Source organism: Pseudomonas sp. P4_D7 (assembly GCF_056401755.1).
The window spans coordinates 1-56293 of record NZ_JBFUIR010000038.1 but is presented as its reverse complement, the minus strand read 5'-3'; the positions used below and the strand labels follow the sequence as shown (position 1 = coordinate 56293).

Below are 56293 nucleotides of genomic sequence, written 5' to 3'. Positions count from 1 at the left end.
GTGGTGCGCGAGGCGATTTCCCGTTTGCAGGCGGCCGGTCAAGTTGAGACCCGCCACGGCATCGGCACGTTTGTGCTCGACACGCCAAGCCCGAGTGGTTTCCGCATCGACCCGGCCACTGTCGTCACCCTGCGTGATGTTCTGGCGATTCTCGAATTGCGCATCAGCCTCGAAGTCGAATCTGCCGGCCTTGCCGCGCAACGTCGCAGCGCCGAGCAACTGGCGACCATGCGCGCCGCCCTTGATGCGCTCAACGAAAGCGCTGCCCATGCCAGTGATGCTGTTGCTTCGGACTTTGCCTTCCATCTGGAAATCGCGCTGTCCACCGGCAACCGTTACTTCACCGACATCATGACCCACCTGGGCACCAGCATCATTCCGCGTACGCGGCTGAATTCGGCACGCCTGGCCCATGATGATCAGCAGCACTACATGAGCCGCCTGAGCCGTGAGCACGAAGAAATCTACGACGCGATTGCCCGTCAGGATTCCGATGCAGCGCGTGCGGCGATGCGTCTGCACCTGACCAACAGCCGTGAAAGACTGCGCCAGGCTCATGAAGAGGCGCAGGCGCAGCGGGGCTGAGGGTTAAGGCTCCAGTTTGAATTTGGCTTGAGAAGAGATCACTTCAATACCAGACGGTTTGGTGATTTTGTACGTTAAGGTGGCTTGTTCACCCGCTACCGCACCTACTGCAAACGCACTCTTCGGGATCGCAAACGCAATGGGCTTCCCGACATGTTGATGAGTAATAGCGATTGCTCCGCTAGTCCAGGAAGTCCCTTGAGTTCTCTTGAGGAACAACTCGATTTGGTCTCCTGCCAACGCGCCATGGCCGTTAGGTACTTCGGCATCTGTCGGGTCGGAAAGTTGGCTAATGCGGACTGTGCCGTTTTCGGCTTGCTTGAGAGTCGGGGCTGGCAAGGTTTGAGTTTGTGCGTTCATGGTCAAGATCCGTCTATTGAGCTTTAGGTTATCGAAGGCGCCGGCGCATTGATGTCACCCGCGCGCTTCTATTTAAGAAGCGCGAAGCCCTCTTACACACCTGTAAGAAATACCAGTTCCGACGAACGGTAACCGCTCCCGCACGACAAGGTTCAGCCCTCAATCCGCAACCTCAACACCTCCGAAAACGGCTCCATACTCGACTCATCGCAAAACTTGTAGCGCAGTTCAATCTCCCTGTTCAGGTACGGACGGAGCACTTCTTTAGGCAACTGCAACTCGATCCCCGTCAGTTTTTCCATCTCGTCTTCAGCATCGTCCCAAGTGCCGGTGTTCACTTCTTCGCCTGCCCATTCCGGCTCTTGCGGGTCGTCGCCGAGAATCGGGTAAACGCTCCAGTTCGCCGGGAAGTCGCTGGAATCCGGGACGAGTGCGGTCAACACATCGGGCAGTGTCGATAGCTGAAGCGTGAGGATGTCGGAGGACGATGCGGCGATTTGCGAAAGGGTCGGGGCAGCGTAATTCGTGGACATTTCGGTTTCCTTCGGTGGTCCGCCACGATCCTTCGTGGCAGTCGTCGCACCTTACCCGGCGTGGTAGCTGCGCTCAGTAAACGAATCTTGACCAGACATTTCTGCAATGTAGCCCAGTAAAAACAGGCCTTTACGCTGATTCGCCATTTGGCTTAAACACTTTTGTCCGACAAAAAACCACCCACAACGATGAAATGCAGTTGACGGTTATCTTTTAAGTTGTACGATGACCTACAACTTCAGCGAAGGCTGAACGGACCAATCACAAAAAACGTTGCTACCAGGGTGTTCGAATAATGAATCCACAAGAACTGAAGTCCATCCTCTCTGCCGGCCTGCTGTCCTTCCCGGTGACCGATTTCAACGCGCAGGGCGATTTCAACCGCGCGGGCTACATCAAACGCCTGGAATGGCTGGCTCCGTATGGCGCTTCAGCCTTGTTCGCCGCCGGCGGCACCGGTGAGTTCTTCTCCCTGGCCGCCAGCGAATACTCGGAAATCATCAAGACTGCCGTCGACACTTGCGAAACCAGCGTGCCGATCCTCGCCGGTGTCGGTGGTTCGACCCGTCAGGCCATCGAATACGCTCAGGAAGCCGAGCGTCTGGGCGCCAAAGGCCTGTTGCTGCTGCCGCACTACCTGACCGAAGCCAGCCAGGACGGTGTTGCTGCTCACGTTGAAGCCGTGTGTAAATCGGTCAACATCGGCGTGGTCGTCTACAACCGCAACGTTTGCCGCCTCAACGCGCCGCTGCTGGAACGTCTGGCCGAGCGCTGCCCGAACCTGATCGGCTACAAGGACGGCCTGGGTGATATCGAGTTGATGGTGTCGATCCGTCGCCGCCTCGGTGATCGCTTCAGCTACCTGGGTGGTCTGCCGACCGCCGAAGTCTACGCCGCTGCCTACAAGGCGCTGGGCGTGCCGGTTTACTCCTCGGCGGTGTTCAACTTCATCCCGAAAACCGCGATGGACTTCTACCACGCGATCGCCCGTGAAGATCACGCCACTGTCGGTAAGATCATCGACGACTTCTTCCTGCCTTACCTCGACATCCGCAACCGCAAGGCCGGTTACGCCGTGAGCATCGTCAAGGCAGGCGCGAAAATCGCCGGCTATGACGCAGGCCCGGTGCGGGCGCCGCTGACCGATCTGACTGGCGAAGAGTACGAAATGCTCGCCGCGCTGATCGACAAGCAAGGTGCGCAGTAACACCCGATAAAAGCGAGGCCGCTGAGCAATCAGCGGCTTTTTGCGTGAAGGCTTTGAGATGTGAGGGCTGCCCCTGTGACAACTGCAAAACGCTACGACAACTACATCAACGGTGAATGGATTGCCGGTGCCGACTACTCGGCCAACATCAACCCTTCGGAACTGAGTGACACCATCGGCGACTACGCCAAGGCTGATCTGACTCAGGTTCACGCCGCCATCGACGCCGCCCGCGCCGCGTTCCCGGCGTACTCGACTTCGGGCATTCAGGCCCGCCACGATTCGCTGGATAAAGTCGGCAGCGAAATTCTCGCCCGTCGCGAAGAGCTCGGCACCCTGCTGGCCCGGGAAGAGGGCAAGACCCTGCCTGAAGCCATCGGTGAAGTGACCCGCGCCGGCAACATCTTCAAATTCTTCGCCGGTGAATGCCTGCGCTTGTCCGGCGACTACGTGCCGTCGGTGCGCCCGGGCGTCAACGTTGAAGTGACTCGCGAAGCGCTGGGCGTGGTCGGTCTGATCACCCCGTGGAACTTCCCGATCGCGATTCCTGCGTGGAAAATCGCCCCGGCCCTGGCCTACGGCAACTGCGTGGTGTTGAAGCCGGCCGATCTGGTACCGGGTTGTGCCTGGGCATTGGCGGAAATCATCTCCCGCGCCGGCTTCCCGGCTGGCGTGTTCAACCTAGTGATGGGCAGCGGTCGCGTGGTTGGCGATGCGTTGGTGCAGAGCCCGAAAGTCGACGGCATCAGCTTCACCGGTTCTGTCGGCGTGGGTCGTCAGATCGCCGTTAACTGCGTGTCGCGTCAGGCGAAAGTGCAGCTGGAAATGGGCGGCAAGAACCCGCAGATCATTCTCGACGACGCCGACCTCAAACAAGCGGTCGAGCTGTCGGTGCAGAGCGCGTTCTACTCCACCGGTCAGCGTTGCACGGCTTCCAGCCGCTTGATCGTCACTGCCGGGATTCACGACAAGTTCGTTGAAGCCATGGCCGAGCGCATGAAGTCGATCAAGGTCGGCCACGCGCTGAAATCCGGTACCGATATTGGTCCAGTGGTTTCGCAAGCGCAGCTGGAACAGGACATGAAGTACATCGACATCGGCCAGTCCGAAGGTGCGCGTCTGGTCAGCGGCGGCGGTCTGGTGACCTGCGACACCGAAGGCTACTTCCTCGCGCCAACGCTGTTTGCCGACAGTGAAGCGTCGATGCGCATCAGCCGCGAAGAAATCTTTGGCCCGGTGGCCAACATCGTTCGCGTGGCTGATTACGACGCGGCGCTGGCGATGGCCAACGACACCGAGTTCGGTCTGTCGGCGGGTATTGCGACCACCTCGCTGAAGTACGCCAACCACTTCAAGCGTCACTCGCAGGCCGGGATGGTGATGGTCAATTTGCCGACCGCTGGCGTCGATTACCACGTTCCGTTCGGTGGCCGTAAAGGTTCATCCTATGGCTCACGTGAGCAAGGCCGTTATGCGCAAGAGTTCTACACGGTCGTGAAGACCAGTTACATCGGTTCCTGATAAGGCAATACCCCTGTAGGAGCAGCCTTCGGCAGCTCCTACAGGGAAGACCAAAGAAGATTCACCCGCGCATAAAAATAATCAGTGGGAGTACATCTACATGCAATCGTCCAAGCCGACTCACGTCCGCTATTTGATCCTGCTCATGCTGTTTCTGGTGACCACGATCAACTACGCCGACCGCGCCACGATCGCCATCGCCGGCTCCAGCCTGCAAAAAGATCTGGGCATTGACGCGGTTACCCTCGGCTATATCTTCTCCGCATTCGGTTGGGCCTACGTGGCCGGGCAAATCCCCGGTGGCTGGCTGCTCGATCGCTTCGGCTCGAAAAAAGTCTATGCCCTGAGCATTTTCACCTGGTCGCTGTTCACCGTGCTGCAAGGCTTTGTCGGTGAGTTCGGCATGTCCACGGCGATCGTTGCGCTGTTCATGCTGCGCTTTCTGGTCGGTCTGGCTGAAGCGCCGTCGTTCCCCGGTAATGCGCGCATCGTGGCGGCATGGTTCCCGACCGCCGAGCGCGGTACGGCTTCGGCGATCTTCAACTCGGCGCAATACTTTGCCACCGTGTTGTTCGCTCCGCTCATGGGCTGGATCGTTTACTCCTTCGGCTGGGAACACGTGTTTATCGTCATGGGCGTGTTCGGCATCGTCTTCTCTGGCATCTGGCTGAAGGTTATCCACAGCCCGCGTCAACACCCGCTGGCCAACGAAGCGGAAGTGCAGTTCATTGCCGACAACGGCGGCATGGTCGACATGGACGTCAAGCAAGGCAAAAAAGCCGATGGTCCGAAATGGGATTACATCCGTCAGTTGCTGACCAACCGCATGATGCTCGGTGTGTATCTGGGTCAATACTGCATCAACGGCATCACCTATTTCTTTCTGACCTGGTTTCCGGTGTACCTGGTGCAAGAGCGTGGCATGACCATTCTCAAGGCCGGTTTCATCGCCTCGTTGCCGGCCATCTGCGGCTTTATCGGCGGCGTGCTCGGCGGGGTAATTTCCGATTACCTGCTGCGCAAAGGCCACTCGCTGACCTTCGCCCGCAAGGCACCGATCATCGCTGGCCTGCTGGTTTCCAGCAGTATCGTCGCCTGCAACTATGTTGATGTGGAATGGATGGTGGTTGGCTTCATGGCTCTGGCCTTCTTCGGCAAAGGCGTTGGCGCACTCGGTTGGGCAGTGGTCTCCGACACTTCGCCAAAACAGATCGCCGGCCTGAGCGGTGGCCTGTTCAACACTTTCGGCAACATCGCTTCGATTACCACGCCGATCGTGATTGGCTACATCATCAGCTCCACTGGCTCGTTCAAATGGGCGCTGGTGTTTGTCGGTGCCAACGCACTGGTGGCGGTGTTCAGCTACCTGGTCATCGTTGGCCCGATCAAACGCGTGGTCCTCAAAGAGCCGCCAACCAATGGCGGTACTGAAGCCACCGGTAAATTGTCTCAAGCGCATTCCTGAGGAGCGGCGTCATGCAGTTGATTGAACATTCCGACTCGCCGCGCCACATCCGCCTGCACGAGCGGGACAATGTGGTGGTTGTGGTCAACGACCAGGGCGCACCGGCCGGCACTGAGTTTGCCGATGGCCTGGTGACGCTGGAATTTGTGCCGCAGAGCCACAAGGTCACCCTCGAAGATATTCCCGAGGGCGGCCAGGTGATTCGCTACGGTCAGGTGATTGGCTACGCGTTGCAGCCGATTCGCCGTGGCAGTTGGGTCAAGGAAGATCAACTGCGCATGCCGACCGCGCCGCCGCTGGACAGCCTGCCGCTGTCCACCGAGGTGCCGGACGCGCAGGCACCGCTGGAAGGCTTCACGTTCGAGGGTTATCGCAACGCTGACGGTACCGTCGGCACGCGCAATATTCTCGGCATTACCACCACGGTGCAGTGCGTCACCGGCGTGCTCGATCACGCGGTGAAACGCATCAAGGAAGAACTGCTGCCGAAGTACCCGCATGTCGATGACGTGGTGGCGCTGACTCACAGTTATGGCTGCGGCGTGGCGATCACTGCCACTGACGCCTACATCCCGATTCGTACCGTGCGCAACCTGGCGCGCAACCCGAACCTCGGTGGTGAAGCGCTGGTGATCAGTCTGGGCTGCGAGAAGTTGCAGGCCGGGCAGGTCATGCACGAGGACGATGCTTCGGTGGATCTCAGCGATCCATGGCTGTATCGCTTGCAGGATTCCAGTCACGGTTTCACCGAGATGATCGAGCAGATCATGGCGCTGGCCGAAGTCCGTTTGAAGAAGCTCGACCAGCGCCGCCGCGAAACCGTGCCGGCCTCCGAGTTGATCCTGGGTATGCAGTGCGGCGGCAGCGATGCGTTTTCCGGAATCACCGCCAACCCGGCGCTGGGCTACGCCTCGGATTTGCTGTTGCGGGCAGGGGCGACGGTGATGTTTTCCGAAGTCACCGAAGTGCGCGATGCGATTTACCTGCTGACATCGCGCGCCGAAAGCAAAACCGTCGCCGAGGAACTGGTGCGCGAGATGGACTGGTACGACCGATACCTGGCCAAGGGTGAAGCGGATCGTAGCGCCAATACCACGCCCGGCAACAAGAAGGGCGGGCTGTCGAACATTGTCGAGAAGTCGCTGGGGTCGATCGTCAAGTCCGGTAGCAGTGCGATTAATGGCGTACTCGGCCCGGGCGAGCGGTTCAAGCAGAAGGGGCTGATTTTCTGCGCGACGCCGGCCAGTGATTTTGTTTGTGGGACGTTGCAGTTGGCGGCGGGGATGAACCTGCATGTGTTCACCACCGGGCGGGGTACGCCGTATGGGTTGGCGATGGCGCCAGTGGTGAAGGTCTCTACGCGTACGGAGCTGGCGCAGCGTTGGCCTGATTTGATCGATATCGACGCCGGGCGAATTGCTACCGGGCGGGCGACCATCGAGGAGTTGGGTTGGGAGTTGTTTCACTATTACCTGGATGTGGCGAGCGGCAAGCAGCAGACGTGGGCGGAGAAGCACAAGCTGCATAACGACATTACGTTGTTCAATCCGGCGCCGATTACTTGATGGTTTGGGGGGAGGGCAAAGCTACCCTCACCCCAGCCCTCTCCCGGAGGGAGAGGGGGCCGATCCGGGAATATTTAAGAAGTACATCTACCTGAAAGTGCTTTGCCGAATCCATAATCGACTCGGTCTTGCAGGTCGATGTATGACACAAGACACCTCGGTCAGTCCCCTCTCCCTCGGGGAGAGGGTTAGGGTGAGGGGCTTTTCAAGCTTTTGGCTTATCATTAGCCCCCTAACGACGCTCACCCAAGGCTCCCCGGCATGCTGGCAATCTTCCTCGAAACCCTGAACATCACCGCGCCGGTGTTTGCCATGCTGTTTCTCGGTGTGCTGCTCAAGCGCATCGACTGGATCAACGACAACTTCATCCACACGGCCTCGTCGCTGGTGTTCAACGTCACCATGCCGGCGCTGCTGTTCCTCGGCATTCTGCATGCCGACCTGCACGCCGCGTTGCAACCGTCCCTGCTGATCTACTTTTCTCTCGCCACGCTGGTGAGTTTTGCCCTGGCCTGGGGCTGGGCGATTTTCAAATGCCCGCGTGAAGATCGCGGTATCTACACCCAAGGCGCGTTTCGCGGCAATAACGGTGTGATCGGTCTGGCACTGGCGGCGAGCATGTACGGCGATTACGGGATTTCCCTCGGGGCGATTCTCGCGGCGCTGGTGATCCTTTTCTACAACACCCTGTCGACCATTGTCCTGGCGGTATACAGCCCGGTGATCAAGTCCGATCCGTGGAGCATCTGCAAAAGCGTGTTCAGCAATCCGCTGATCATCAGCGTGATTGCCGCCGCGCCTTTTGCCTATTTCAAGATCGGTTTGCCGGGCTGGCTGGAGACCTCAGGTCAGTATCTGGCGCAGACCACCTTGCCATTGGCGCTGATCTGCATTGGCGGCACGTTGTCGCTGGCGGCATTGCGCAAGAGCGGTAGCATGGCGCTCAGTTCCAGCCTGGTGAAGATGATCGGTCTACCGGTGCTGGCGACGCTGGGGGCGTGGTTGTGGGGCTTTCGCGGGGCGGAGCTGGGGATTCTGTTTCTGTACTTCGGCAGCCCGACGGCGGCGGCGAGTTTTGTCATGGCCCGGGCGGCGCAGGGCAATCATGAGCTGGCGGCGGCGATCATTGTGTTGACCACGTTGATGGCGGCGATTACCACCAATATCGGGATCTTTGTTTTGCAATGGGGTGGGTGGATCTAGCCTGAATCTTGGGTTGCTCTCCCGGGCCTCTTCGCGAGCAAGCTCGCTCCCACATTTGAAATGCATTCCAATGTGGGAGCGAGCTTGCTCGCGAAGGCGTCAGTTCAATCACACAGGCTTCTGGTAGGTATCGATCACTTCCTGAGCTGCACGAAACGCATCGATCGCCGCCGGCACGCCGGCATACACTGCGCAATGCAGCAGCGCCTCACGAATCTCGTCGACCGTGCAGCCATTGTTCAGCGCGCCGCGCACGTGGCCTTTCAACTCTTGCGGGCACTTCAACGCCGTCAACGCCGCGAGTGTGATCAAACTGCGGGTTTTCAGCGGCAGGCCTTCGCGATTCCACACGCCACCCCAGGCATGTTCATTGACGAAATCCTGCAACGGCTGGGTGAACTCGGTGGCGTTGCCCAGCGCGCGATCAACAAACGCATCGCCCATTACCTGGCGGCGGACTTCAACCCCGGACTTCTTCGATTCGGTCATGGCATATCCCTCTTGTGGTGTTGGCGGCGCCAGGCGCGGATCGACGTGAACAGCAGAAACGTCAACAGCGTCGGCAAGACATAAAACAGCATCAGCCGCTCAAGCTTGCCGGCCAGCGGCATGCCGGTGGTGAACGACACCACGTGCAGCCCGTACGCCAGGTACAAACCGAGCAACAGCAAACCTTCGGCGCGCGTCACGCGGTAGCCGGAATAGAACACCGGCAGGCACAGTGCGGCGACGCCGAGCATCACCGGCAGGTCGAAATCCAGCGCGTTCGGGGACACCGACAGCGGCGTCGGTGCGATCAATGCGGTCAGGCCGAGCACCCCGAGCAGGTTGAACAGGTTGGCGCCGATCACGTTGCCGACGGCGATGTCGCGTTGTCCGCGCAAGGCTGCGATCAATGACGTAGCCAGTTCCGGCAGCGACGTGCCGACGGCGACCACAGTCAGGCCAATCACTCGCTCGGAGAATCCCAGGTCGGTGGCCACCACGACAGCGGCGCCCAGCAGCAGATGCCCGGCAAACACCAGCATCGCCAGACCGATAACGATCATCAACAGGCTGCTGAACCACGAGGCATGCGCCGTTTCAGGATGTTCCGAATGCGGTCGCGTCGAATGCCGTGACTGGCGCAGCAGTAAACCGAGATACAGCGCCAAAGCCGCCAACAACAGGATGCCGTCGAAGCGCCCGATCTCTTCATTCCATGCCAGCACGAATACCAGCAGGCTGGCACCGATCATCAGCGGAATATCCAGGCGCACCAGTTGCCGCGAGACGCGCAGAGGAATGATCAGCGCGGAAAGCCCGAGGGTGACAAGGATGTTGAAGATGCTGCTGCCGACCACACTGCCGACGGCGATGTCCGGGTTATGCGCCAGCGCCGCTTGCAGGCTCACGGCCATTTGCGGTGCGCTGCTGCCGAGGGCGACGATGGTCAGGCCGATGATCAGCGGTCGCACATGCAGGCGTGCTGCCAGACGTACCGCTGCGCGCACCATCAGTTCGGCGCCGAAGATCAGCAGGCACAGGCCAGCGAGCAGTTCGATCACGCTGATCAGGGGTAAATCGGCTAATCCGAAAATGGTCAGCGCTCCATCAGTCGTCGAGGGCCTGCACGCGAACCCGCGCGGTGCCGCTGCGCAGCATGCCGAGTTGTTCGGCGGCCTCGCGGGACACATCGATCAGGCGTCCACGGGTATGCGGGCCACGGTCGTTGATGCGGACCACAACGGATTCATCGTTTTTCAGGTTGGTGACCTTCACCCGTGTGCCAAAGGGTAGCTGGCGGTGGGCGGCGGTCAGGGAATTCTGGTTGAACGGCTCGCCACTGGCGGTCCGTTTACCGTGGTGCTTGGCACCGTAATAAGAGGCGACACCGGTCTGGTCGTAACCGTGCGGGTCGATGATATCGGTACTGGCCGATAGCGCAATGTCAGACACCGGAAAAGTGACTGTCAAATCGCTATCGCGAGCAGGCTCACTCCTACAGGGGATGGAGCCAGGCTGTTTGTCTGGCTCCATTTTCATCAGCCTTCGAGCTTGCTTTTCAGCAGTTCGTTCACTTGCTGCGGGTTGGCTTTGCCTTTCGACGCTTTCATCGCCTGACCGACAAAGAAGCCGAACATCTTGCCGCGTTTGGCTTCATCCGCCGCACGATACTGTTCAACCTGCTCGGCGTTGGCCGCGAGCATTTCGTCCAGCACTGCAGAGATCGCGCCGCTGTCGGTAACCTGTTTCAGGCCACGTTTCTCGATGATTTCGTCCGCGCTGCCTTCACCGTTGGCCATCGCTTCGAACACCACTTTGGCGATCTTGCCGGAGATGGTGTTGTCCTTGATGCGCTGCAGCATGCCGCCCAGCAGTTCAGCGGAAACCGGCGACTCGTCGATGTCCACGCCTTGCTTGTTGAGCAGGCTGCCCAACTCGACCATCACCCAGTTCGCCGCCAGTTTCGCGTCGCCGCCGATGGCTGCAACTTTCTCGAAGTAGTCCGCTTGCTCACGGCTGGTGGCCAGCACGTTGGCGTCGTAGGCCGACAGACCGAACTGGCTCTGGAAGCGCTCGCGTTTCTGCGGTGGCAGTTCCGGCAGGGTGGCGCGCACCTCGCCGAGGAACGACTCTTCGATGACTACGGGCAGCAGGTCCGGATCGGGGAAGTAACGGTAGTCGTTGGCTTCCTCTTTCGAACGCATCGGACGGGTCTCGTCCTTGTTTGGATCGTACAGACGGGTCTGCTGGATCACTTTGCCGCCGTCTTCGATCAGCTCGATCTGACGCTGGATCTCGGTGTTGATTGCCTTCTCGATGAAGCGGAACGAGTTGACGTTCTTGATCTCGCAGCGCGTGCCGAACTCAACCTGACCTTTCGGGCGTACCGATACGTTGCAGTCGCAACGCAGCGAACCTTCGGCCATGTTGCCGTCGCAAATACCCAGGTAACGCACCAGTGCGTGGATCGCCTTGACGTAAGCCACGGCTTCCTTGGCGCTGCGCATGTCCGGCTCGGAGACGATTTCCAGCAGCGGTGTGCCGGCACGGTTCAGGTCGATGCCGGTGGCACCGTTGAATTCTTCGTGCAGGCTCTTGCCGGCGTCTTCTTCCAGGTGCGCGCGGGTGATGCCAACACGCTTGACCGTGCCGTCTTCCAGGGCGATGTCCAGGTGGCCCTTGCCGACGATCGGCAATTCCATCTGGCTGATCTGGTAGCCCTTCGGCAGGTCCGGGTAGAAGTAGTTTTTACGGGCGAACACGTTGTGCTGACCGATCTCGGCGTCAATCGCCAGACCGAACATCACCGCCATGCGCACCGCTTCCTGGTTCAGCACCGGCAACACGCCAGGCATGCCCAGATCGATCAGGCTGGCCTGGGTGTTCGGCTCGGAACCGAATGTGGTGGAACTACCGGAAAAGATTTTCGACCGGGTAGTGAGCTGAGTGTGAATCTCCAGCCCGATCACGACTTCCCATTGCATGTGTGTCTCCTCAGAAGCCGGTTGGGGTGCGGGTGTGCCAGTCAGTGTTGAGCTGATACTGGTGGGCAACGTTCAACAGGCGACCTTCCTGGAAATACGGCGCGAGCAACTGCACGCCCACCGGCAGACCGTCGACAAAACCGGCCGGCATCGACAGGCCCGGCAGGCCCGCGAGGTTGGCGGTGATGGTGTAGACGTCTTCCAGATAGGCAGCGACCGGGTCGCTGTTCTTGGCGCCGAGTTTCCAGGCCGGGTTCGGCGTGGTTGGGCCGAGGATGATGTCGACCTCATTAAAGGCAGCCATGAAGTCGTTCTTCACCAGGCGACGGATCTTCTGCGCTTTCAGGTAGTAGGCGTCGTAGTAACCGGCGGACAGCGCGTAGGCACCGACCATGATCCGGCGCTGCACTTCCGCGCCGAAGCCTTCGCCACGGGAACGCTTGTACAGGTCGATCAGGTTTTCCGGGTTCTCGCAGCGATGGCCGAAGCGCACGCCGTCGAAACGCGACAGGTTCGAGGAAGCCTCTGCCGGGGCGATCACGTAGTACGCAGGAATTGCGTGCTGCATGTTCGGCAGGCTGATTTCCTTGATCACCGCACCGAGCTTCTGCAGCTCTTTAATGCTGTTCTGGATCAGCTCGGCGATGCGTGGGTCGAGACCGGCGCTGAAGTATTCCTTCGGCACGCCGATGCGCAGGCCTTGCAGCGAGTCGCCCAGGCTGGCGGAGTAATCCGGAACCGGCTCATCGATGCTGGTGGAGTCGTTCTGATCGAAGCCAGCCATACCTTGCAACAAAATTGCGCAGTCTTCGGCGGTGCGCGCCAACGGCCCGCCCTGATCGAGGCTGGAGGCGTAAGCGATCATGCCCCAGCGCGAAACACGACCGTAGGTCGGTTTCAGGCCGGTGAGGTTGGTGAAGGCTGCCGGCTGACGGATCGAACCGCCAGTGTCGGTGGCCGTGGCCGCAGGCAACAGACGAGCGGCTACTGCCGCCGCCGAACCGCCGGACGAACCGCCCGGCACGTGTTCCAGGTTCCACGGGTTTTTCACCGCGCCGTACCAGCTCGACTCGTTGGCCGAACCCATGGCGAATTCGTCCATGTTGGTCTTGCCCAGGGTCACCGCGCCGGCAGCCGCCAGCTTCGCGACCACGGTGGCGTCGTACGGGGCTTTGAAGTTGTCGAGCATCTTCGAGCCGCAGCTGGTGCGAATGCCCTGGGTGCAGAACAGGTCTTTGTGAGCGATCGGCGCACCGAGCAGGGCGCCGCTCTCACCGTTGGCGCGGCGTGCATCGGCGGCTTTCGCCTGCTCGAGCGCCAGCTCTTCGGTGAGGCTGATGAAACTGTTGAGCTGCGGATCGAGCTGGGTGATGCGCGCCAGCAGGACTTTGGTCAGCTCTTCGGAGGAAAACTTTTTATCGGCGAGACCGCGGGCGATCTCGGCCAGAGTCATTTGATGCATTGCAGGCTCTTTCCCTTTAGTCGATGACTTTCGGAACCAGATACAGGCCGTTTTCGACCGCTGGTGCGATGGACTGGTAGGCCTCGCGGTGATTGGTCTCGGTCACAACGTCGGCGCGCAGGCGCTGACTGGCTTCCAGCGGGTGGGCCAGAGGCTCGATTCCGTCGGTATTAACAGCCTGCATTTCGTCGACCAGACCGAGAATGCTGTTGAGAGCGGAAGTAATGTGTGGAAGATCGGCATCATTGAGGCCAAGGCAGGCCAGATGAGCGATTTTTTCCACGTCGGAGCGTTCTAGCGCCATCGGGATTCTCCTGTGGAAAACAGAACGGACGGCGTCCGTGTGTTAGATTGTCGGAACACTACCGCACTTCTACGGTCATAAGGCCGCGATTGTGGGGCTTGGTGCACAGAAAAGCGGCCAATTTAACATATTGGCGCCTTGCCCAAAATCCCTGTCGTTGTTAGAGTTTGCCGCACTTTTTTACCCACGCGTTGCCTAGGGTCCCTTTCCCATGTTCAAGAAACTGCGTGGCATGTTTTCCAGCGATCTTTCCATTGACCTGGGCACTGCCAACACCCTTATTTACGTGCGCGAGCGCGGTATCGTCCTGAATGAGCCATCGGTTGTGGCCATTCGGACACACGGTAACCAGAAAAGTGTCGTTGCTGTCGGCACCGAGGCCAAGCGCATGCTCGGCCGTACGCCGGGCAACATTGCTGCCATTCGTCCGATGAAAGACGGCGTGATCGCCGACTTCAGCGTCTGCGAAAAGATGCTGCAATACTTTATTAACAAGGTTCACGAAAACAGCTTTCTGCAGCCTAGCCCTCGTGTGCTGATCTGCGTTCCATGCAAATCCACCCAGGTTGAGCGTCGCGCCATCCGTGAATCGGCCCTTGGTGCCGGTGCCCGTGAAGTATTCCTGATCGAAGAGCCAATGGCCGCTGCGATCGGTGCCGGCCTGCCGGTCGAAGAAGCGCGCGGTTCGATGGTCGTGGATATCGGTGGTGGTACCACTGAAATCGCGCTGATCTCCCTGAACGGTGTGGTGTATGCCGAATCCGTCCGCGTTGGCGGCGACCGCTTTGACGAAGCGATCATCACTTACGTGCGTCGTAACTACGGCAGCCTGATCGGTGAATCCACCGCTGAGCGCATCAAACAGGAAATCGGCACGGCCTACCCGGGCGGCGAAGTTCGCGAAGTCGACGTTCGCGGTCGCAACCTGGCCGAAGGCGTTCCACGCGCATTCACCCTGAACTCCAACGAAGTGCTGGAAGCTCTGCAAGAGTCCCTGGCAACCATCGTTCAGGCTGTGAAAAGTGCTCTGGAGCAATCGCCGCCGGAACTGGCTTCCGACATCGCCGAGCGTGGCCTGGTGCTGACCGGTGGTGGCGCGCTGCTGCGTGATCTCGACAAGTTGCTGGCCCAGGAAACCGGTCTGCCAGTGATAGTTGCCGAAGATCCGCTGACCTGTGTGGCTCGCGGCGGTGGCCGTGCATTGGAAATGATGGATAAGCACACCATGGACCTGCTCTCGAGCGAATAAGTCGCCGAGTGCAATACGTGGGTGAGCGCGCAGGCAGCACTTTGCAGTGCTGCCTGTTGGCGTTTATCTTCTGTCAGTCTTCATCCAGGCCGGTTTGATGCCGTATGAATAAACAGAACATTTGCCTGGGAGGAGCGGCTTATTAAACCGCTTTTCGCCAAGGGCCCTTCGTTGGGCGTGCGCCTGTTGGTGCTGGCCGTGCTATCGATCGCGCTGATGGTGGTCGATGCCCGCTTTGACCTGCTCAAGCCTGCGCGCAAGCAAGCGTCGCTGGTGCTGATGGATGCCTACTGGATCACAGACCTGCCGGGTCGCTTGTGGGAAGGTGTCGCCAGCCAGTTCGGCAGCCGCACCGAGCTTGTCGCCGAAAACGAAAAACTCAAGACCGAAAACCTGCTGTTGCAGGGCCGCATGCAAAAGCTTGCCGCCCTTACCGAGCAGAACGTTCGGCTGCGCGAGTTGCTCAATTCTTCTGCACTGGTCAACGAAAAGGTCGAAGTGGCCGAGTTGATCGGTATGGACCCCAACCCGTTCACCCATCGCATCATCATCAATAAAGGTGAGCGCGACGGCGTGGTGCTCGGTCAGCCGGTGCTCGATGCGCGCGGTCTGATGGGCCAGGTGGTCGAGTTGATGCCTTACACCTCGCGTGTCTTGCTGCTCACTGACAGCACACACAGCATTCCGGTACAGGTCAATCGCAACGGGCTGCGGGCCATTGCCAGCGGCACCGGCAACCCTGAACGCCTGGAATTGCGCCACGTCGCCGACACTGCCGATATCAAGGAAGGCGACCTGTTGGTCAGTTCCGGCCTTGGCCAGCGTTTCCCGGCAGGCTATCCGGTCGCGACCGTGAAGGAAGTGATCCACGATTCCGGTCAGCCGTTCGCCATCGTCCGCGCCGTGCCGACCGCCGCGCTGAATCGCAGCCGTTACATGTTGCTGGTGTTCAGCGACAACCGCACCGCCGAAGAACGTGCCAACGATGCGGCGCAAGCGCAGGAAAATCTTGATGCCTTTGGCGGCGGTCCGATTATTCCGGCCACTGTACCGAAAACCGTGACCCCGCCTGCCGCAGCGGCTACGACGCCCGCGACGCCTGCCGCACCGACCGCCGCCGCTAGCGCCACACCGGCCAAACCCGCGGCAAGCAAACCGCCAGCGGCTGCCAAACCACCGGCAGCGACGCCAGCGGCGGCCAAACCTCCAGCTGCCCAGCCGGCTGCGCGACCTGAGGCCAAACCGCCAGTCAACGCACCAGCGACAACCGGGAGACAAGAATAATGGTCGGGGCTACCGCATCGCGTAACGGCTGGATTGTCTGGCTGACGTTTGTTGTCGGCATACTCCTGAGCGTGTCTCCATTGCCGATTTTCATGGAAATCCTGCGCCCGCTATGGCTGGCCTTGCTCCTGACATTCTGGGCTTTGTATATGCCGCACACAGTGGGCATGGTCACGGCGTTTTGCCTGGGCCTGGCCGAAGACGTGCTGCAGGGCGATCTGCTCGGTCAGAACGCGCTGATCCTGACACTGATCACCTTCCTCGTATTGTCATTGCAACAACGCCTGCGGATGTTCCCGATGTGGCAACAATGCCTGGTGATTCTGGTGATCTTCGGCCTCGCGCAACTGGTGCAACTGTGGCTCAGTGCCTTGACCGGTAACCGTCAACCAACCTTGGCGCTGGTACTTCCGGCGCTGGTCAGCGCCTTGCTCTGGCCTTGGGTCAGCTTTGCCCTACGCGGATTGCGCCGACGCTACAAAATCAATTGAACCGGTGAAGTTGGGCACTGAACAGGGAGATGTTTTGATGAAGCCGCTTTACCTCGCCTCCGGATCGCCGCGTCGGCGTGAATTGCTCACGCAGATCGGCGTTCCGTTCTCCGCCATCAGTGCGGATATCGACGAAACCCCATCACCCGAAGAGTCGCCCTCGGCCTATGTCGATCGCTTGGCGCGCGGCAAAGCCGAGGCCGGACGCCGCACGGTCGTGTCCACTCAGCCATTCTGCGTGCTGGGTGCTGACACTGCCGTGGTGCTGGACGGCAAAATTCTGGGCAAACCGGTGGACGAAGCCGATGCATGCGCCATGCTGATGATGTTGTCCGGCAAGGAGCATGAAGTGCTGACCGCCATCGCCGTGCTTGAAGACGAGCGCTGCGAGTCGCGGGTGGTGCGCAGTCTGGTGCGGTTTCGCGCGATCAGCATTGAGGAAGCGGCCGCTTACTGGGCCTGTGGCGAGCCACGGGACAAGGCCGGTGGTTATGGCATTCAGGGGCTCGGCGCGGTGTTTGTCGCGGGCCTTAATGGCAGTTACTCGGCGGTGGTCGGGTTGCCGATTTGCGAAACCGCAGAACTGTTAGGCCATTTCGGCATACCCTGTTGGCAAAACCTGAACGCGCAATAAGCGTCGTACGAATCCAGATGCGGCCATTATCGTGAACACGCCTGAACGAGATCCTGCCATGAGTGAAGAGATTCTGATCAACATCACGCCGATGGAGTCGCGCGTGGCGGTGGTCGAAAACGGTGTGCTGCAAGAAGTCCACGTTGAGCGCACACAAAAGCGCGGGATTGTCGGCAACATCTATAAAGGCAAGATCGTCCGCGTGCTGCCGGGTATGCAGGCAGCGTTTGTCGACATCGGCCTGGACCGCGCGGCATTCATTCACGCCGCCGAAATCTCTCTACGTGAAGGTCCTGCGGTCGAAAGTATCAGCGCGCTGGTGCACGAAGGTCAAAGCCTGGTGGTGCAAGTCACCAAGGACCCGATTGGTTCCAAAGGCGCGCGCTTGACCACGCAGCTGTCGATACCTTCGCGTTATCTGGTGTACATGCCGCGCACCGCCCACGTCGGCATCTCGTTGAAGATCGAAGACGAAGCCGAGCGCGAACGCCTCAAGCAGGTGGTCAGCGATTGCGTGGCCAAAGAAGGCATCAAGGAGGCCGGTGGTTTCATTCTGCGCACCGCCGCCGAAGGCGCTGGCGCCGATGAAATCCTCATGGACATCCGTTACCTGCGGCGCCTGTGGGACCAGATCAACGAGCAGATCAAAACCATCTCCGCGCCTAGCGTGATTTACGAGGACCTCGGTCTGGCGCTGCGTACGCTGCGTGACCTGGTCAACCCGAAGATCGAGAAGATTCGCATCGATTCCCGGGAAACCTTCCAGAAAACCACGCAGTTCGTCGCCGAACTGATGCCGGAAATCGCCGATCGTCTGGAACACTACCCGGGTGAACGACCGATTTTCGACCTCTATGGTGTCGAAGACGAAATCCAGAAAGCCCTCGAACGCAAGGTGCCGCTGAAATCCGGTGGCTATCTGGTGGTGGATCCGGCGGAAGCCATGACCACCATCGACGTGAACACCGGAGCTTTCGTCGGCCATCGCAACCTCGAAGAAACCATCTTCAAGACCAATCTCGAAGCGGCCACCGCGATTGCCCGGCAAATGCGCCTGCGCAACCTGGGCGGGATCATCATCATCGACTTCATCGACATGGAAGATGAAGAGCATCAACGCCAAGTGTTGCGCACCCTGGAAAAACAGCTGGAGCGTGATCACGCCAAGACCAACATCATCGGCATCACCGAGTTGGGCCTGGTGCAGATGACCCGCAAGCGTACCCGCGAAAGTCTCGAACAGGTGCTGTGCGAGCCGTGCAGCAGTTGTCAGGGGCGTGGCAAACTCAAGACTGCGGAAACCATCTGTTACGAGATCTTCCGCGAGATCCTCCGTGAAGCGCGCGCCTATCAGGCCGAGGGTTATCGGGTGTTGGCGAACCAGAAAGTGGTGGATCGCTTGCTTGACGAAGAATCCGGTAACGTCGCCGAGCTTGAAGGGTTTATCGGTCGCACCATACGCTTCCAGGTGGAAACCATGTATTCCCAGGAACAATATGACGTGGTGCTGCTCTGATCCCCTGCGTCACTTTTATTCCACCGCGGCTGGCCTCAGCTTTTCGCAGTATTTTTGCCATGGGAGCCAACTGACATGGAGCGTCTGACACGCATTCTGGCCACACTCACCCGCTGGGGGCTGGGCCTGTGCGCGTTGGTTCTGGTGTTGATGGCGTTGTACGTCAGTCTCGGTCGTGAGCTGACCCCGCTGGTGGCCGAATATCGCGCCGACATCGAAGACAAAGCGAGTGCCGCCCTCGGCATGCCGTTGCAGATCGGCGAACTTGAAGGCAACTGGAGCGGTTTTGCGCCGATCCTGCTGGCCCATGATGTGATGGTCGGCGCTGGCGCCAATGCGTTGCGTCTGGATCGAGTGCGCGCGGTACCGGATCTTTGGGCCAGCTTGTTGGCGCGCGAAGTGCGCATTGCCCATCTTGAACTCAACGGCCTGAAAATCAGCCTCAAGGAAGCCGAGGACGGCAGTTGGGCGCTGGAAGGTCTGCCGGTGCAGCACGATCAGCCGCTCGACCCGCAGCAACTGTTCAATCGTTCGCAAATGATTCAGCAACTGTCGTTGCTCGACAGTCAGGTAACTTTGCAACCGCTGGATCACGCGCCGCTCACCCTCACCTATGTCGGCCTCAATCTGAAAACCGGCGCCAGCCGTCAACGGCTCGATGCGCGTTTGACCTTGCCGGATGGCCAGCCCGTTGCACTGAGCCTGCGCACGCGGATTCGCCCGGAGCAATGGCAGGACAGTGTGGTGGACGGTTATGCCAGCCTGCCGCAAAGCGACTGGTCGAAGTGGCTGCCAGAACGTCTGACCCAGCAGTGGAATTTTTCCGAAATCAAAGCCGGTGGCGAACTTTGGGTCAATTGGGCCAAGGGCACGCTGCAGAGTGCCGCGTTACGCTTGAATGCTCCGCAACTGACCGGCGCCTATGCCGATCGCAAGCCGATCCAGATCAATAATCTGGCGCTTAACGCCTACTACGAGAACAGTGATGAGGGTGCCACCATTACCCTTGATTCACTGGCGATGAGTTTTGGCGAAAACCGTTGGGAGTCTCATGTCCAACTGAAGCAGACGCGCGCGACCGACAAGGTGGACGAGCTCTGGCACTTGCAGGCGGATCGTCTCGATCTGACTCCGATCACTCCGTTGCTCAATGCGTTGGGGCCGTTGCCGCAAGGTTTCGCCACGGCCGTCGATCATCTGAAAGTCACCGGTGGCCTGCGTAACGTGTTGCTGGATTTTCGCCCCAATGCCACCGATGGCAACAAATTCAGTTTCGCCAGCAATCTGGACAATGTTGGTTTCGATGCCTATCACGGCGCTCCGGCAGCACGAAACGTCAGTGGTAGCCTCAGCGGTAACCTGGACGGTGGCGAGTTGCGCATGGACAGCAAGGATTTTGTCCTGCACCTCGACCCGATTTTCGCCAAGCCATGGCAGTACATTCAGGCCAATGCGCGGCTGACCTGGAAGCTCGACAAAGACGGCTTCACCCTGATCGCTCCGTACCTGAAGGTGCTTGGCGAGGAAGGCAAGATTGCCGGCGATTTCCTGATACGCCTGCATTTCGACCATAGCCAGGAAGACTACATGGACCTGCGGGTCGGTCTGGTCGATGGCGACGGTCGCTACACGGCCAAGTACCTGCCTCAAGTGCTCAGCCCGGCGCTCGACGAGTGGCTGCGTACGGCCATCCTCAAAGGTGCAGTCGATCAGGGTTTCTTTCAGTATCAGGGTTCGCTGAGCAAAAATGCCGGGGAGGCCGATCGCAGCATCAGTCTGTTCTTCAAAGTGCACGACGCTGAACTGGCGTTCCAGCCGGGCTGGCCGCACGTGAGCAAGGTCAGTGGCGACGTGTTCATCGAAGACAGTGGTGTGCGGATCGTGGCCGACAAGGGCCAGTTGCTTGACACTCAAGTCAGCGATGTCTTCGTCAATATTCCCCATGTGCCGGCCGGACAACATACGCATATGTTCCTCGATGGCGCCTTTGCCGGTGGGTTGGGGGATGGCTTGAAGATTCTTCAGGAAGCGCCGATCGGCACCGGTGAGACCTTTGCCGGATGGGAAGGGGCGGGTGATCTGCAAGGCAAGCTCAAACTGGACATCCCGCTGGACAAGGGCGGCGACCTGCCGAAGATTCTGGTCGACTTCAAAACCGCCAATGCGCGCCTGAAACTCGCCGAGCCGAAGCTGGAGCTGACCCAACTCAAGGGTGATTTCCGCTTTGACAGCGCCAAAGGACTCAGCGGGCAGAACATCGCCGCGCGGGCGTTCGACAAACCGGTGACCGCGCAGATCTTCGCTGATGGCAGCCCCGGCAAGCTCAAGACCCGGGTTGCCGCATCCGGTCAGGTCGAAGTGAAGAAACTCACCGACTGGCTGGGCGTGACGCAACCATTGCCGGTTTCCGGGACCATTCCTTATCAGTTGCAATTGAATCTGGACGGCGCCGACAGCCAGTTGATGGTCAGCTCCAGCATGAAAGGTGTGGCGGTGGATCTGCCGGCACCGTTCGGTATGGCGGCAGATGTCGGACGCGATACCGTGTTCCGCATGACTTTGCAGGGGCAGGAGCGGCGTTATTGGGTCAACTACGACCAACTGGCCAATTTCACCTTCGCGGCACCTCCGAGCAATTTTGCCGAGGGCCGTGGCGAATTGTTTCTCGGTGCCGGCGAAGCGGTGCTGCCGGGCGCCAAAGGCTTGCGGGTTCGCGGGGTGCTCTCGGAACTGGACGTCGCGCCGTGGCAGGATCTGGTGAACAAATACGCCGGGCAGGATCCGGGCGGCAGCGCCAAGCAATTGCTCAACAGTGCTGATTTCAAAGTCGGCAAGCTCACGGCACTCGGGACCACGCTGGATCAGGCCTCAGTGCAGGTCAATCGCAAACCGGGCGCATGGAATCTGGCTCTCGACAGCCAGCAGGCCAAGGGCTCGGCGAGCCTGCCGGACGCCAAGGGCGTGCCGATTGCGGTGAATTTGCAGTACGTGAAACTGCCAGCGCCGGACCCGACGGTACAGGCTGACGAAAATTCGCCAGACCCGTTGGCGTCGGTCGATCCGACGAAGATTCCGGCGCTGGACATCACCATCAATCAACTGTTTCTCGGGCCGGATCTGGTCGGCGGCTGGTCGCTCAAAGTGCGACCGACCGCGAAAGGCATCGCCCTGAACAACCTCGACATGGGCCTCAAAGGCATCCTGTTGCAGGGCAACGGCGGCTGGGAAGGTGCGCCGGGGGCGACCAATAGCTGGTTCAAGGGCCGGATTGGCGGCAAGAATCTCGCCGATGTCCTCAAGGGTTGGGGCTTTGCGCCGAGCGTGACCAGCGAAGAATTTCATATGGACGTCGACGGCCGTTGGCCGGGCTCGCCGGCCTGGCTGGCGACCAAGCGCTTCTCCGGCACTCTTGATGCGTCGTTGAACAAAGGTCAGTTTGTTGAAGTGGAGGGCGGTGCGCAGGCGTTGCGAGTGTTTGGCCTGCTTAACTTCAACTCCATCGGCCGGCGTCTGCGTCTGGACTTCTCCGATCTGTTCGGCAAAGGCTTGAGCTACGACCGGGTCAAAGGCCTGTTGGTGGCAAATAACGGTGTGTATGTCACCCGTGAACCGATTCGCCTGACCGGTCCTTCGAGCAACATTGAGCTGGACGGTACGCTGGATCTGGTCGGTGATCAGGTGGACGCCAAGTTGCTGGTGACCTTGCCGGTGACCAACAACCTGCCGATTGCGGCGCTGATCGTCGGCGCACCGGCGGTCGGCGGCGCGTTGTTCCTGATCGACAAGCTGATCGGTGACCGCGTGGCGCGCTTTGCCAGTGTGAAATACACCGTCAAAGGCCCATGGAAAGAGCCGAAAATCACCTTCGACAAGCCTTTTTGAACAGCCAGCCACTGAACCGATGGAGTAGCATGGCCGCATATCTCTTGCGGAGTTCGCCATGTCTTTAGCGGTGATTCAAATGGTCAGCCAGAGCGACGTGCTGGCCAATCTGGCCCAGGCCCGGCGCCTGCTCGAACAGGCAGCGGCCGGTGGCGCGAAGCTGGCGGTGCTGCCGGAAAACTTCGCCGCCATGGGCCGTCGCGACATCGCTGATATCGGCCGCGCCGAAGCATTGGGCGAAGGGCCGATCCTGCCGTGGTTGAAACAGACCGCCCGCGACCTCAAGTTATGGATAGTGGCCGGCACCTTGCCGTTGCCTCCAGTGGATCAGCCGACGGCCAAAGCCAACGCCTGCTCGCTGCTGGTCAATGAGCATGGCGAAATCGTTGCACGCTATGACAAGTTGCATCTGTTCGATGTGGATGTGGCGGACAATCGCGGCCGTTATCGCGAATCCGATGACTATGCTTATGGCAGTGGCGTTGTCGTTGCCGATACGCCCGTGGGGCGAGTCGGTCTGACCGTGTGTTACGACTTGCGCTTTCCCGAGCTGTACAGCGAATTACGTGCCGCCGGTGCCGAGTTGATTACCGCACCGTCAGCCTTTACTGCGGTGACCGGCGCAGCGCATTGGGATGTGCTGATTCGCGCACGCGCCATCGAGACACAGTGTTATGTGCTTGCCGCAGCACAAGGCGGAACCCATCCGGGACCGCGAGAAACGTTCGGCCATGCGGCAATCATCGACCCGTGGGGCCGGGTGCTGGCGAGTCAGGATCAAGGCGAAGCGGTGTTGTTGGCCGAGCGCGATAGCAATGAACAAGCGTCCATCAGGGCGCGAATGCCGGTGACGCGTCATCGGCGGTTTTTCTCGCAGGGCGCACAGCGGCCTGCCTCAGAACACGAATTTAAGGCGTAAACCTATGAGCGAGTTGTTGTCCTCAGTCAGTGATCACCTGTTGGCGCCCGGCGGCGTGACGATCGAGAGCCTGCAAGGCGTGCTCGGCGACCTGGCCGGCCCCGGCATCGACGCCGCCGACCTGTATTTCCAGGGCCAGATTTCCGAATCCTGGGCGCTGGAAGACGGCATCGTCAAGGAAGGCAGCTTCAACCTTGATCAGGGTGTCGGCGTGCGCGCGCAGTCCGGTGAGAAAACCGGTTTTGCCTACAGCAACGCGATCACCCTCGAAGCCCTCGGTGCAGCGGCCCGTGCCGCGCGTTCGATCTCCCGGGCCGGGCAGAACGGCTCAGTCCAGGCGTTTACCACTCAAGATGTTGCACAGCTATACGCGCCGGATAACCCGCTGGAAGTGTTGAGCCGGGCCGAGAAAGTCGAGCTGCTCAAGCGCATCGATGTCGCCACCCGCGCACTTGACCCGCGTATCCAGCAGGTCAGCGTCAGCATGGCGGGTGTGTGGGAGCGGATTCTGGTGGCGTCCACCGACGGCGGTCTGGCCGCCGATGTGCGTCCACTGGTGCGTTTCAACGTCAGTGTGATCGTCGAACAGAATGGCCGTCGCGAGCGTGGCGGGCATGGCGGCGGCGGGCGTACCGACTACCGTTATTTCCTCGCCGAAGACCGCGCCATGGGCTATGCCCGTGAAGCGCTGCGTCAGGCGCTGGTAAATCTGGAAGCGATTCCTGCACCGGCCGGTACGTTGCCGGTGGTGTTGGGTTCGGGCTGGTCCGGTGTGCTGTTGCACGAAGCCGTCGGCCACGGTCTCGAAGGCGACTTCAACCGCAAGGGCAGTTCGGCGTACAGCGGTCGCATGGGTGAAATGGTTGCCTCGAAGCTTTGCACCATTGTCGATGACGGCACCTTGAGCGGCCGTCGCGGTTCGCTCAGCGTCGACGACGAAGGCACGCCAACAGAGTGCACCACGCTGATCGAAAACGGCGTACTCAAGGGCTATATGCAAGACAAGCTCAACGCGCGGTTGATGGGCGTGGCCCGCACCGGTAACGGTCGTCGTGAATCCTATGCGCATCTGCCGATGCCACGCATGACCAACACTTACATGCTCGGTGGCGAAAGCGATCCGGCAGAAATCATCGCGTCGGTGAAGAAGGGCATCTACTGCGCCAACCTCGGCGGCGGTCAGGTCGATATCACCAGCGGCAAGTTTGTGTTCTCCACCAGCGAGGCGTACCTGATCGAAGACGGCAAGATCACTGCGCCGGTCAAAGGCGCGACGTTGATCGGCAACGGCCCCGAGGCGATGAGCCGGGTGTCGATGGTCGGTAACGATCTGGCGCTGGACAGCGGTGTGGGCACGTGCGGCAAGGATGGGCAATCGGTGCCGGTAGGTGTCGGTCAGCCGACGCTGAAAATCGATGCGATCACCGTGGGTGGCACGGGCGCATAAGAGGAGGTGGAGCTTCGGGTGGCGCGCAGGGCGACCACCCGGTGGCGAATATCAACGCAGACCGCGTTGAGTCTCGTCCAGCTCACGGATGTACTTGAAGATTTTGCGGCTGGAAGCAGGAGGTTTGTTTTGCGCAACCTCGTGCTGAGCCTGACGGATCAGGGAACGCAGTTGCTGGCGATCGGCGTCCGGGTACTCGACGACGAATTTCTCCAGCACGGCATCGTCGCCCGCGATCAGGCGATCACGCCAGCGTTCGAGGTTATGGAAACGCTCGTTGTACTGACGAGTCGAGGCATCGAGTTGATCGAGCAGCGTGAGAATCGCGTCAGTGTCCTGATCGCGCATCAGTTTGCCGATGAACTGCAAGTGCCGTTTACGCGCGATGTTCGCGGTGTGCTTGGGCGCATCGGCCAACGCCCGGCGCATCGCGTCGGTCAGCGGCAGTTTTGCGATCAAGTCTGGCTTGAGTGTTGTCAGGCGCTCGCCGAGGTCAACCAGAGCATGCAGCTCGCGTTTGACCTGAGATTTGCTTTTTTCTCCCGTATCGAGGGAGTCGTCGTAAGAATCAACCATGGTGGCAGTCCGCAAAGAAACGCCGCCATGATAACCAGTCGGGGGCCGCTTGTCCGGCCCGGTCGCTCGATGACCCCAGCCGAAAGCAGAATTTGAGTGGAGATGAGCATGAGTGCAGTTCAAAGCGTCGGCCCGCAGGCATTGCCGGCACTGCAGGAACAAGTCGAGCAGATCATCGCCGAAGCCAAGCGTCAGGGCGCCAGTGCCTGCGAAGTCGCGGTGTCGCTGGAGCAGGGACTGTCGACGTCGGTGCGTCAGCGCGAAGTCGAAACGGTCGAATTCAACCGCGATCAGGGCTTTGGCATCACCCTGTATGTGGGCCAGCGCAAAGGCTCGGCCAGCACGTCGGCGACCGGTCCGGATGCGATTCGCGAGACCGTCGCGGCGGCACTGGCCATTGCTAAACACACATCCGAAGACGAGGCCTCGGGCCTGGCCGATGCGGCGTTGATGGCCAAGGAACAACACGATTTCGACCTGTTCCACGAGTGGGACATCACCCCGGAGCAGGCCATCGAGAAGGCCTTGCTCTGTGAAGCGGCGGCATTCGACGCCGATGCGCGGATCAAGAACGCCGACGGCACTACCCTTAGCACTCATCAGGGCTGCCGCGTGTACGGCAACAGCCACGGTTTCATTGGTGGCTACGCATCGACGCGGCACAGCCTGAGTTGCGTGATGATTGCCGAGGCCGATGGCCAGATGCAGCGCGATTACTGGTATGACGTAAACCGTCAGGGCACTTTGCTCGCGGATCCGGTAAGCATCGGCCAGCGTGCTGCGCAACGGGCGGCGAGCCGTCTGGGCGCGCGCCCGGTGCCGACTTGCGAAGTGCCGGTGCTGTTTTCCGCAGAACTGGCGGGTGGTCTGTTTGGCAGTTTCCTCTCGGCGGTGTCCGGTGGCAGCCTGTATCGCAAGTCGTCCTTCCTTGAAGGCACCCTGGGGCAGAAGCTGTTCCCGGAATGGCTGACCATCGATGAGCGTCCGCACCTGATGCGCGCGATGGGCAGTGCTTCCTACGACGGTGATGGTCTGGCGACGTATGCCAAACCGTTCGTCGAAAAGGGCGAGCTGGTGTCGTACATCCTCGGCACGTACTCCGGACGTAAACTGGGTATGCCGAGCACGGCCAACGCAGGCGGCGTACACAACCTGTTCGTCACCCATGGCGATGAAGACCAGGCTGCACTGTTGAAGCGCATGGGCCGTGGCTTGCTGGTCACCGAATTGATGGGCCATGGCTTGAACATGGTCACCGGCGACTATTCGCGCGGGGCGGCGGGTTTCTGGGTCGAGAATGGCGAAATCCAGTTCGCCGTGCAGGAGGTGACCATCGCCGGCAACATGCGCGATATGTTCAAGCAGATCGTCGCGGTCGGTAATGATCTGGAGCTGCGCAGCAACATTCGCACCGGTTCGGTGTTGATCGAGCGGATGACTGTCGCGGGCAGCTAAACCCCGGCCGTCAGACACAAAAGGCGCGCCACCTCATCGGGTGGCGCGCCTTTTTTATTGGCTCCATACAAAACCAATGTGGGAGCGAGCCTGCTCGCGAAAGCGATTTCACGGCCGACCGCAGTGGTGAGCGGCACGAAGCCTTCGCGAGCAGGCTCGCTCTCACAATGAGATCTGCATGGTTCGACGCTCTTGTTTTGGTTCTCATTATCATCTAATAATAAATCTCATTATCGGATGAGCCCCGGATCATGAGTTCTGCCTTGCACGAGCAGCCGTACCTCGAAAGCTGGCGCTGGATGAGTCGCCAGATCCGTTGCGCGATGGATCCCGACGAACCGCGCCTGATCGAACACTATCTGGCCGAGGGCCGGTATCTGGCCTGTTGTACTGCGACTTCTCCCTGGACCATCGCTGAAACCTCCTTCCATCTGCTGCTCGACACGGCCACCGACATCGCCTTGCCGTGGCATTGGCGCAGCTTCTGTCTCGATCAAGCCTGGCGTCCACTGCGTGAAATGGAGCGCCTGTCCCTGTGCAAATGCCGGCTCCAGCGTTGGCAACGCTATACCTGGCAGCTCGCCACCTGCGAACTGCTGCCCTCGATTCCTCTTATTGAACTGGTGCAAGGATTTTCAGATGACCAAGACACGTATTGAGCGCGACAGCATGGGCGAACTGCAGGTGCCGGTGGACGCTCTCTACGGCGCGCAAACCCAGCGCGCGGTGGATAACTTCCCGATTAGCGGCAAACCGATGCCGACGCAATTCATCCGCGCGCTGATCCTCGCCAAAGCCGCCGCCGCCCGCGCCAACGTTGAACTCAACCAGATCAGCGCCGCGCAGGGCAAAGCCATCAGCGACGCCGCGCAAGGCTTGCTCGAAGGCGACTTCATGCCGCATTTCCCGGTGGACATCTTCCAGACCGGTTCCGGCACCAGTTCCAACATGAACGCCAACGAAGTGATCGCCACCCTGGCCAGCCGTCTGCTCGGCGAGCCGGTCAACGCCAACGATCACGTCAACTGCGGCCAGAGCAGCAACGACATCATCCCGACCACCATTCACGTCAGTGCTGCGCTGGCCCTGCACGAACAACTGCTGCCGGCGCTGCTGCACCTGGTGCAAGTGATCGAGCACAAAGCCACGCACGTACATCGCCACGTCAAAACCGGCCGCACGCATTTGATGGACGCGATGCCGGTGCGCATGAGCCAGGTACTGAACGGTTGGGCGCAGCAGCTCAAGGCCAACATCAGTCATCTGCAGGATTTGCTGCCAAGCCTGCAATCCCTGGCGCAGGGTGGCACGGCGGTCGGCACCGGGATCAACGCGCATCCTGAATTCGCCGCACGTTTCAGCCGCCAGTTGAGTCAATTGACCGACGTGGAATTCACCCCGGGCAAGGATCTGTTCGCGCTGATCGGCTCGCAGGACACCGCCGTCGCCGTCTCCGGCCAGCTCAAGGCCACTGCGGTGTCGCTGATGAAAATCGCCAACGACCTGCGCTGGATGAACTCAGGCCCGCTTGCCAGCCTCGGTGAAATCGAACTCGAAGCCCTGCAACCGGGCTCGTCGATCATGCCGGGCAAAGTCAATCCGGTGATCCCGGAAGCCACCGCCATGGTTGCCGCGCAGGTGATCGGCAACGATTCGGTGATCACCATTGCCGGTCAGTCGGGCAATTTCGAACTGAACGTTATGCTGCCGATCATCGCGCAGAACCTGCTGAGCAGCATCGAGCTGCTGGCCAATTCCAGCCGCTTGCTCGGCGACAAAGCCATCGCCAGCTTCAAGGTGAACGAGTCGCGCCTTAAAGAAGCGTTGTCGCGCAACCCGATTCTGGTGACCGCGCTCAACCCGATCATCGGTTACCAGAAAGCCGCCGAAATCGCCAAGCAGGCCTACAAGGAAGGCCGTGCGGTGATCGACGTCGCCCTGGAACACACCGACCTGTCGCGCAGCCAACTGGAAGAGTTGCTCAATCCCGAGAAACTCACCGCCGGCGGCGTGTAAACCCCGCAACCGCTTTGGAGGCTCACCATGGAGCACTGGAAACGCACGATCGAACGGGCCAATCGCTGCTTCATGCTCGGCGAACTGATCGACGCCCGTGAGGCTTACCTGCAAGCCCTGGCCCTGGCGCAAGTGTTGTTCGAACGCTGGGCGGATGCCGACGAAGCGGTGGCGGCTTGCGTCATCTCCCACCACAACCTGGCCGATCTGCACTTGCGCCTGAATCAGCCGGAGGAGAGCGCCGAATACCTCTGCGCCATCCATCAACGCTTGTTGCAGACCATGCAGGACGAACGTCAGCGCCTCGCCTTGCGTGAAGCGGCGCTGCGCCAGAGCAGCAAGACTTACGTCGAGCTGTTGAATTTCATCAGCGAGCACGGTGAATACCCGCGCACCCAACGCCTGCTGCATCCGGATACCGGCAATGCGCGCCGCGCACCTGCCCCCCATCACCATGGAGTCCATTGAAATGGCTTTTACCTTGCCTGCCTTGCCTTACGCCTACGACGCGCTCGAACCGCACATCGATGCGCAGACTATGGAGATCCACTACACCAAGCATCACCAGACCTACATCAACAACCTCAACGCCGCCGTAGAAGGCACTGAATACGCCGAATGGCCGGTAGAAAAACTGGTCGCCAGCGTCAAGGATCTACCGGAAAAACTCCGTGCGGCAGTGATCAATCAGGGCGGCGGTCACGCCAATCACTCGCTGTTCTGGGAAGTCATGGTGCCAAGCGGCGGCGGCAAACCAGACGGCGCGCTGGCCAAAGCCATCGATGAACAATTGGGCGGCCTCGACAGTTTCAAGGAAGCCTTCACCAAAGCCGCACTGACCCGTTTCGGCAGTGGCTGGGCCTGGCTGAGCGTGACCCCGGAGAAAAAACTGCTGGTGGAAAGCAGCGGCAACCAGGACAGCCCCTTGATGAACGGCAACACGCCGATTCTCGGCCTCGATGTCTGGGAGCACGCCTACTACCTGCGCTACCAGAACCGTCGGCCGGAATACATCAACGCCTTTTACAACGTGATCAATTGGCCTGAAGTCGCTGCGCGTTATCAGGCTGCGCTGGTTTAAGTCTTCTATAAAAACAATCCAAGGCTGACTATGGGCACTGAAACGCTGGCGATCGGAAGTGGGCGTATGTTTCGTTACGCAGTGGGATCGCTGTTGCTGTTGGCGGGCATGACTTTGCTGGTCGCCCACGGACTGGAATGGCTGAATCTCGAGCCGAGACTGTTGCGGGCGTTGCAGGGCGGTGCGATCTGCGCCCTCGGCACGGCGCTCGGGGCTGTGCCAGTGCTGGTGATCCGGCGGATGCCGCAGACACTCAGTGATACCTTGCTGGGTTTTGGTGCCGGGGTGATGCTGGCGGCGACGGCGTTTTCGCTGATCGTGCCGGGCATTGCTGCCGCCGAAAGCCTCGGACTGACACCGTGGGGTGCCAGCGGCCTGACCTGCTTCGGCATCATGCTGGGTGCGTTCGGGCTGTATCTGGTCGATCGCAAGGTTTCCGGCGCGTCCCCGGAAATGCTCGTCGGCACCGTCGAGCATCCGGTGATTCCACCACGGATCTGGCTGTTCGTGTTCGCCATCATTGCCCATAACATCCCTGAAGGCATGGCTGTCGGCGTTTCTGCTGGCGGCGGCATGCCGGATGCGGACAGCCTGGCCATGGGTATCGCTTTGYAGGATGTCCCGGAAGGTCTGGTGATCGCGTTGGTGTTGGCCGGGGCGGGGATGTCGCGGGTCAGGGCGTTCCTGATCGGTGCGGCGTCAGGTCTGGTCGAACCGGTGTTTGCGTTGTTATGTGCGTGGCTGGTCAGTCTGGCGCAGGTGTTGTTGCCATTAGGACTAGCTCTGGCGGCGGGGGCGATGTTGCTGGTGGTGACCCATGAAGTGATTCCCGAGTCGCGACGCAATGGTCATGACAAACTGGCCAGTCTTGGCCTGTTGATCGGGTTTTGTCTGATGATGGTGATGGATACGGCGTTGGGTTGAAGCAGGGTAAAAGATCGCAGCCTGCGGCAGTTCCTGCAGGGAACGCATTCCAATGCAGGCGCTGCAGCAGGCTGCGATCTTTTGACTTTGGCTGTCAGCCGCCTTCGTCGAAGTAGTTGTTGATCAACGCCACCAGCGCATCCAGCGCTTCCTGTTCCTGATGCCCTTCGGTGCTCAGATAGATCTTGGTGCCCTTGCCAGCCGCTAGCATCATCATCGCCATGATGCTTTTGCCATCAACCGTGGTCTCTGGTGTACGGCCCACTCTGATCGTGCAATCCGGATACTGCCCGGCCACCCCGACAAACTTGGCCGATGCGCGGGCATGCAGGCCCAGCTTGTTGATGATTTCGATTTCCAGAGCAGGCATCGCGGTGTGAATCCTTTAAGTGAGGTCGCGGTGGCGAACCTGGACGTTCTTCAGGGTTTTCTGCAGGGCCTGACCCAGACGTTCGGTCAGGTAGACGGAGCGGTGATGCCCGCCGGTGCAGCCAATGGCAATGGTGACGTAAGCGCGGTTGCTCGCGGCGAAGCGCGGCAGCCACTTGTGCAGGTAGGTGAAGATGTCCTGAAACATTTCTTCGACCTCCGGCTGTGCCGCCAGGTATTCAGCCACCGGCGCATCGAGACCCGATTGCGCGCGCAGTTCCGGCTTCCAGTACGGATTGGGCAGGCAGCGCACATCGAACACCAGATCCGCATCCACCGGCATGCCGCGCTTGAAGCCGAAGGACTCGACCAGAAATGCGGTCCCCGGCTCCGGCTGGTTCAGCAGACGCAGCTTGATGGAGTCGCGCAACTGGTACAGGTTCAAATTGGTGGTGTTGATCTTCAGGTCCGCGAGGTCGGCAATCGGGCCGAGCAGGGCGGTTTCATCCTGGATCGCCTCGGCCAGTGAGCGGTTGGCGTTGCTCAGCGGGTGACGACGGCGGGTTTCGGAGAAACGCTTGAGCAGGGTTTCTTCGTCGGCGTCCAGATACAGGACGTCGCACTGGATGTGTTTGGCCCGGACATCTTCAAGCAGTTCGGGAAAGCGTGTCAGGTGGCTCGGCAGGTTGCGCGCATCGATGGACACGGCTACCAGCGGCTGCGCCAGTTCCGTGTGAATCAGCGCGCGTTCGGCCAGTTCCGGCAGCAAGCCTGCGGGCAGGTTGTCGATGCAGTAATAGCCGTTGTCCTCAAGGACATCCAGAGCCGTACTTTTACCCGAGCCGGAACGGCCACTGACGATGATCAAGCGCATGATTAGTGCCCGTTCTGCTCGTCCAGGACAACCTGATACAACGCTTCATTGCTTGGAGCGCTGCGCAGTTTTTCACGCACTTCCTTGCGATCGAGCATGCTGGCGATCTGGCGCAGCAGCTCCAGGTGCGCATCGGTGGCAGCCTCCGGGACCAGCAAAACAAACAGCAGGTCAACCGGTGCGCCGTCAATGGCGTCGAAATCAATCGGAGCATCAAGGTGCATCAGCGCACTGATCGGTGCTGTGCAACCCTTGAGGCGGCAATGGGGAATGGCGATGCCGTTACCAAAACCGGTGGAACCGAGTTTTTCACGGGCAATCAGTGCCTCGTAGACATCTTGCATCTCCAGATCCGCCACTTCGCGGGCGATCAGGTTGGCAATTTGTTCGAGGGCTTTCTTTTTACTGCCGCCCGGCACGTTCACGAGGGAACGGCCGGGGGTCAGGATACTTTCAAGTCGGATCATGGGGTGGGGGGTTATCGACCGGTAGCGCCCTGGAGCAGGCTCTGGGTCTTTTCCTTATGCTTTTTGAGTTGTTTATCCAGCTTGTCGGTCAAGGCGTCGATCGCCGCGTACATATCGGTATGTTCCGCGTTGGCGACCACTTCGCTGCCGGGTATATGCAAGGTGGCTTCGATTTTCTGCTTCAGCTTTTCGACGCACATCGTGACTTGCACGTTGGTGATCTTGTCGAAATGGCGCTCCAGTCGTTGGAGTTTTTCCTCGATGTAGGAACGCAGAGGTTGGGTCACTTCCAGTTGGTGTCCACTGATGTTGACTTGCATACAGCTTCTCCTTCGTTGCCAGTGCATAAAGCGGCAGGCTGGATAGCCTGCCACTGGAACGCTGTAACGTGGCTTACATCAACCGCTTGCGTTCGCTCGAAGGCGCGATCCCGAGGGATTCGCGGTACTTGGCGACGGTGCGGCGAGCCACCTGAATGCCTTGTGCCTCCAGTAAACCAGCGATCTTGCTGTCACTCAACGGCTTTTTCTGATTTTCCGCGGCAACCAGTTTTTTGATGATCGCGCGGATCGCCGTGGACGAGCATTCGCCGCCTTCGGAGGTGCTGACGTGGCTGGAGAAAAAGTATTTCAGTTCATAAATACCGCGCGGGGTATGCATGAATTTCTGTGTGGTCACCCGGGAAATGGTCGATTCGTGCATGCCGACCGCTTCAGCGATGTCGTGCAGAACCAACGGTTTCATGGCCTCGTCGCCGTACTCCAGAAAACCGCGCTGATGCTCGACGATCTGGGTGGCTACTTTCATCAGGGTTTCGTTGCGGCTCTGCAGGCTCTTGATGAACCAGCGGGCTTCCTGCAACTGATTGCGCATGAAGGTGTTGTCGGCGCTGGTGTCGGCACGGCGGACGAAACCGGCGTACTGGGCGTTGACGCGCAGACGCGGCACCGATTCCTGATTCAGCTCGACCAGCCAGCGCTCGTTGTCCTTGCGCACGATGACGTCAGGGACAACGTATTCGGCTTCAGTGGATTCGATTTGCGAGCCAGGGCGCGGATTGAGGCTTTGCACCAGTTCGATGACCTGGCGCAGCTCGTCTTCCTTGAGCTTCATGCGGCGCATCAACTGGCTGTAATCGCGGCTGCCGAGCAGGTCGATGTAATCGCTGACCAAACGTTTCGCTTCAGCCAGCCAAGGCGTCTTGGCGGGTAGCTGACGCAATTGCAGCAGCAGGCATTCACTAAGGTTGCGCGCGCCGATACCAGCAGGTTCGAATTGCTGAATGCGGTGCAGGACGGCTTCGATTTCATCGAGTTCGATGTCGAGTTCCGGATCGAACGCCTCGAGGATTTCTTCGAGGGTTTCGTCCAGGTAGCCCTGATTGTTGATGCAATCGATCAGGGTGACGGCGATCAGGCGATCGGTGTCGGACATCGGTGCCAGGTTCAGTTGCCACAGCAGGTGGCTTTGCAGGCTCTCGCCGGCGGACGTGCGGGTGGTGAAGTCCCATTCGTCGTCATCGCTGCTGGGCAGGCTGCTGGCGCTGGTCTGATAGACGTCTTCCCAGGCGGTATCGACCGGCAGTTCGTTGGGGATACGCTCGCTCCAGTCACCTTCCTCCAGGTTGTCCACCGTCGGCGCGGTTTCCTGATACGAGGGTTCCTGGATCTCGGTGTTGGGCTTCTGTTCGGCGTTGTCGGCCATAGGGTCGGAATTGTCGAAGTCTTCGCCTTCTTCCTGGCGTTCGAGCATCGGATTGGATTCCAGAGCCTCCTGGATTTCCTGTTGCAGATCCAGGGTCGACAATTGGAGCAGGCGGATGGCCTGTTGCAGCTGCGGTGTCATCGTCAGCTGCTGGCCCATTCTCAAGACTAGCGATGGTTTCATGGCAGGGGCTTAACACCTTATTCGCCGGCGCTATGCGCCATCCACTACAGGGCGCCGGGGCGCCAAACTTAAGCAAATTATATGCCTGAAACTGAAGTGTTTGCCTAGAGCGCTGTAACAATTAAAGCGTATTAATTCCTGCTTGAATCGATACAGCGCCCGGGCGGCGCACCGGGCACTGTTACGCTTACAAGCGGAACTCGTGGCCCAGATACACTTCCTTGACCAGATCGTTGGCCAGGATGGTTTCTGCATCGCCTTCGGCGATCAGTTGACCATCGTTGACGATGTAAGCGGTTTCGCAGATGTCCAGCGTCTCACGGACGTTGTGGTCGGTGATCAATACACCGATGCCCTTGGCCTTGAGGTGGTGGATGATCTGCTTGATGTCGCCGACCGAGATCGGATCGACACCGGCGAACGGTTCGTCGAGCAGAATGAATTTTGGTGCCGTTGCCAATGCACGAGCGATTTCCACCCGGCGACGTTCACCACCGGACAGGCTCATGCCAAGGTTGTCGCGGATGTGGCTGATGTGGAATTCCTGCAGCAGGCTTTCCAGCTCCTTGCGACGGCCGGCCTTGTCGAGCTCCTGACGGGTCTCGAGGATGGCCATGATGTTGTCGGCCACCGACAGTTTTCGGAAGATCGACGCTTCTTGCGGCAGATAGCCGATACCGGCCTTGGCGCGACCGTGCATCGGCTGGTGGCTGACGTCCAGATCGTCGATCAGCACGCGACCCTGATCGGCCTGTACCAGGCCGACGATCATGTAGAAGCACGTGGTCTTGCCGGCACCGTTCGGGCCGAGCAGGCCGACGATCTGGCCGCTGTCGATCGACAGGCTGACGTCACGCACGACCTGGCGGCTTTTATAGGCCTTGGCCAGGTGCTGAGCTTTCAGAGTTGCCATTACTGGGTTTTCTCGTCGGTTTTCTTCTTCGGCTGGATCACCATGTCGATGCGCGGACGCGTTTCGGTGACCTTGCTGCCGGTAGCGCGACCAGCGCTGGCCAGTTTCTTCACGGTGTCGTAGACGATTTTCTCGCCCTGAGTGACGTTGCCGTCTTTGTCGACGACCTTGGCCTTGTCGATCAGCACGACGCGGTTTTGCTGGGCATGGTATTGAATCGTCACGCCGTAGCCTTGAACCGGTTTGGTGTCCCCCTGGGTTTGCAACTGCTCGAAATAAGCCAGGTTGCCCACGGAGGTCACCACGTCGATATCTCCATTCGGCGCGCGAGTCATGGTGACGGTGTTGCCTTTAACGATCATCGAACCTTGGGTGATGATCACATCACCTTTATAGGTGGCGATGCCGTTCTTGTCGTCCAGTTGGGCGTCGTCGGCCTGAATGCGGATAGGTTGCTGCTGATCGTTCGGCAGAGCCCAGGCGCTCACGCTTCCCAGTGCTGCGCCCAGACTGAGCAAAATAGGGAGGGTTTTAACGAGCCTCATACTGTCCTCTTACGTTCGATAGCAGGTGTATCCTGCTTTCCTTCAGGTACGCTTTCATTCCAACGCCAGTCGATACACCGCCAGCGCCGTCGATTCTAACGGGTTGCTCGGTCTGCGCATATTCCTGCTGCGGGAACACGGTCATGCGAGTGGACGTGATCAGGATGTCACGCTTCTTTTCATCGGTGCGCGCAACGCGTACCGAGTCGATCAGTTCGACTTCGGTGCCGCCTGAGTTCACTTCACCGCGCTCACTGGTAACGTGCCACGGAAATTCTGTTCCGCGATACATGTTCAGGTCGGGTTTGGTCACGAGCGTGACGTCGGTTGCCTTCACGTGCTCGGCTTTTTCGGACGTCATCTCATACTGCACCTTGCCATCCGGCAGGTATTGCAGGGTATGCGTGTTGGTTGCATACCAGTCGATAGGCGTTTCAACCGAGGTGACCGGTGGTTTGTCGAGAAAGCGTTCCGGGCTGATATTCCAATAGCCGACCGCTGCGAAAATCGCAGCGATGCAGCCGAACAGCAGGAAGTTACGAAATTTTTTGCTGAACATGGTTTGGCTCACAGGTACGCGGCGTTGGCCGCATCGAGGCGGCCCTGGGCGCGCAGGATCAATTCGCAGAATTCGCGGGCGGCGCCTTCGCCACCACGGGCGCGGGTAACGCCATGGGCGTGTTCGCGGACGAAATCGGCAGCGTTGGCCACGGCCATGCCCAAGCCTACCCGGCGAATCACCGGCAGGTCGGGCAGATCGTCACCGAGGTAGGCGACTTCTTCATAGCTTAGGCCCAGTTGCGCAAGCAGGCCGTCGAGCACGACCAGTTTGTCTTCACGGCCCTGAAACAGGTGGGGAATCCCCAGGTTTTTCGCTCGACGTTCAACGACGGGTGTCTTGCGGCCGCTGATGATAGCGGTCTGCACGCCGGCGTTCATCAGCATTTTGATGCCTTGACCGTCGAGGGTGTTGAAGGTCTTGAACTCGCTGCCGTCTTCAAGGAAGTACAGGCGCCCGTCGGTGAGGACGCCGTCGACGTCGAAAACCGCCAGTTTGATCGCTTTGCCGCGTTGCAGCAGATCGTTGCTCATTACATGACTCCTGCGCGCAGCAGGTCGGAGAGGTTGAAGGCGCCGACCGGGCGATCTTCCTCGTCTACGACTACCAATGCGTTGATTCGGTGATCTTCCATGATTTTCAGGGCTTCGGCGGCCAGCATTTCCGGGCGGGCAGTCTTGCCGTGGGCCGTCATTACCTGGTCGATGGTGGCGCTGCGGATGTCGATGCTGCGATCCAGCGTGCGGCGCAAGTCGCCGTCGGTGAAGATCCCGGCGAGTTTACCGTCGGTTTCAAGGATGACGGTCATGCCCAGACCTTTACGGGTCATTTCCATCAGTGCGTCCTTGAGCAGCGTGCCGCGTTGGACTTGCGGCAACTCTTGTCCGGCGTGCATGACGTTTTCCACTTTCAGCAGCAGGCGACGGCCGAGGGCGCCACCCGGGTGCGAGAAAGCGAAATCTTCGGCGGTGAAGCCGCGTGCTTCCAGCAGTGCCACGGCCAGCGCATCGCCCATGACCAGTGCTGCGGTCGTCGACGAGGTCGGTGCCAGGTTCAGCGGGCAGGCTTCATGCTCGACATGAACATTGAGATTGACCTCGGCAGCCTTGGCCAGCGGCGATTGCGGGTTGCCGGTGACGCTGATCAGCTGGATGCCCAGACGTTTGATCAACGGCAGCAGGGTTACGATTTCATTGGTCGAGCCGGAGTTCGACAGGGCCAGAATCACATCGTCACGAGTGATCATGCCCATGTCGCCATGACTGGCTTCGGCCGGGTGGACAAAAAAGGCCGGGGTGCCGGTGCTGGCCAGGGTGGCTGCAATCTTGTTGCCGATGTGCCCGGACTTGCCCATGCCAACCACGACTACACGGCCTTTACTGGCCAGAATCATCTCGCAAGCGCGTACGAAATCGGCGTCGATATGGGGCAACAAGCCTTGTACGGCTTCCACTTCGAGTTGGATGGTGCGTTGTGCCGATTGAATCAGGTCGCTGGATTGGCTCATGTCAGAAATCGTATAGCCCGATGAAAAGGCGGCGATTATAGCGGTTATGTTGCAAAGCCTCACGCAAGTTCGTCGTGCTTTGTCATTACTCGTTACCAAAACCCGGGAAAAGAGCCTGCGCACCTGTCATATCGCCGAACACAGGCTGGTACAAGCCTTGGGCGCGTAGCCTTTGCAGTGATATAGTTCGCCGCCAGTTCGGCCTGCCCGGGATGTACGTACTTTTTAAGTAAAGACAGGCGTCCGAGTGAGAGGCTGCATCGCAAGGAGTTTAGATGAGTGCCGATAACGCCTACGCGGTCGAGCTGAAGGGAGTCTCCTTCAAGCGCGGTGCGCGCAGCATTTTCAATAACGTCGATATTCGCATCCCGCGCGGCAAGGTCACCGGCATCATGGGACCTTCCGGGTGTGGCAAGACCACGCTGCTGCGATTGATGGGGGCACAACTGCGCCCTGCCAGCGGCGAAGTCTGGGTCAACGGCCAGAACCTGCCTGCGCTTTCGCGCAGCGATCTGTTCGATGCGCGAAAGCACATGGGTGTGCTGTTTCAAAGCGGCGCACTGTTCACCGATCTCGATGTTTTCGAGAACGTGGCTTTCCCCCTGCGTGTTCATACCGATTTGCCGGAAGAAATGATCCGCGACATCGTCCTGCTCAAATTGCAGGCGGTCGGTCTGCGCGGTGCCATCGAGCTGATGCCGGACGAACTGTCCGGTGGCATGAAGCGCCGCGTCGCACTGGCGCGAGCGATTGCGCTCGATCCGCAGATCCTCATGTACGACGAACCGTTCGTCGGGCAGGACCCGATCGCCATGGGCGTGCTGGTCCGTCTGATTCGCCTGCTCAACGACGCGCTGGGGATCACCAGTATCGTGGTGTCCCACGATCTGGCCGAAACCGCGAGCATTGCCGACTACATCTATGTCGTCGGTGATGGTCAGGTGCTGGGGCAGGGTACGCCGGACGAGTTGATGAACTCGGACGAGCCGCGTATCCGTCAGTTCATGACCGGCGATCCCGATGGCCCGGTGCCGTACCATTTTCCAGCGACGGATTACCGCGCAGATCTTCTGGGGAAGCGCTGATGCGCAGAATTTCATTAATAGAACGCGTACGCCGGTTCGGCGAGGCGGCGATCGATGCCGTCGCGGTGTTCGGTCGTGCGACGCTGTTTCTGTTTCACGCGTTGTTGGGTCGCGGTGGCATCAGTGGTGGCTTCGGCCTGCTGGTCAAGCAACTGCATTCGGTCGGCGTAATGTCGCTGGTGATCATTGTTGTTTCCGGGATCTTCATCGGCATGGTGCTGGCGCTGCAGGGTTTCAGCATTCTGTCGAGCTACGGTTCGGAGCAGGCGGTGGGGCAGATGGTTGCGCTGACCCTGCTGCGTGAACTCGGCCCGGTGGTGACGGCGCTGTTGTTCGCCGGTCGTGCCGGTTCGGCACTGACCGCCGAGATCGGCAACATGAAGTCCACCGAACAGCTGTCCAGCCTGGAAATGATCGGTGTCGATCCGCTCAAGTACATCATTGCCCCGCGCCTGTGGGCCGGCTTCATTTCCCTGCCGGTGCTGGCGATGATTTTCAGCGTGGTAGGCATCTGGGGCGGTTCGTGGGTGGCTGTCGACTGGCTGGGTGTGTATGAAGGCTCTTATTGGGCGAACATGCAGAACAGCGTGAATTTCACCAGTGATGTGCTCAATGGCGTGATCAAAAGTATTGTTTTCGCCTTTGTAGTGACCTGGATTGCCGTATTCCAAGGCTATGACTGTGAGCCCACTTCCGAGGGCATCAGTCGTGCTACCACCAAGACCGTGGTGTTTGCCTCGCTGGCAGTGCTCGGCCTGGACTTTATTCTGACCGCTTTGATGTTTGGAGATTTCTGATGCAAAACCGCACCCTGGAAATCGGTGTCGGCCTGTTCCTGCTGGCAGGGATCCTGGCCTTGTTGCTGCTTGCTTTGCGGGTCAGTGGTCTGTCTCCGACGTCGACCACCGACACCTATAAACTTTATGCCTACTTTGACAATATCGCCGGTTTGACGGTCAGAGCCAAAGTGACCATGGCCGGTGTGACCATCGGCAAGGTCACGGCGATCGATCTGGATCGCGACAGCTTCACCGGTCGGGTCACCCTGCAAGTGGATAAAAAGGTCGACAATCTTCCGACCGACTCCACAGCGTCTATCCTGACCGCTGGTCTGCTGGGCGAGAAGTACATCGGTATCAGCGTTGGCGGAGAAGACAAGCCGCTGAAGGATGGTGGAACCATCCACGACACGCAGTCGTCACTGGTACTGGAAGACCTTATCGGTAAATTCCTGCTCAATACCGTTAGCAAAGACGCCAAATGAGGAGCTTTTGAATGATCTCTATCTTGCGACGCAGCCTGTTGGTGCTGTTGGCGGCCTTGCCGTTGATGGGTAACGCCGTGGCTGCTGCGACTTCGGCACATGATCTGGTGCAGGACACCACCACCCGGTTGCTGGCCGACCTGGCTGCCAACAAAGAGAAATACAAGCAGGACCCGACGGATTTCTACACGGCGCTCAACAACATCGTCGGGCCAGTGGTGGATGCCGAAGGCATTTCCAAGAGCATCATGACGGTCAAGTACTCGCGCAAGGCCACGCCGGCGCAGATGCAGACCTTCCAGGAAAACTTCAAGAAAGGCCTGTTCCAGTTCTACGGCAACGCTCTGCTTGAGTACAACAACCAGGGCATCACCGTTGACCCTGCCAAGGACGAATCGGGCGATCGCACCAGCGTAAACATGACCGTCAAGGGCAGCAGCGGCGCAATCTATCCTGTGCAGTACACGCTGGAGAAGATCAACGGCGAGTGGAAACTGCGCAACGTGATCATCAACGGCATCAACATCGGCAAACTGTTCCGCGATCAGTTCGCCGACGCGATGCAGCGCAATGGCAACGATCTGGACAAGACCATCAATGGTTGGGCCGGGGAAGTGGCCAAGGCCAAAGAAGCCACCGAAAAGAACCCCGCGCAATGAATGAGGCCGCAGTTCGTATGAGTGATGTCGACGAGCTTCTGCTTAGCGGAGTGCTGGACTATCGCACCGGCGCTGACCTGCGCAAGCAAGGCCAGGCGCTGATCAAGTCCAGCAAGGCCTCTTCGCTGGTGATCGATTGCTCGGCGGTGAAGAAGTCCAGCAGCGTCGGTTTATCGTTGCTGCTGTGCTTCATGCGCGATGCGAATGCGGCCGGCAAGGCTGTCAGCATCCGTGCGATGCCCGAAGACATGCGCGAAATTGCTCAGGTCAGTGAACTGACCGAACTGTTGGCGCACCCCTGAACCCACATCTATAAAGAAGCCCCCCGTCAGAGTCCTGCCATGCGGGGTTCGCAGGCGCGGGGCTTTTTTGTATGATGTCCGACCCGTGCGCACAGGGCGCCGATTGAGGTTGAGCATGCAGGCCGTAGAAGTGAAGAGCTTCCTTGAAGGAAAGCTGCCCGGAACGTTGGTAGAAGTTGAGGGCGAAGGCTGCAATTTCCTGCTGAACGTGATTAGCGATGAACTGGCGGCGTTGAGCCCGGTGAAGCGTCAGCAGCAGGTCTATGCCCATTTGAACCCATGGATCATCGATGGCAGCATCCATGCGGTCACTATGAAATTTTTCAGCAGCGCGGCCTGGGCCGAGCGCACCTGAGCCTAAGGGCGTCGAGATTCTTATGGATAAATTGATTATTACCGGTGGCGCTCGTCTTGATGGCGAGATCCGCATTTCCGGCGCAAAAAACTCCGCCCTGCCGATCCTGGCCGCCACCCTGCTGTGCGATGGCCCGGTGACCGTTGGCAACCTGCCGCACTTGCACGACATCACCACCATGATCGAGCTGTTCGGTCGCATGGGCATCGAGCCGGTGATCGACGAAAAACTCAGCGTCGAAATCGACCCGCGCACCATCAAGACCCTGATCGCGCCGTACGAACTGGTGAAAACCATGCGTGCGTCGATCCTGGTACTGGGCCCGATGGTTGCCCGTTTCGGTGAAGCCGAAGTGGCACTGCCTGGCGGTTGCGCTATCGGTTCGCGTCCGGTTGACCTGCACATCCGTGGCCTCGAAGCCATGGGCGCGGTGATCGACGTTGAAGGCGGCTACATCAAGGCCAAGGCGCCTGAAGGTGGCCTGCGCGGTGCGCACTTCTTCTTCGATACCGTCAGCGTGACCGGTACCGAGAACATCATGATGGCCGCTGCTCTGGCCAAGGGCCGCAGCGTGTTGCAGAACGCCGCCCGTGAACCAGAAGTGGTTGACCTGGCGAACTTCCTCAACGCCATGGGTGCCAAGGTGTCCGGCGCTGGTACTGACACCATCACTATTGATGGCGTCGAGCGTCTGGGTTCGGCTTTCTATAAGGTCATGCCTGACCGTATCGAAACCGGCACCTATCTGGTCGCCGCTGCCGTGACCGGCGGTCGCGTCAAGGTCAAGGACACTGATCCGACCATCCTCGAAGCCGTTCTGGAAAAACTCCGTGAAGCCGGCGCAGAAATCACCTGCGGTGAAGACTGGATCGAGCTGAACATGCACGGCAAGCGTCCGAAAGCCGTCAACGTGCGCACCGCGCCGTACCCGGCGTTCCCGACTGACATGCAAGCGCAGTTCATCTCGCTCAACGCCATTGCCGAAGGCACCGGTGCCGTGATCGAGACGATCTTCGAAAACCGTTTCATGCACGTGTACGAACTGCACCGCATGGGCGCAAAGATCCAGGTCGAAGGCAACACCGCCATCGTCACCGGTACTGAAGTTCTGAAAGGCGCGCCAGTCATGGCGACCGACCTGCGTGCTTCGGCCAGCCTGGTAATCTCGGCACTGGTTGCCGAAGGCGATACTTTGATCGACCGCATCTACCACATCGACCGTGGTTACGAGTGCATCGAAGAAAAACTGCAGATGCTGGGCGCCAAGATCCGTCGCGTTCCGGGCTGATTGCTGCATTGGGACACAGGGACGTGTCCACTGATTTTAAGAGTCGAGCCGGTTTCCGGCTCGATGTGTGTCCGGCGCCGATTGCGACCGGACATGAGTACCTTGATAAGGACTGACGTTTCCCATGTTGACCATCGCACTGTCCAAGGGCCGCATCCTTGACGACACCCTGCCGCTTCTTGCCGAAGCGGGCATCGTGCCGACCGAGAATCCGGACAAGAGCCGCAAGCTGATCATTCCCACGACCCAGGACGACGTTCGTCTGCTGATCGTGCGCGCCACCGATGTGCCGACCTATGTCGAGCATGGCGCGGCCGACCTTGGCGTTGCCGGCAAAGACGTGTTGATGGAATACACCGGCCAGGGCCTCTACGAGCCACTGGATCTGCAGATCGCCCAGTGCAAGCTGATGACCGCCGGCAAGATCGGCGCGCCGGAGCCAAAAGGCCGTCTGCGCGTGGCGACCAAATTCGTCAATGTGGCCAAGCGTTACTACGCCGAGCAGGGCCGTCAGGTCGACATCATCAAGCTGTACGGCTCGATGGAGCTGGCGCCACTGATCGGTCTCGCTGACAAGATCATCGACGTGGTCGACACCGGCAACACCCTGCGCGCCAACGGCCTGGAACCTCAGGAACTGATCGCCACGATCAGCTCGCGCCTGGTGGTCAACAAGGCTTCGATGAAAATGCAACACGCCCGAATCCAGGCGTTGATCGATACCCTGCGCAACGCAGTGGAATCGCGACACCGCGGCTGATTCACCTGCGCGACGTTAAGTCGCGCCCGTCTATCCGCCTCATAGCCAGAATCTCAGGTGCCCAAGCGGAAACGACTGCTAAGTTAGGGCGCCTGAGTTTTTGCCATTCCTATGAGGCTCTCGCTATGACCGCACCGACTGCAATTCGCCGACTCAACGCTGCTGACCCGGATTTCGCGCATCATCTGGATCATCTGCTGAGCTGGGAAAGTGTGTCTGACGACTCGGTCAATCAGCGCGTGCTGGACATCATCAAGGCTGTGCGCGAACGCGGTGACGCGGCGCTGGTCGAGTTCACCCAGAAGTTTGATGGCCTTGAAGTCGCTTCGATGGCTGAGCTGATCCTGCCGCGTGAGCGTCTGGAACTGGCTTTGACCCGCATCACCGTGCCCCAGCGCGAAGCCCTGGAAAAAGCCGCGGCCCGTGTGCGCAGCTATCACGAAAAACAGAAGCAGGATTCCTGGAGCTACACCGAAGCTGACGGCACCGTGCTGGGCCAGAAGGTCACGCCGCTGGATCGCGCAGGCCTGTATGTGCCGGGTGGCAAGGCGTCGTACCCGTCGTCGGTGCTGATGAACGCGATTCCGGCCAAGGTCGCCGGCGTGACCGAAGTGGTCATGGTCGTGCCGACCCCGCGCGGTGAAATCAACGAACTGGTGCTGGCGGCCGCATGCATTGCGGGTGTCGACCGGGTGTTCACCATCGGTGGCGCACAAGCGGTTGCTGCTTTGGCCTATGGCACCGAAAGCGTGCCGCAGGTTGACAAGGTTGTTGGCCCGGGCAACATCTATGTCGCCACTGCCAAGCGCCACGTGTTCGGTCAGGTCGGCATCGACATGATCGCCGGCCCTTCGGAGATCCTCGTGGTGTGCGACGGCCAGACCGATCCGGACTGGATCGCCATGGACCTGTTCTCGCAAGCCGAGCACGACGAAGACGCCCAGGCGATTCTGGTCAGCCCGGATGCCGAGTTCCTCGACAAGGTCGCCGCCAGCATCAACAAACTGCTGCCGACCATGGACCGCGCGACCATCATCGAAACCTCGATCAATGGCCGTGGTGCATTGATTCACGTGAAGGACATGGCCCAAGCCATCGAAGTCGCCAATCGCATTGCCCCTGAGCACCTGGAATTGTCGGTCGCCGATCCGCAAGCCTGGCTGCCGCAGATCCGCCACGCCGGTGCGATCTTCATGGGCCGTCACACCTCCGAAGCCCTGGGCGATTACTGCGCAGGCCCGAACCACGTGCTGCCAACCTCGGGCACCGCGCGGTTCTCCTCGCCGCTGGGCGTGTACGACTTCCAGAAGCGTTCGTCGATCATCTTCTGCTCCGAGGCCGGTGCTTCCGAGCTGGGTAAAACGGCGTCGGTATTGGCCCGTGGCGAGTCGCTGAGCGCCCACGCGCGCAGTGCTGAATACCGCATCAAAGACGAAGACTTTCTACAAGGGCAGGGGAACTGAGCGATGAGTAAATTCTGGAGCCCGTTCGTCAAGGATCTGGTGCCGTACGTACCGGGCGAACAGCCGAAGCTGACCAAACTGGTCAAGCTCAACACCAACGAAAACCCGTACGGCCCGTCGCCAAAAGCCTTGGCAGCGATGCAGGTCGAACTGAATGACAACCTGCGTCTGTACCCGGACCCGAACAGCGACCTGCTGAAAACCGCCGTCGCCCAGTATTACGGCGTGCAGAGCAATCAGGTGTTCCTTGGCAACGGTTCGGACGAAGTGCTCGCGCACATTTTCCACGGATTGCTGCAACACGATCAGCCGCTGTTGTTCCCGGACATCAGCTACAGCTTCTATCCGGTTTACTGCGGTTTGTACGGCATCGAGTTTGATGCGGTGCCGCTGGACGCGCAGTTCCAGATCGATCCGGCCGACTACGCCAAGCCGAATGGCGGGATCATCTTCCCTAACCCGAACGCGCCAACCGGCTGCCTGCTGGCGCTGGACGCGGTTGAGCAGATCCTCAAGGCCAGCCCGGATTCGGTAGTGGTTGTGGATGAGGCGTACATCGACTTCGGCGGCGAGACGGCGATCAGTCTGGTGGACCGTTATCCGAACCTGCTGGTGACGCAGACCCTGTCCAAGTCGCGCTCTTTGGCGGGTTTGCGCGTTGGTCTGGCGGTCGGCCATCCCGATCTCATCGAGGCGCTGGAGCGGATCAAGAACAGCTTCAACTCCTATCCGCTGGATCGTCTGGCGATTGTCGGGGCGGCAGCGGCGTTTGAAGATCGTGAGCACTTCGACAAGACCTGCCGTCTGGTCATCGAGAGCCGTGAGTGGGTGATTGCACAGTTGCAGGCCAAGGGGTTTGAAGTGCTGCCGTCGGCGGCTAACTTCATTTTTGCCCGGCATCCGCAGCATGATGCGGCGGGGCTGGCGGCCAAGCTGCGTGAGCAGGGCGTGATCGTGCGGCACTTCAAGCAGGCGCGGATTGCGCAGTTCCTGCGGATTTCGATTGGCACGCCGGAGCAGAATCAGGCGTTGATCGACGGGCTTGGCGACCTATAAAAGCAAAAGCCCCTCACCCTAGCCCTCCCGAAACGTCGGACCGCCCAGAGGGAGAGGGGATTGATTGGGGGATATTGCAGAGCAACGCCGACGTGAAAGTGCTGTACCGAATCCATAATCGACTCGGATTTTCAGGTCGATGTACTTCGCAAGACAACTCGGTCGGCCCCCTCTCCCAAAGGGAGAGGGGGCTGATTGGGGGATATTGCAGAGTTTCGCCGACGTGAAAGTGCTGTACCGAATCCATAATCGACTCGGTTTTTCAGGTCGATGTACTTCGCAAGACAACGCGGTCGGCTCCCTCTCCCTCCGGGAGAGGGCTGGGGTGAGGGTCTGCTCTTATTCGTGATGCGCTTCGCCAAGGAAGGTCAGTGAGCTAAACAAGCCGCGACTGTTCACATCCGCACTGTCCTTCACCGGCACTTCAACCTGCGCCGCAATCACATTCAACCCTTCATTCCTCACCAATACCTGCGCCCGACCATCCTTGTCAGTCTCGGTGCTCAACGTGTTCGGCGCATTGCGATAGTCGCCAATCAACTTCACACCCGCCGCCGGTTTGCCATCGAGCAACACCCGCACCGACAATGACTTGCCCGGCCCGACCGTCAGCGGATCAACCTCCGGCACAATCAGCAACTTGATCTGATCAAGCTTGGGCAACTTCGCTCCCGGCTGATAAATCGCCAGGCTGTATTTGAACGTCTGCGTCGCTTCGACAGCGCCCGGCACTTTGCTCCGGCCTTCGTTGACCCACTTTTTGTCAGCAGTCTGCGACCACATGCCGTTGTTCAGCGCCACGGCCAGGACGGCCGGAGCTTTCAGTGGTTTCAGTCGTGCGTGATCCGTCAGGCGCTCGACGCTCACCGGAATCATCTTGCCGCTCGCGTCGTAAGCCCACGCGCCGCTGATCTTCTGCGCCTTGAACGCGTTGTCCTCAGCGCCATGACCGTAGACCACTTCGATATTGCCGCGCCGTTGCTCAGTCCACAGGCCATGGGCCGAGACCTGACCGGCGAACAGCGCGGCGATAAGTACAAGGGATTTGCCGTATTGCATGGTGACGTCCTTTTACAGGTTGAGAGTCAGGCTGACGGTGAAATTGCGCGGCTCACCGGGGTTGACCCAGTAGTTGCTGTAGGAGCGCTCGTAATACTTCTCGTCGAAGAGGTTGTTCAGGTTCAGGCCGACAGTGACGTTGTCGCTGGCCTTGTAATGCGCGAGCAGGTCGACGGTGTGATACGCCGGCAATTCGAAGTCGCTGCCGGATTCTCCCGAGCGATCGCCGACGTAGGTGAACGCTGCACCGACGTCCGAGCCACGCAAATGGCCATCCTGAAACTCATAAACCCCGAGCAGACTGCCGCTGCGTTTGGCCACGCCGAGAATGCCACTGCCGGTGGAAATCACCGCGTCGCCCTTGGTCACTTCGGCGTCGATGTAGGCGAATGCGCCGATGACTCGCACCGCATCGGTGACTTGCCCGGTGACCTGCCAATCGAAGCCGCGACTGCGTGCCTTGCCCATGGCGCGGCTGGTGTCGGTGGCCGGGTCGAGGGCGAGAACGTTTTCTTTGTCGATGTGGAAGAAGGCGAGGGTGCTGCTCAGGCGTTCGTCGAACAGCTCGTTCTTGATCCCGACTTCGTAGCCGACGCCTTCTTCCGGGTCGAAGGATTTGCCGGCGGCGTCGAGGCCATTGTTCGGTTTGAACGAGCTCGAGGCGTTGGCGAACACCCCGGTATCCGGTGTCAGTTGATAGAGCAGGCCGACCCGCTGGGTGAGCGCGTCGTGGCGTTGGTTGCTGGTAGCGTTGCGGCTGTGATCGTCGATGTGCTGATCAAAATGCTCGAAGCGTGCGCCGATCATCCCGCGCAGTTTGTCGGTGAAGACGATCTGGTCCTGCAGGTTCAGTGCATGACTTTCGACCTGTTCGAAGAAGTCAGTGCCCGACCGCGCACCGCTGGGTTTCGGTTGGCCGTAGATCGGCTTGTAGATGTCGATGGCGTAGGGGCCGCCAGCAATAGTGGTGACGCGCTCGTTCTTGCGGAAGTTTTCGTACTCGGTGCCAATCAGCAATTCGTGTTGCCACGGGCCGAGATCGAACAGGCCGCGCAGTTCCAGTTGGGTGATGCTGTCGTGCCAATTGGTGTCGCGCTCGCGATAGCGGCGGTTGACGATGCGGCCGTTGGCGTTCAATGGACGACTTTCCGAAGCATCGCCCCAGAGTTTGCCTTCCTTGTAATGACTGGCCAGACGCAGCTTCCAGCTGTCGTTGAGGTGATGTTCCAGCGTGGCCTGAAGCAGATTGTTGTGATTATCGATGTTGCCGTCGTTGGGTTCGCCAAGGAAAGTCGAGCGCGAAACACCGCTCCATTTATTGTTGGGCGCGACGATACCGCGATCAAAGGTCGAGCTGTGGCGGACGATTTCGCTTTCCACCAGCAACGACGTGTCCGGGTTCAATTGCCAACTGATCGAGGGCGCGACGAATACGCGCTGGCTGTCGACGTGATCGCGAAAACTGTGGTTGTCCTCAACCGCGAGGTTGATTCGCGACAGCACATCACCCTCATCATCCAGCGGTGTGTTGACGTCCAGCGCGGTGCGATAGCGATCCCAACTGCCGGCGCTGGTTTGCAGAGTGGTGAAGGCTTCGGCCTGCGGTTTTTTGGTGACGATGTTCACCGTGCCGCCGGGATCGCCTCGACCATACAGACTGGCGGCCGGGCCTTTGAGCACTTCGATGCGCTCGATATTCGCCGCGTCCGGCGTGCTCGGATAACCACGATTGGCGCTGAAACCGTCCTTGTAGAACTCCGATGTGGTGAAGCCGCGCACGCTGTATTCGTACAGCGTCAGGCCGCCGAAGTTATTTTGCTTGGATACGCCGCCGGCGAAATCCAGCGCGCGCTCGACACTGCTGCTGCCCAGATCCTTGAGCACACTGGCGGGCACTACGCTGATCGCCTGTGGGATATCACGGATCGCCGTGTCGGTTTTGGTCGCGCTGGACGAGCGTGTGGCGCGGTAGCCTTTGACCGGGCCGGTCGGCGATTCGTAGTCGGAGATGACGCTGATGGCGTCGAGTTCAAGCGGCTTGGGTTCTTCGGCGAAGGCTGGATCGACCAGCAGACCAAGGCTCAGGCTGAGCAGGGAAGCCTTTGTTCGAGACGACATGTTATGTTGTTCCAATTTTTAGAATTGAAACAATATAACATGCCTGTTGAGAATATCTTTTATTAGCGCGTTTGGCGCGAACGAAGTTTTATTCTTCTTTTTCTTTCACTGGCGCCGGTGGCGGACGCAGGCCGATTTCCGCGGTGAGCTTCAGTTCTTTGCCGTTGCGCATCACCTGGATCGTCACTTTGTCGGTCGGCTTGATCCGCGCGACCTGGTTCATCGACTTGCGACCATCTCCGGCCGGCTCGCCATCGATGCTCAAGATAACGTCACCCAGTTGCAGGCCGGCCTTCTGCGCCGGGCCATCGCGGAAGATCCCCGCGACGACAATCCCCGGACGCCCGGACAAGCCGAACGACTCGGCCAGTTCCTGGGTCAGCGGCTGCACCTCGATGCCGAGCCAGCCACGAATTACCTGACCGTGCTCGATGATCGACTTCATCACTTCCATTGCCAGTTTCACCGGAATCGCAAAGCCGATGCCCTGCGAGCCACCGGACTTGGAAAAGATCGCCGTGTTGATGCCGGTAAGGTTGCCATTGGCGTCGACCAGCGCTCCGCCGGAGTTACCCGGGTTGATCGCCGCGTCGGTCTGGATGAAGTCTTCGTAGTTGTTCAGGCCCAACTGGTTACGCCCGGTGGCGCTGATGATGCCCATGGTCACGGTCTGGCCAACGCCGAACGGGTTGCCGATGGCCAATGCAACGTCGCCGATGCGAATGTTGTCGGAGCGGCCGACAGTGATGGCCGGCAGGGTTTTCAGATCGATTTTCAACACCGCGAGATCGGTTTCCGGGTCGCTGCCGATGACGCGCGCGAGGGTTTCGCGGCCATCTTTCAGGGCGACCACAATCTGATCCGCGCCGCTGGTCACGTGGTTGTTGGTCAGAATGTAGCCTTCCGGGCTCATGATCACGCCTGAACCGAGGCTCGATTCCATGCGTTTCTGCTTTGGCGAGTTGTCACCGAAGAAGCGCCGAAACTGCGGATCCTCAAACAGCGGATGCGCCGGTTTGTTGATGACTTTGGTGGTGTAGAGGTTGACCACCGAAGGCGCGGCAATGGTCACCGCGTCGGCATAGGACACCGGGCCCTGTTGCACGCTGGTGGTTTGCGGGGCCTGTTGCAGGTTGACGTCGAGGCTCGGAAGCCCGACCCACTGCGGGTAACGCTGAATAATCAACAGAGCGATAAGCACACCGGCCAACAACGGCCAGCCGAAAAAACGCAGCGCCTTGAGCATTAAGCACGTCCTGGAAAAGTTGCAGGCGGGGTCAGACCGCCCATAATGTCGCGCATTATACGAGGCCGCGCGTGCCTCTGAACGGGATATTTAGGAGTCTTTCATGGCCGTTGCCCTCAGCACCCTCGTCGAAGAAGCCGACCGTTACCTCAGCAGCTCGAAAATTGCCGATTATTGCCCCAACGGCTTGCAGGTCGAAGGCCGGCCGCAAGTGATGCGCATCGTCAGCGGCGTCACCGCCAGTCAGGCGTTGCTGGATGCTGCCGTCGAAGCCGAGGCGGATCTGGTGCTGGTGCACCACGGTTACTTCTGGAAGGGCGAGAACCCGTGCATCACTGGCATGAAGCAGCGTCGACTGAAGACATTGCTCAAGCACGACATCAGTCTGCTCGCTTACCATTTGCCGCTGGATCTGCATCCGGATGTTGGCAATAACGTGCAGCTTGCTCGCCAACTGGACATCACCGTTGAAGGTCCGCTGGATCCGGACAATCTGAAAATTGTCGGTCTGGTCGGGTCTTTGAAGGATCCGATGACCGCGCGCGATTTCGCCCGCAAGGTGCAAGAAGTCATGGGCCGCGAGCCGTTATTGATTGAAGGCAGCCCGATGATTCGCCGAGTTGGCTGGTGCACCGGTGGCGGTCAGGGCTATATCGATCAGGCCATCGCTGCCGGCGTCGACCTGTACCTGAGCGGTGAAGCGTCCGAGCAGACCTTCCACAGCGCCCGCGAAAACGACATCAGCTTCATCGCCGCCGGCCACCACGCCACCGAACGCTACGGCGTACAGGCCCTGGGCGACTATCTGGCGAAGCGCTTTGCTGTCGAACACATCTTCATCGACTGTCCAAATCCGATCTGATCATCACCACTAGATCCTGTGGGAGCGAGCCTGCTCGCGAAGGCGGCGTTCGCTTTAATACATCTGCGCCTGACGCGGCGCTTTCGCGAGCAAGCTCGCTCCCACATTGATCCCCATCGGCCGAACTGGTGGGCATATTCATATGCCCTTTCGTTCTAGCTAGCGTCCTGATTAGAAGAAGGTCGCTGTGCTAGGATTCCCCGCTCGAACACGGCCCGCTGGCCGTTCATAAGAAAGTTTTCGTGAGTAGCCATGGTCGACAAACTGACGCATCTGAAACAGCTGGAGGCGGAAAGCATCCACATCATCCGCGAGGTGGCCGCCGAGTTCGATAACCCGGTGATGCTGTACTCCATCGGTAAAGACTCCGCCGTGATGCTGCACCTGGCACGCAAGGCGTTCTTCCCGGGCAAACTGCCGTTTCCGGTGATGCACGTCGACACCCGCTGGAAATTCCAGGAAATGTACAAGTTCCGCGACAAGATGGTCGAAGAACTGGGCCTGGACCTGATCACCCATATCAACCCCGATGGCGTGGCGCAGAACATCAACCCGTTCACCCACGGCAGCGCCAAGCACACCGACATCATGAAAACCGAAGGCCTGAAACAGGCGCTCGACAAACATGGTTTCGACGCAGCGTTCGGCGGCGCCCGTCGCGATGAAGAGAAATCCCGCGCCAAAGAGCGCGTGTACTCGTTCCGCGACAGCAAGCACCGCTGGGACCCGAAAAACCAGCGCCCGGAGCTGTGGAACGTCTACAACGGCAAGGTCAACAAGGGCGAATCCATTCGTGTGTTCCCTCTGTCGAACTGGACCGAACTGGACATCTGGCAGTACATCTACCTCGAAGGCATCCCGATTGTGCCGCTGTACTTCGCCGCTGAACGCGAAGTGATCGAGAAGAACGGCACGCTGATCATGATCGACGACGAGCGCATCCTCGAGCACCTGTCCGATGAGGACAAGGCTCGCATCGTCAAAAAGAAAGTGCGTTTCCGTACCCTTGGCTGCTACCCGTTGACGGGCGCGGTGGAGTCCGAGGCAGAAAGCCTCACGGACATCATTCAGGAAATGCTCCTGACGCGAACTTCCGAGCGCCAGGGCCGTGTCATCGACCACGATGGCGCCGGCTCGATGGAAGACAAAAAACGTCAAGGCTATTTCTAAGGGGCTGTCATGTCGCACGCATCTGATTTGATCAGCGAGGACATCCTCGCCTACCTGGGCCAGCACGAACGTAAAGAACTGCTGCGCTTTTTGACCTGCGGTAACGTCGATGACGGCAAGAGCACCCTGATCGGGCGCCTGCTGCACGACTCGAAGATGATCTACGAAGATCACCTCGAAGCGATCACCCGCGACTCGAAGAAAGTCGGCACCACCGGTGACGACATCGATCTGGCATTGCTGGTCGACGGTCTGCAGGCCGAGCGTGAGCAGGGCATCACCATCGATGTCGCCTACCGCTATTTCTCCACCGCCAAACGCAAATTCATCATCGCCGACACCCCCGGCCATGAGCAGTACACCCGCAACATGGCCACCGGTGCGTCCACCTGTGACCTGGCGATCATTCTGGTCGACGCGCGTTACGGCGTGCAGACCCAGACCCGTCGCCACAGCTTCATTGCGTCCTTGCTGGGGATCAAACACATCGTCGTCGCCATCAACAAGATGGACCTGAAAGACTTCGATGAAGGCGTGTTCGAGTCGATCAAGGCTGACTACCTGAAGTTCGCCGAAGGCTTGAAGATGAAGCCGACCAGCATGCACTTCGTGCCGATGTCTGCCCTCAAGGGCGACAACGTGGTGAACAAGTCCGAGCGCTCGCCGTGGTACACCGGCCAGTCGCTGATGGAAATCCTCGAGACCGTGGAAGTCGCGGGCGATCGCAACTTCACCGATCTGCGTTTCCCGGTGCAGTACGTCAACCGTCCGAACCTGAACTTCCGTGGTTTCGCCGGCACCCTGGCCAGCGGCATCGTGCACAAGGGTGACGAAGTCGTGGTGCTGCCGTCGGGCAAAAGCAGCCGGGTGAAATCCATCGTCACCTTCGAAGGTGAGCTGGAGCACGCCGGTCCAGGTCAAGCGGTGACGCTGACCATGGAAGACGAAATCGACATCTCCCGTGGCGACCTGTTGGTGCATGCCGACAACGTGCCGCCGGTCACCGACAGCTTCGAAGCGATGCTGGTGTGGATGGCTGAAGAGCCGATGCTGCCGGGCAAGAAATACGACATCAAACGCGCCACCAGTTACGTGCCGGGTTCGATTGCCAGCATCGTCAACAAGGTCGACGTGAACACGTTGGAAGAAGGCCCGGCGAGCGCGTTGCAGCTCAACGAAATCGGCAAGGTGAAGATTGCGCTCGACGCGCCGATCGCCCTCGACGGTTACGAAAGCAACCGCACCACCGGCGCGTTCATCGTCATTGATCGCTTGACCAACGGCACCGTCGGCGCCGGCATGATCGTCGCGCAACCGGTGACGCATGGCATTGCCACGCATCACGGCAAACTGGCGCACGTGGCCACTGAAGAACGTGCCCAGCGCTTCGGCCAGCAACCGGCGACCGTGCTGTTCAGCGGCCTGTCGGGCGCGGGCAAGAGCACGCTGGCTTACGCCGTCGAGCGCAAGTTGTTCGACATGGGTCGTGCGGTGTTTGTACTGGATGGTCAGAACCTGCGCCATGACTTGAACAAAGGTCTGCCACAGGATCGCGCCGGCCGTACCGAAAACTGGCGTCGTGCCGCGCACGTCGCGCGTCAGTTCAACGAAGCCGGTTTGCTGACGTTGGCCGCGTTCGTCGCGCCAAGCGCTGAAGGTCGCGAGCAGGCCAAGGACCTGATCGGCAAGGATCGTCTATTGACGGTCTACGTACAGGCCTCGCCGGCTGTCTGCGCCGAGCGTGATCCGCAAGGTCTGTATGCCGCCGCTGGCGACAACATCCCGGGCGAATCCTTCCCGTACGACGTGCCGCTGAATGCCGATCTGGTGATCGACACGCAAACGCTGAGTCTGGAAGACAGCGTCAAGCAAGTGCTGGATCTGCTGCGCAAGCGTGGCGCGATCTAAGCGTTAGCGACAAACAAAAAGCCCGCCGATGAGCAATCATCGGCGGGCTTTTTTATTCGGGCATACGGCGATCAAAACTGTGGGAGCGAGCCTGCTCGCGAAAGCGTTATCTCATTCAACATCTTTGCAAGCTGATCAACCGCTATCGCGAGCAGGCTCACTCCTACAAGGGATCAGTGTTTGGCTGGGTATTCGCGGTGCATCTGTTCGAGCAACGCATCCTTGTCCAGCCACAGTTGATTGATCCAGCCCTGGAACTGCAGGCGATACTCGCCGTCCTGGTCGTAGTTCTTGCCAATGAACTGCTGGGGAATCTTCAGCTCTTCAAAGTGCACCACCACATCGCGCACATTGCCGCAGAGCAAATCCCAGAACCCCGGACGCCCGGCCGGGTAGTGGATGGTCACGTTGACGATCGACTCCAGTTGCTCGCCCATTGCATCCAGCACAAAGGCGATCCCGCCAGCCTTGGGCTTGAGCAGATATTTGAACGGCGACTGCTGCTGCGCATGCTTGCCTTCGGTGAAGCGTGTGCCTTCGACGAAGTTGAAAATCCCCACCGGGTTATCGCGAAATTTCGCACACGTCTTGCGGGTGGTTTCGAGGTCTTTGCCTTTCTTCTCCGGATGCTTGGCCAGGTAGGCCTTGGAGTAGCGCTTCATGAACGGAAAGCCCAGTGCCCACCAGGCCAGACCGATCACCGGCACCCAGATCAGCTCCTGCTTGAGGAAGAACTTCAGCGGCTGGATCTTTCGGTTGAGCACGTATTGCAGCACCAGAATATCCACCCAGCTCTGGTGATTGCTGGTGATCAGGTATGAGTGCTGGTAGTCGAGACCTTGCAGGCCGCTGATGTGCCAGCGGGTGCGGCGCACCAGGTTCATCCAGCCCTTGTTATTGCTGATCCACGCCTCATGGGTGTGGCTCATCAGCCACAGTGAGGCACGCCGGGCAAAGTCGAACGGCAGCACTTTGATCAGCGCTACGCAGAACAGAAACGAGCACAGCAGGATCGTATTGAGTGCCAACAGCAGCGAAGCGATCACGCCGCGCACGGGTGCAGGTAGAAAATCCAGCATTTACACATCCATAGGTCGGTTGGCGGCTTGAATCGCGGTGAGGGCGATGGTGTAGACGATGTCATCGACTTGTGCGCCGCGTGGCAAGTCATTCACCGGTTTGCGCAAGCCTTGCAGCATCGGCCCGAGGCTGACGCAATCGGCGCTGCGTTGTACGGCTTTGTGCGTGGTGTTGCCGGTGTTTAGATCGGGGAAGACGAACACCGTGGCGCGACCGGCCACCTGACTGTTTGGTGCCAGTTGCCGGGCGACTTCTGCGTTGGCGGCGGCGTCGTATTGCAGCGGGCCGTCGATCAGCAGCGAGTGCTGTTGTTCGTGGGCGAGGAGGGTGGCCTCGCGGACTTTCTC

57 protein-coding genes (1 of these 57 cut by a window edge) are annotated in these 56293 nt (G+C 59.6%); 33 read left to right on the top strand and 24 right to left on the bottom strand.

Translation table 11 applies throughout. The features are described 5' to 3' along the window. Nucleotides 1–585 carry the 3' portion of a FadR/GntR family transcriptional regulator gene (locus AC1DVF_RS21595; protein WP_175559635.1) on the top strand. It extends 165 nt beyond the left edge of the window, so 585 of the gene's 750 nt are visible here — the last part of the coding sequence; its start codon lies off the left edge, out of view; the stop codon is at nt 583–585. A gap of 3 nt (nt 586–588) precedes the next feature. Here AC1DVF_RS21595 and AC1DVF_RS21590 read toward each other — a convergent pair whose 3' ends face one another. Together AC1DVF_RS21590 and AC1DVF_RS21585 are read right to left on the bottom strand one after the other, a co-directional pair. Continuing rightward, nucleotides 589–945, bottom strand: coding sequence for a hypothetical protein (locus AC1DVF_RS21590; RefSeq protein ID WP_477783108.1), 357 nt, complete (start codon nt 943–945; stop codon nt 589–591). Between the two features lie 152 nt (nt 946–1097). After that, a complete protein-coding gene (locus AC1DVF_RS21585; RefSeq protein WP_460089872.1) occupies nt 1098–1478 on the bottom strand; it encodes a hypothetical protein in 381 nt (126 codons plus the stop codon). 296 nt (nt 1479–1774) lie between these two features. Between AC1DVF_RS21585 and kdgD the strand changes: the two genes are divergently transcribed. The 5 genes from kdgD (at nt 1775) to AC1DVF_RS21560 (ending at nt 8440) form a co-directional block, all read left to right on the top strand. Next, nucleotides 1775–2686 (top strand): 5-dehydro-4-deoxyglucarate dehydratase, encoded by a 912-nt coding sequence (gene kdgD, locus AC1DVF_RS21580; protein WP_093435890.1) that lies wholly within the window; start codon nt 1775–1777, stop codon nt 2684–2686. 75 nt (nt 2687–2761) lie between these two features. Further along, nucleotides 2762–4207 (top strand): aldehyde dehydrogenase family protein, encoded by a 1446-nt coding sequence (locus AC1DVF_RS21575; RefSeq protein ID WP_099757994.1) that lies wholly within the window; start codon nt 2762–2764, stop codon nt 4205–4207. A gap of 100 nt (nt 4208–4307) precedes the next feature. Next, nucleotides 4308–5672, top strand: coding sequence for an MFS transporter (locus AC1DVF_RS21570; RefSeq protein ID WP_034154459.1), 1365 nt, complete (start codon nt 4308–4310; stop codon nt 5670–5672). Between the two features lie 11 nt (nt 5673–5683). Next, the gene (garD, locus tag AC1DVF_RS21565) at nt 5684–7237 is read left to right on the top strand and encodes a galactarate dehydratase (RefSeq protein WP_034154460.1); all 1554 of its coding nucleotides are present in this window, start codon (nt 5684–5686) and stop codon (nt 7235–7237) included. Nucleotides 7238–7498: 261 nt separating this feature from the next. Then, on the top strand, nt 7499–8440 hold the full coding sequence (locus AC1DVF_RS21560; RefSeq protein ID WP_186624814.1) for an AEC family transporter: 942 nt from the start codon (nt 7499–7501) through the stop codon (nt 8438–8440). 108 nt (nt 8441–8548) lie between these two features. On the opposite strand, the gene AC1DVF_RS21555 is transcribed toward AC1DVF_RS21560, so the two are convergent. The 6 genes from AC1DVF_RS21555 to gatC form a co-directional block, all read right to left on the bottom strand. Next, the gene (locus AC1DVF_RS21555; RefSeq protein ID WP_093435910.1) at nt 8549–8929 is read right to left on the bottom strand and encodes a carboxymuconolactone decarboxylase family protein; all 381 of its coding nucleotides are present in this window, start codon (nt 8927–8929) and stop codon (nt 8549–8551) included. Continuing rightward, nucleotides 8926–9987, bottom strand: a complete 1062-nt coding sequence (locus AC1DVF_RS21550; protein WP_460130796.1) for a calcium/sodium antiporter — start codon at nt 9985–9987, stop codon at nt 8926–8928. Before AC1DVF_RS21550 ends, AC1DVF_RS21555 begins: the two co-directional genes overlap by 4 nt. A gap of 46 nt (nt 9988–10033) precedes the next feature. Further along, nucleotides 10034–10396 carry a septal ring lytic transglycosylase RlpA family protein gene (locus AC1DVF_RS21545; protein WP_477783107.1) on the bottom strand — a complete coding sequence of 121 codons (363 nt, stop codon included), beginning with the start codon at nt 10394–10396 and terminating at the stop codon, nt 10034–10036. Nucleotides 10397–10464: 68 nt separating this feature from the next. After that, entirely contained in the window at nt 10465–11910 is a 1446-nt protein-coding gene (gene gatB, locus AC1DVF_RS21540) for an Asp-tRNA(Asn)/Glu-tRNA(Gln) amidotransferase subunit GatB (protein WP_099757997.1), read from the bottom strand. 10 nt (nt 11911–11920) lie between these two features. Then, nucleotides 11921–13372 (bottom strand): Asp-tRNA(Asn)/Glu-tRNA(Gln) amidotransferase subunit GatA, encoded by a 1452-nt coding sequence (gene gatA / locus AC1DVF_RS21535; RefSeq protein WP_093435926.1) that lies wholly within the window; start codon nt 13370–13372, stop codon nt 11921–11923. Between the two features lie 16 nt (nt 13373–13388). Further along, nucleotides 13389–13676 (bottom strand): Asp-tRNA(Asn)/Glu-tRNA(Gln) amidotransferase subunit GatC, encoded by a 288-nt coding sequence (gene gatC, locus AC1DVF_RS21530; RefSeq protein WP_007901429.1) that lies wholly within the window; start codon nt 13674–13676, stop codon nt 13389–13391. A gap of 211 nt (nt 13677–13887) precedes the next feature. Between gatC and mreB the strand changes: the two genes are divergently transcribed. From mreB to tldD, 8 genes are all read left to right on the top strand, one after another. Continuing rightward, nucleotides 13888–14925: a rod shape-determining protein MreB gene (mreB, locus tag AC1DVF_RS21525; RefSeq protein ID WP_002555108.1), complete on the top strand. Its 1038-nt coding sequence runs from the start codon at nt 13888–13890 to the stop codon at nt 14923–14925. A gap of 141 nt (nt 14926–15066) precedes the next feature. Continuing rightward, complete coding sequence (mreC, locus tag AC1DVF_RS21520; RefSeq protein ID WP_477783110.1) at nt 15067–16209, top strand: rod shape-determining protein MreC; 1143 nt, start codon at nt 15067–15069, stop codon at nt 16207–16209. After that, the gene (mreD, locus tag AC1DVF_RS21515) at nt 16209–16700 is read left to right on the top strand and encodes a rod shape-determining protein MreD (protein ID WP_034154468.1); all 492 of its coding nucleotides are present in this window, start codon (nt 16209–16211) and stop codon (nt 16698–16700) included. Before mreC ends, mreD begins: the two co-directional genes overlap by 1 nt. A 37-nt stretch (nt 16701–16737) precedes the next feature. Further along, nucleotides 16738–17334, top strand: coding sequence for a Maf family protein (locus AC1DVF_RS21510; protein WP_320335786.1), 597 nt, complete (start codon nt 16738–16740; stop codon nt 17332–17334). A 58-nt stretch (nt 17335–17392) separates the two neighbouring features. After that, a complete protein-coding gene (gene rng, locus AC1DVF_RS21505) occupies nt 17393–18850 on the top strand; it encodes a ribonuclease G (RefSeq protein ID WP_034154470.1) in 1458 nt (485 codons plus the stop codon). A 75-nt stretch (nt 18851–18925) separates the two neighbouring features. Next, a complete protein-coding gene (locus AC1DVF_RS21500) occupies nt 18926–22732 on the top strand; it encodes a YhdP family protein (RefSeq protein WP_477783106.1) in 3807 nt (1268 codons plus the stop codon). A 58-nt stretch (nt 22733–22790) separates the two neighbouring features. Further along, entirely contained in the window at nt 22791–23651 is an 861-nt protein-coding gene (locus tag AC1DVF_RS21495; RefSeq protein WP_099758001.1) for a carbon-nitrogen hydrolase family protein, read from the top strand. Nucleotides 23652–23655: 4 nt separating this feature from the next. Further along, nucleotides 23656–25098 (top strand): metalloprotease TldD, encoded by a 1443-nt coding sequence (gene tldD / locus AC1DVF_RS21490; RefSeq protein ID WP_477783105.1) that lies wholly within the window; start codon nt 23656–23658, stop codon nt 25096–25098. Between the two features lie 51 nt (nt 25099–25149). Here tldD and yjgA read toward each other — a convergent pair whose 3' ends face one another. After that, complete coding sequence (yjgA, locus tag AC1DVF_RS21485) at nt 25150–25674, bottom strand: ribosome biogenesis factor YjgA (protein WP_007915377.1); 525 nt, start codon at nt 25672–25674, stop codon at nt 25150–25152. A gap of 108 nt (nt 25675–25782) precedes the next feature. On the opposite strand from yjgA, the gene pmbA reads away from it, so the two are divergent. The 6 genes from pmbA (at nt 25783) to AC1DVF_RS21455 (ending at nt 31150) form a co-directional block, all read left to right on the top strand. Next, nucleotides 25783–27129 carry a metalloprotease PmbA gene (pmbA, locus tag AC1DVF_RS21480; RefSeq protein WP_093435945.1) on the top strand — a complete coding sequence of 449 codons (1347 nt, stop codon included), beginning with the start codon at nt 25783–25785 and terminating at the stop codon, nt 27127–27129. Nucleotides 27130–27380: 251 nt separating this feature from the next. Then, a complete protein-coding gene (locus AC1DVF_RS21475) occupies nt 27381–27788 on the top strand; it encodes a FagA protein (protein WP_099758003.1) in 408 nt (135 codons plus the stop codon). After that, nucleotides 27769–29145 (top strand): class II fumarate hydratase, encoded by a 1377-nt coding sequence (locus AC1DVF_RS21470; protein WP_477783104.1) that lies wholly within the window; start codon nt 27769–27771, stop codon nt 29143–29145. The genes AC1DVF_RS21475 and AC1DVF_RS21470 overlap by 20 nt, the downstream gene beginning before the upstream one ends. 27 nt (nt 29146–29172) lie before the next feature. Beyond that, nucleotides 29173–29613: a hypothetical protein gene (locus AC1DVF_RS21465; protein ID WP_016984162.1), complete on the top strand. Its 441-nt coding sequence runs from the start codon at nt 29173–29175 to the stop codon at nt 29611–29613. A 1-nt stretch (nt 29614) separates the two neighbouring features. Further along, complete coding sequence (locus AC1DVF_RS21460; protein WP_116254665.1) at nt 29615–30226, top strand: superoxide dismutase; 612 nt, start codon at nt 29615–29617, stop codon at nt 30224–30226. 30 nt (nt 30227–30256) lie between these two features. Next, nucleotides 30257–31150: a ZIP family metal transporter gene (locus AC1DVF_RS21455; RefSeq protein ID WP_477783103.1), complete on the top strand. Its 894-nt coding sequence runs from the start codon at nt 30257–30259 to the stop codon at nt 31148–31150. A 94-nt stretch (nt 31151–31244) separates the two neighbouring features. On the opposite strand, the gene AC1DVF_RS21450 is transcribed toward AC1DVF_RS21455, so the two are convergent. From AC1DVF_RS21450 to AC1DVF_RS21405, 10 genes are all read right to left on the bottom strand, one after another. Next, entirely contained in the window at nt 31245–31520 is a 276-nt protein-coding gene (locus AC1DVF_RS21450) for an HPr family phosphocarrier protein (RefSeq protein ID WP_008085079.1), read from the bottom strand. Nucleotides 31521–31535: 15 nt separating this feature from the next. Continuing rightward, the gene (rapZ, locus tag AC1DVF_RS21445; RefSeq protein ID WP_038357533.1) at nt 31536–32393 is read right to left on the bottom strand and encodes an RNase adapter RapZ; all 858 of its coding nucleotides are present in this window, start codon (nt 32391–32393) and stop codon (nt 31536–31538) included. A 2-nt stretch (nt 32394–32395) separates the two neighbouring features. Beyond that, nucleotides 32396–32860 (bottom strand): PTS IIA-like nitrogen regulatory protein PtsN, encoded by a 465-nt coding sequence (ptsN, locus tag AC1DVF_RS21440; RefSeq protein WP_093435969.1) that lies wholly within the window; start codon nt 32858–32860, stop codon nt 32396–32398. 11 nt (nt 32861–32871) lie between these two features. After that, the gene (gene hpf / locus AC1DVF_RS21435; protein ID WP_008085073.1) at nt 32872–33180 is read right to left on the bottom strand and encodes a ribosome hibernation-promoting factor, HPF/YfiA family; all 309 of its coding nucleotides are present in this window, start codon (nt 33178–33180) and stop codon (nt 32872–32874) included. Between the two features lie 73 nt (nt 33181–33253). Then, nucleotides 33254–34747, bottom strand: a complete 1494-nt coding sequence (locus tag AC1DVF_RS21430) for an RNA polymerase factor sigma-54 (protein ID WP_093435977.1) — start codon at nt 34745–34747, stop codon at nt 33254–33256. 187 nt (nt 34748–34934) lie between these two features. Further along, nucleotides 34935–35660: an LPS export ABC transporter ATP-binding protein gene (gene lptB / locus AC1DVF_RS21425; RefSeq protein ID WP_008085069.1), complete on the bottom strand. Its 726-nt coding sequence runs from the start codon at nt 35658–35660 to the stop codon at nt 34935–34937. Then, a complete protein-coding gene (lptA, locus tag AC1DVF_RS21420) occupies nt 35660–36205 on the bottom strand; it encodes a lipopolysaccharide transport periplasmic protein LptA (protein WP_016984154.1) in 546 nt (181 codons plus the stop codon). The genes lptB and lptA overlap by 1 nt, the downstream gene beginning before the upstream one ends. Next, a complete protein-coding gene (gene lptC, locus AC1DVF_RS21415; RefSeq protein ID WP_038357537.1) occupies nt 36192–36764 on the bottom strand; it encodes an LPS export ABC transporter periplasmic protein LptC in 573 nt (190 codons plus the stop codon). Before lptC ends, lptA begins: the two co-directional genes overlap by 14 nt. Nucleotides 36765–36772: 8 nt before the next feature. Then, nucleotides 36773–37297, bottom strand: coding sequence for a KdsC family phosphatase (locus AC1DVF_RS21410; RefSeq protein WP_095049755.1), 525 nt, complete (start codon nt 37295–37297; stop codon nt 36773–36775). Then, nucleotides 37297–38271, bottom strand: a complete 975-nt coding sequence (locus AC1DVF_RS21405) for a KpsF/GutQ family sugar-phosphate isomerase (protein ID WP_007912405.1) — start codon at nt 38269–38271, stop codon at nt 37297–37299. Before AC1DVF_RS21405 ends, AC1DVF_RS21410 begins: the two co-directional genes overlap by 1 nt. A 275-nt stretch (nt 38272–38546) precedes the next feature. On the opposite strand from AC1DVF_RS21405, the gene AC1DVF_RS21400 reads away from it, so the two are divergent. From AC1DVF_RS21400 to hisC, 10 genes are all read left to right on the top strand, one after another. Then, on the top strand, nt 38547–39356 hold the full coding sequence (locus AC1DVF_RS21400; protein WP_007912403.1) for an ATP-binding cassette domain-containing protein: 810 nt from the start codon (nt 38547–38549) through the stop codon (nt 39354–39356). After that, a complete protein-coding gene (gene mlaE / locus AC1DVF_RS21395; protein WP_003221704.1) occupies nt 39356–40153 on the top strand; it encodes a lipid asymmetry maintenance ABC transporter permease subunit MlaE in 798 nt (265 codons plus the stop codon). The genes AC1DVF_RS21400 and mlaE overlap by 1 nt, the downstream gene beginning before the upstream one ends. Beyond that, nucleotides 40153–40620 carry an outer membrane lipid asymmetry maintenance protein MlaD gene (gene mlaD / locus AC1DVF_RS21390; protein ID WP_007912400.1) on the top strand — a complete coding sequence of 156 codons (468 nt, stop codon included), beginning with the start codon at nt 40153–40155 and terminating at the stop codon, nt 40618–40620. Before mlaE ends, mlaD begins: the two co-directional genes overlap by 1 nt. A gap of 11 nt (nt 40621–40631) precedes the next feature. After that, nucleotides 40632–41279, top strand: a complete 648-nt coding sequence (locus AC1DVF_RS21385; RefSeq protein ID WP_007912390.1) for an MlaC/ttg2D family ABC transporter substrate-binding protein — start codon at nt 40632–40634, stop codon at nt 41277–41279. Further along, a complete protein-coding gene (locus tag AC1DVF_RS21380) occupies nt 41276–41581 on the top strand; it encodes an STAS domain-containing protein (protein ID WP_034154488.1) in 306 nt (101 codons plus the stop codon). The genes AC1DVF_RS21385 and AC1DVF_RS21380 overlap by 4 nt, the downstream gene beginning before the upstream one ends. A 115-nt stretch (nt 41582–41696) precedes the next feature. Further along, nucleotides 41697–41936: a BolA family protein gene (locus AC1DVF_RS21375; protein WP_460089882.1), complete on the top strand. Its 240-nt coding sequence runs from the start codon at nt 41697–41699 to the stop codon at nt 41934–41936. Between the two features lie 22 nt (nt 41937–41958). Continuing rightward, nucleotides 41959–43224 (top strand): UDP-N-acetylglucosamine 1-carboxyvinyltransferase, encoded by a 1266-nt coding sequence (murA, locus tag AC1DVF_RS21370; protein WP_007912385.1) that lies wholly within the window; start codon nt 41959–41961, stop codon nt 43222–43224. A 124-nt stretch (nt 43225–43348) separates the two neighbouring features. Next, a complete protein-coding gene (gene hisG, locus AC1DVF_RS21365; protein ID WP_007912384.1) occupies nt 43349–43984 on the top strand; it encodes an ATP phosphoribosyltransferase in 636 nt (211 codons plus the stop codon). Between the two features lie 125 nt (nt 43985–44109). Then, nucleotides 44110–45447 (top strand): histidinol dehydrogenase, encoded by a 1338-nt coding sequence (gene hisD / locus AC1DVF_RS21360; protein WP_320335781.1) that lies wholly within the window; start codon nt 44110–44112, stop codon nt 45445–45447. A gap of 3 nt (nt 45448–45450) precedes the next feature. Beyond that, nucleotides 45451–46503: a histidinol-phosphate transaminase gene (gene hisC, locus AC1DVF_RS21355; RefSeq protein WP_477783102.1), complete on the top strand. Its 1053-nt coding sequence runs from the start codon at nt 45451–45453 to the stop codon at nt 46501–46503. Nucleotides 46504–46842: 339 nt separating this feature from the next. Here hisC and AC1DVF_RS21350 read toward each other — a convergent pair whose 3' ends face one another. From AC1DVF_RS21350 to algW, 3 genes are all read right to left on the bottom strand, one after another. Further along, nucleotides 46843–47562 carry a DUF4198 domain-containing protein gene (locus AC1DVF_RS21350; protein ID WP_477783101.1) on the bottom strand — a complete coding sequence of 240 codons (720 nt, stop codon included), beginning with the start codon at nt 47560–47562 and terminating at the stop codon, nt 46843–46845. 12 nt (nt 47563–47574) lie between these two features. Beyond that, nucleotides 47575–49680, bottom strand: coding sequence for a TonB-dependent siderophore receptor (locus tag AC1DVF_RS21345; protein ID WP_477783100.1), 2106 nt, complete (start codon nt 49678–49680; stop codon nt 47575–47577). A gap of 88 nt (nt 49681–49768) precedes the next feature. Next, nucleotides 49769–50926 carry a Do family serine endopeptidase AlgW gene (gene algW, locus AC1DVF_RS21340; RefSeq protein WP_093436001.1) on the bottom strand — a complete coding sequence of 386 codons (1158 nt, stop codon included), beginning with the start codon at nt 50924–50926 and terminating at the stop codon, nt 49769–49771. Nucleotides 50927–51029: 103 nt separating this feature from the next. Between algW and AC1DVF_RS21335 the strand changes: the two genes are divergently transcribed. The 3 genes from AC1DVF_RS21335 (at nt 51030) to cysN (ending at nt 54866) form a co-directional block, all read left to right on the top strand. Then, a complete protein-coding gene (locus AC1DVF_RS21335) occupies nt 51030–51788 on the top strand; it encodes a Nif3-like dinuclear metal center hexameric protein (protein ID WP_116254660.1) in 759 nt (252 codons plus the stop codon). A gap of 252 nt (nt 51789–52040) precedes the next feature. After that, a complete protein-coding gene (cysD, locus tag AC1DVF_RS21330; RefSeq protein ID WP_007912374.1) occupies nt 52041–52958 on the top strand; it encodes a sulfate adenylyltransferase subunit CysD in 918 nt (305 codons plus the stop codon). 9 nt (nt 52959–52967) lie between these two features. Further along, nucleotides 52968–54866 carry a sulfate adenylyltransferase subunit CysN gene (cysN, locus tag AC1DVF_RS21325; protein ID WP_460097914.1) on the top strand — a complete coding sequence of 633 codons (1899 nt, stop codon included), beginning with the start codon at nt 52968–52970 and terminating at the stop codon, nt 54864–54866. A gap of 173 nt (nt 54867–55039) precedes the next feature. On the opposite strand, the gene AC1DVF_RS21320 is transcribed toward cysN, so the two are convergent. After that, a complete protein-coding gene (locus tag AC1DVF_RS21320) occupies nt 55040–55945 on the bottom strand; it encodes an acyltransferase (RefSeq protein WP_460097915.1) in 906 nt (301 codons plus the stop codon). Beyond that, the coding region (locus AC1DVF_RS21315; RefSeq protein ID WP_477783099.1) for a phosphate acyltransferase at nt 55946–56293 on the bottom strand (348 nt) is incomplete at its 5' end.

Excerpts from the sequence above, each read along its gene's own strand:
- AC1DVF_RS21590 (WP_477783108.1), bottom strand. The coding sequence starts at position 945 with ATGAACGCACAAACTCAAACCTTGCCAGCCCCGACTCTCAAGCAAGCC.
- AC1DVF_RS21585 (WP_460089872.1), bottom strand. The coding sequence starts at position 1,478 with ATGTCCACGAATTACGCTGCCCCGACCCTTTCGCAAATCGCCGCATCG.
- kdgD (WP_093435890.1), top strand. The coding sequence starts at position 1,775 with ATGAATCCACAAGAACTGAAGTCCATCCTCTCTGCCGGCCTGCTGTCC.
- AC1DVF_RS21570 (WP_034154459.1), top strand. The coding sequence starts at position 4,308 with ATGCAATCGTCCAAGCCGACTCACGTCCGCTATTTGATCCTGCTCATG.
- garD (WP_034154460.1), top strand. The coding sequence starts at position 5,684 with ATGCAGTTGATTGAACATTCCGACTCGCCGCGCCACATCCGCCTGCAC.
- AC1DVF_RS21560 (WP_186624814.1), top strand. The coding sequence starts at position 7,499 with ATGCTGGCAATCTTCCTCGAAACCCTGAACATCACCGCGCCGGTGTTT.
- AC1DVF_RS21555 (WP_093435910.1), bottom strand. The coding sequence starts at position 8,929 with ATGACCGAATCGAAGAAGTCCGGGGTTGAAGTCCGCCGCCAGGTAATG.
- gatB (WP_099757997.1), bottom strand. The coding sequence starts at position 11,910 with ATGCAATGGGAAGTCGTGATCGGGCTGGAGATTCACACTCAGCTCACT.
- gatA (WP_093435926.1), bottom strand. The coding sequence starts at position 13,372 with ATGCATCAAATGACTCTGGCCGAGATCGCCCGCGGTCTCGCCGATAAA.
- gatC (WP_007901429.1), bottom strand. The coding sequence starts at position 13,676 with ATGGCGCTAGAACGCTCCGACGTGGAAAAAATCGCTCATCTGGCCTGC.
- mreB (WP_002555108.1), top strand. The coding sequence starts at position 13,888 with ATGTTCAAGAAACTGCGTGGCATGTTTTCCAGCGATCTTTCCATTGAC.
- mreD (WP_034154468.1), top strand. The coding sequence starts at position 16,209 with ATGGTCGGGGCTACCGCATCGCGTAACGGCTGGATTGTCTGGCTGACG.
- AC1DVF_RS21510 (WP_320335786.1), top strand. The coding sequence starts at position 16,738 with ATGAAGCCGCTTTACCTCGCCTCCGGATCGCCGCGTCGGCGTGAATTG.
- rng (WP_034154470.1), top strand. The coding sequence starts at position 17,393 with ATGAGTGAAGAGATTCTGATCAACATCACGCCGATGGAGTCGCGCGTG.
- AC1DVF_RS21500 (WP_477783106.1), top strand. The coding sequence starts at position 18,926 with ATGGAGCGTCTGACACGCATTCTGGCCACACTCACCCGCTGGGGGCTG.
- AC1DVF_RS21495 (WP_099758001.1), top strand. The coding sequence starts at position 22,791 with ATGTCTTTAGCGGTGATTCAAATGGTCAGCCAGAGCGACGTGCTGGCC.
- tldD (WP_477783105.1), top strand. The coding sequence starts at position 23,656 with ATGAGCGAGTTGTTGTCCTCAGTCAGTGATCACCTGTTGGCGCCCGGC.
- yjgA (WP_007915377.1), bottom strand. The coding sequence starts at position 25,674 with ATGGTTGATTCTTACGACGACTCCCTCGATACGGGAGAAAAAAGCAAA.
- pmbA (WP_093435945.1), top strand. The coding sequence starts at position 25,783 with ATGAGTGCAGTTCAAAGCGTCGGCCCGCAGGCATTGCCGGCACTGCAG.
- AC1DVF_RS21475 (WP_099758003.1), top strand. The coding sequence starts at position 27,381 with ATGAGTTCTGCCTTGCACGAGCAGCCGTACCTCGAAAGCTGGCGCTGG.
- AC1DVF_RS21470 (WP_477783104.1), top strand. The coding sequence starts at position 27,769 with ATGACCAAGACACGTATTGAGCGCGACAGCATGGGCGAACTGCAGGTG.
- AC1DVF_RS21465 (WP_016984162.1), top strand. The coding sequence starts at position 29,173 with ATGGAGCACTGGAAACGCACGATCGAACGGGCCAATCGCTGCTTCATG.
- AC1DVF_RS21460 (WP_116254665.1), top strand. The coding sequence starts at position 29,615 with ATGGCTTTTACCTTGCCTGCCTTGCCTTACGCCTACGACGCGCTCGAA.
- AC1DVF_RS21450 (WP_008085079.1), bottom strand. The coding sequence starts at position 31,520 with ATGCCTGCTCTGGAAATCGAAATCATCAACAAGCTGGGCCTGCATGCC.
- rapZ (WP_038357533.1), bottom strand. The coding sequence starts at position 32,393 with ATGCGCTTGATCATCGTCAGTGGCCGTTCCGGCTCGGGTAAAAGTACG.
- ptsN (WP_093435969.1), bottom strand. The coding sequence starts at position 32,860 with ATGATCCGACTTGAAAGTATCCTGACCCCCGGCCGTTCCCTCGTGAAC.
- hpf (WP_008085073.1), bottom strand. The coding sequence starts at position 33,180 with ATGCAAGTCAACATCAGTGGACACCAACTGGAAGTGACCCAACCTCTG.
- AC1DVF_RS21430 (WP_093435977.1), bottom strand. The coding sequence starts at position 34,747 with ATGAAACCATCGCTAGTCTTGAGAATGGGCCAGCAGCTGACGATGACA.
- lptB (WP_008085069.1), bottom strand. The coding sequence starts at position 35,660 with ATGGCAACTCTGAAAGCTCAGCACCTGGCCAAGGCCTATAAAAGCCGC.
- lptA (WP_016984154.1), bottom strand. The coding sequence starts at position 36,205 with ATGAGGCTCGTTAAAACCCTCCCTATTTTGCTCAGTCTGGGCGCAGCA.
- lptC (WP_038357537.1), bottom strand. The coding sequence starts at position 36,764 with ATGTTCAGCAAAAAATTTCGTAACTTCCTGCTGTTCGGCTGCATCGCT.
- AC1DVF_RS21410 (WP_095049755.1), bottom strand. The coding sequence starts at position 37,297 with ATGAGCAACGATCTGCTGCAACGCGGCAAAGCGATCAAACTGGCGGTT.
- AC1DVF_RS21405 (WP_007912405.1), bottom strand. The coding sequence starts at position 38,271 with ATGAGCCAATCCAGCGACCTGATTCAATCGGCACAACGCACCATCCAA.
- AC1DVF_RS21400 (WP_007912403.1), top strand. The coding sequence starts at position 38,547 with ATGAGTGCCGATAACGCCTACGCGGTCGAGCTGAAGGGAGTCTCCTTC.
- mlaE (WP_003221704.1), top strand. The coding sequence starts at position 39,356 with ATGCGCAGAATTTCATTAATAGAACGCGTACGCCGGTTCGGCGAGGCG.
- mlaD (WP_007912400.1), top strand. The coding sequence starts at position 40,153 with ATGCAAAACCGCACCCTGGAAATCGGTGTCGGCCTGTTCCTGCTGGCA.
- AC1DVF_RS21385 (WP_007912390.1), top strand. The coding sequence starts at position 40,632 with ATGATCTCTATCTTGCGACGCAGCCTGTTGGTGCTGTTGGCGGCCTTG.
- AC1DVF_RS21380 (WP_034154488.1), top strand. The coding sequence starts at position 41,276 with ATGAATGAGGCCGCAGTTCGTATGAGTGATGTCGACGAGCTTCTGCTT.
- AC1DVF_RS21375 (WP_460089882.1), top strand. The coding sequence starts at position 41,697 with ATGCAGGCCGTAGAAGTGAAGAGCTTCCTTGAAGGAAAGCTGCCCGGA.
- murA (WP_007912385.1), top strand. The coding sequence starts at position 41,959 with ATGGATAAATTGATTATTACCGGTGGCGCTCGTCTTGATGGCGAGATC.
- hisG (WP_007912384.1), top strand. The coding sequence starts at position 43,349 with ATGTTGACCATCGCACTGTCCAAGGGCCGCATCCTTGACGACACCCTG.
- hisD (WP_320335781.1), top strand. The coding sequence starts at position 44,110 with ATGACCGCACCGACTGCAATTCGCCGACTCAACGCTGCTGACCCGGAT.
- hisC (WP_477783102.1), top strand. The coding sequence starts at position 45,451 with ATGAGTAAATTCTGGAGCCCGTTCGTCAAGGATCTGGTGCCGTACGTA.
- AC1DVF_RS21350 (WP_477783101.1), bottom strand. The coding sequence starts at position 47,562 with ATGCAATACGGCAAATCCCTTGTACTTATCGCCGCGCTGTTCGCCGGT.
- AC1DVF_RS21345 (WP_477783100.1), bottom strand. The coding sequence starts at position 49,680 with ATGTCGTCTCGAACAAAGGCTTCCCTGCTCAGCCTGAGCCTTGGTCTG.
- algW (WP_093436001.1), bottom strand. The coding sequence starts at position 50,926 with ATGCTCAAGGCGCTGCGTTTTTTCGGCTGGCCGTTGTTGGCCGGTGTG.
- AC1DVF_RS21335 (WP_116254660.1), top strand. The coding sequence starts at position 51,030 with ATGGCCGTTGCCCTCAGCACCCTCGTCGAAGAAGCCGACCGTTACCTC.
- cysD (WP_007912374.1), top strand. The coding sequence starts at position 52,041 with ATGGTCGACAAACTGACGCATCTGAAACAGCTGGAGGCGGAAAGCATC.
- cysN (WP_460097914.1), top strand. The coding sequence starts at position 52,968 with ATGTCGCACGCATCTGATTTGATCAGCGAGGACATCCTCGCCTACCTG.
- AC1DVF_RS21320 (WP_460097915.1), bottom strand. The coding sequence starts at position 55,945 with ATGCTGGATTTTCTACCTGCACCCGTGCGCGGCGTGATCGCTTCGCTG.